Annotated in this window: 43 protein-coding genes (2 of these 43 cut by a window edge); 27 read left to right on the top strand and 16 right to left on the bottom strand. The window is 51.0% G+C overall.

From position 1 onward, the window contains the following. The 7 genes from brxC to CKL79_RS23805 all read right to left on the bottom strand — a co-directional run. Nucleotides 1-2,736: the 5' portion of a BREX system P-loop protein BrxC gene (brxC, locus tag CKL79_RS08920; RefSeq protein WP_121969249.1), read on the bottom strand. Its footprint begins 906 nt before the window's first position; the window shows 2,736 of its 3,642 coding nt (coding positions 1-2,736); it begins with the start codon at nucleotides 2,734-2,736; the stop codon falls past the left edge of the window. Nucleotides 2,737-2,749: 13 nt separating this feature from the next. After that, nucleotides 2,750-3,349 (bottom strand): BREX protein BrxB domain-containing protein, encoded by a 600-nt coding sequence (locus CKL79_RS08915; RefSeq protein WP_121969232.1) that lies wholly within the window; start codon nucleotides 3,347-3,349, stop codon nucleotides 2,750-2,752. Beyond that, complete coding sequence (locus CKL79_RS08910) at nucleotides 3,330-4,145, bottom strand: BrxA family protein (RefSeq protein WP_240518755.1); 816 nt, start codon at nucleotides 4,143-4,145, stop codon at nucleotides 3,330-3,332. Before CKL79_RS08910 ends, CKL79_RS08915 begins: the two co-directional genes overlap by 20 nt. After that, nucleotides 4,121-4,615 (bottom strand): BrxE family protein, encoded by a 495-nt coding sequence (locus tag CKL79_RS08905; RefSeq protein WP_121969230.1) that lies wholly within the window; start codon nucleotides 4,613-4,615, stop codon nucleotides 4,121-4,123. The genes CKL79_RS08910 and CKL79_RS08905 overlap by 25 nt, the downstream gene beginning before the upstream one ends. A 28-nt stretch (nucleotides 4,616-4,643) precedes the next feature. Beyond that, nucleotides 4,644-4,910, bottom strand: a complete 267-nt coding sequence (locus CKL79_RS08900; protein ID WP_121969229.1) for a hypothetical protein — start codon at nucleotides 4,908-4,910, stop codon at nucleotides 4,644-4,646. A gap of 111 nt (nucleotides 4,911-5,021) precedes the next feature. Next, nucleotides 5,022-5,324 carry a helix-turn-helix domain-containing protein gene (locus CKL79_RS08895; protein WP_121969228.1) on the bottom strand — a complete coding sequence of 101 codons (303 nt, stop codon included), beginning with the start codon at nucleotides 5,322-5,324 and terminating at the stop codon, nucleotides 5,022-5,024. Further along, on the bottom strand, nucleotides 5,321-5,920 hold the full coding sequence (locus CKL79_RS23805; RefSeq protein ID WP_240518754.1) for a hypothetical protein: 600 nt from the start codon (nucleotides 5,918-5,920) through the stop codon (nucleotides 5,321-5,323). Before CKL79_RS23805 ends, CKL79_RS08895 begins: the two co-directional genes overlap by 4 nt. A gap of 184 nt (nucleotides 5,921-6,104) precedes the next feature. Between CKL79_RS23805 and CKL79_RS23150 the strand changes: the two genes are divergently transcribed. Continuing rightward, the gene (locus CKL79_RS23150; protein ID WP_170944011.1) at nucleotides 6,105-6,269 is read left to right on the top strand and encodes a hypothetical protein; all 165 of its coding nucleotides are present in this window, start codon (nucleotides 6,105-6,107) and stop codon (nucleotides 6,267-6,269) included. Here the strand turns inward: CKL79_RS23150 and CKL79_RS23145 are convergent. After that, a complete protein-coding gene (locus CKL79_RS23145) occupies nucleotides 6,254-6,721 on the bottom strand; it encodes a hypothetical protein (RefSeq protein ID WP_121969227.1) in 468 nt (155 codons plus the stop codon). The two genes, CKL79_RS23150 and CKL79_RS23145, sit on opposite strands and share 16 nt — an antisense overlap. 256 nt (nucleotides 6,722-6,977) lie before the next feature. Continuing rightward, nucleotides 6,978-7,409, bottom strand: a complete 432-nt coding sequence (locus CKL79_RS08880) for a hypothetical protein (RefSeq protein ID WP_121969226.1) — start codon at nucleotides 7,407-7,409, stop codon at nucleotides 6,978-6,980. 540 nt (nucleotides 7,410-7,949) lie between these two features. Here CKL79_RS08880 and CKL79_RS08875 point away from each other — a divergent pair. From CKL79_RS08875 to CKL79_RS08790, 16 genes are all read left to right on the top strand, one after another. After that, nucleotides 7,950-8,372, top strand: coding sequence for a hypothetical protein (locus CKL79_RS08875; protein WP_121969225.1), 423 nt, complete (start codon nucleotides 7,950-7,952; stop codon nucleotides 8,370-8,372). 4 nt (nucleotides 8,373-8,376) lie between these two features. Further along, nucleotides 8,377-8,682 (top strand): hypothetical protein, encoded by a 306-nt coding sequence (locus tag CKL79_RS08870; RefSeq protein ID WP_121969224.1) that lies wholly within the window; start codon nucleotides 8,377-8,379, stop codon nucleotides 8,680-8,682. Between the two features lie 17 nt (nucleotides 8,683-8,699). After that, entirely contained in the window at nucleotides 8,700-11,513 is a 2,814-nt protein-coding gene (locus CKL79_RS08865; RefSeq protein ID WP_121969223.1) for a hypothetical protein, read from the top strand. An 8-nt stretch (nucleotides 11,514-11,521) separates the two neighbouring features. After that, complete coding sequence (locus CKL79_RS08860) at nucleotides 11,522-12,346, top strand: hypothetical protein (protein ID WP_141242184.1); 825 nt, start codon at nucleotides 11,522-11,524, stop codon at nucleotides 12,344-12,346. 6 nt (nucleotides 12,347-12,352) lie between these two features. Next, entirely contained in the window at nucleotides 12,353-13,468 is a 1,116-nt protein-coding gene (locus CKL79_RS08855; protein ID WP_121969221.1) for a hypothetical protein, read from the top strand. Between the two features lie 18 nt (nucleotides 13,469-13,486). Next, on the top strand, nucleotides 13,487-14,224 hold the full coding sequence (locus tag CKL79_RS08850; RefSeq protein ID WP_121969220.1) for a hypothetical protein: 738 nt from the start codon (nucleotides 13,487-13,489) through the stop codon (nucleotides 14,222-14,224). A gap of 5 nt (nucleotides 14,225-14,229) precedes the next feature. Continuing rightward, nucleotides 14,230-15,888, top strand: coding sequence for a TrbI/VirB10 family protein (locus CKL79_RS08845; RefSeq protein WP_121969219.1), 1,659 nt, complete (start codon nucleotides 14,230-14,232; stop codon nucleotides 15,886-15,888). Between the two features lie 30 nt (nucleotides 15,889-15,918). Next, nucleotides 15,919-16,617 (top strand): hypothetical protein, encoded by a 699-nt coding sequence (locus CKL79_RS08840; protein ID WP_121969218.1) that lies wholly within the window; start codon nucleotides 15,919-15,921, stop codon nucleotides 16,615-16,617. Nucleotides 16,618-16,630: 13 nt separating this feature from the next. Continuing rightward, complete coding sequence (locus tag CKL79_RS08835; RefSeq protein ID WP_121969217.1) at nucleotides 16,631-18,910, top strand: hypothetical protein; 2,280 nt, start codon at nucleotides 16,631-16,633, stop codon at nucleotides 18,908-18,910. 58 nt (nucleotides 18,911-18,968) lie between these two features. Further along, nucleotides 18,969-19,439: a hypothetical protein gene (locus CKL79_RS08830; RefSeq protein WP_141242183.1), complete on the top strand. Its 471-nt coding sequence runs from the start codon at nucleotides 18,969-18,971 to the stop codon at nucleotides 19,437-19,439. Further along, nucleotides 19,436-19,981: a hypothetical protein gene (locus tag CKL79_RS08825; protein ID WP_121969215.1), complete on the top strand. Its 546-nt coding sequence runs from the start codon at nucleotides 19,436-19,438 to the stop codon at nucleotides 19,979-19,981. Before CKL79_RS08830 ends, CKL79_RS08825 begins: the two co-directional genes overlap by 4 nt. Then, on the top strand, nucleotides 19,974-21,683 hold the full coding sequence (locus CKL79_RS08820) for a TraM recognition domain-containing protein (protein ID WP_121969214.1): 1,710 nt from the start codon (nucleotides 19,974-19,976) through the stop codon (nucleotides 21,681-21,683). Before CKL79_RS08825 ends, CKL79_RS08820 begins: the two co-directional genes overlap by 8 nt. Nucleotides 21,684-21,697: 14 nt before the next feature. Next, nucleotides 21,698-22,066: a hypothetical protein gene (locus CKL79_RS08815; RefSeq protein WP_121969213.1), complete on the top strand. Its 369-nt coding sequence runs from the start codon at nucleotides 21,698-21,700 to the stop codon at nucleotides 22,064-22,066. A gap of 13 nt (nucleotides 22,067-22,079) precedes the next feature. Then, the gene (locus CKL79_RS08810; RefSeq protein ID WP_121969212.1) at nucleotides 22,080-23,834 is read left to right on the top strand and encodes a hypothetical protein; all 1,755 of its coding nucleotides are present in this window, start codon (nucleotides 22,080-22,082) and stop codon (nucleotides 23,832-23,834) included. A 10-nt stretch (nucleotides 23,835-23,844) separates the two neighbouring features. Further along, nucleotides 23,845-24,219 (top strand): tetratricopeptide repeat protein, encoded by a 375-nt coding sequence (locus CKL79_RS08805; RefSeq protein WP_121969211.1) that lies wholly within the window; start codon nucleotides 23,845-23,847, stop codon nucleotides 24,217-24,219. Between the two features lie 62 nt (nucleotides 24,220-24,281). Then, a complete protein-coding gene (locus tag CKL79_RS08790; protein WP_141242182.1) occupies nucleotides 24,282-30,929 on the top strand; it encodes a strawberry notch C-terminal domain-containing protein in 6,648 nt (2,215 codons plus the stop codon). A 94-nt stretch (nucleotides 30,930-31,023) separates the two neighbouring features. Here the strand turns inward: CKL79_RS08790 and CKL79_RS08785 are convergent, their stop codons facing one another. Then, nucleotides 31,024-31,614 (bottom strand): phage integrase N-terminal SAM-like domain-containing protein, encoded by a 591-nt coding sequence (locus CKL79_RS08785; RefSeq protein ID WP_240518753.1) that lies wholly within the window; start codon nucleotides 31,612-31,614, stop codon nucleotides 31,024-31,026. A 1,166-nt stretch (nucleotides 31,615-32,780) separates the two neighbouring features. On the opposite strand from CKL79_RS08785, the gene CKL79_RS08775 reads away from it, so the two are divergent. From CKL79_RS08775 to CKL79_RS08760, 4 genes are all read left to right on the top strand, one after another. Further along, nucleotides 32,781-34,673 carry a serine/threonine protein kinase gene (locus tag CKL79_RS08775; protein ID WP_121969206.1) on the top strand — a complete coding sequence of 631 codons (1,893 nt, stop codon included), beginning with the start codon at nucleotides 32,781-32,783 and terminating at the stop codon, nucleotides 34,671-34,673. Nucleotides 34,674-34,714: 41 nt separating this feature from the next. Continuing rightward, a complete protein-coding gene (locus CKL79_RS08770; RefSeq protein ID WP_121969205.1) occupies nucleotides 34,715-36,322 on the top strand; it encodes a serine/threonine-protein kinase in 1,608 nt (535 codons plus the stop codon). Between the two features lie 104 nt (nucleotides 36,323-36,426). After that, nucleotides 36,427-38,547 carry an FHA domain-containing protein gene (locus CKL79_RS08765; protein ID WP_205879041.1) on the top strand — a complete coding sequence of 707 codons (2,121 nt, stop codon included), beginning with the start codon at nucleotides 36,427-36,429 and terminating at the stop codon, nucleotides 38,545-38,547. Between the two features lie 90 nt (nucleotides 38,548-38,637). Continuing rightward, the gene (locus CKL79_RS08760) at nucleotides 38,638-39,846 is read left to right on the top strand and encodes a hypothetical protein (RefSeq protein WP_121969203.1); all 1,209 of its coding nucleotides are present in this window, start codon (nucleotides 38,638-38,640) and stop codon (nucleotides 39,844-39,846) included. Nucleotides 39,847-40,044: 198 nt separating this feature from the next. Here CKL79_RS08760 and mobF read toward each other — a convergent pair whose 3' ends face one another. Beyond that, nucleotides 40,045-43,488, bottom strand: a complete 3,444-nt coding sequence (gene mobF / locus CKL79_RS08755; protein WP_121969202.1) for a MobF family relaxase — start codon at nucleotides 43,486-43,488, stop codon at nucleotides 40,045-40,047. Between the two features lie 298 nt (nucleotides 43,489-43,786). Between mobF and CKL79_RS08750 the strand changes: the two genes are divergently transcribed. Genes CKL79_RS08750 through CKL79_RS24360 form a run of 4 tightly spaced genes read left to right on the top strand, consistent with a single transcriptional unit; the run spans nucleotide 43,787 to nucleotide 46,192 of the window. Further along, nucleotides 43,787-44,914 carry a hypothetical protein gene (locus CKL79_RS08750; protein ID WP_141242181.1) on the top strand — a complete coding sequence of 376 codons (1,128 nt, stop codon included), beginning with the start codon at nucleotides 43,787-43,789 and terminating at the stop codon, nucleotides 44,912-44,914. 26 nt (nucleotides 44,915-44,940) lie between these two features. Beyond that, nucleotides 44,941-45,486: a hypothetical protein gene (locus tag CKL79_RS08745; RefSeq protein WP_121969200.1), complete on the top strand. Its 546-nt coding sequence runs from the start codon at nucleotides 44,941-44,943 to the stop codon at nucleotides 45,484-45,486. 18 nt (nucleotides 45,487-45,504) lie between these two features. Next, nucleotides 45,505-45,891, top strand: a complete 387-nt coding sequence (locus CKL79_RS08740; RefSeq protein WP_121969199.1) for a hypothetical protein — start codon at nucleotides 45,505-45,507, stop codon at nucleotides 45,889-45,891. A 49-nt stretch (nucleotides 45,892-45,940) separates the two neighbouring features. Then, nucleotides 45,941-46,192 carry a hypothetical protein gene (locus CKL79_RS24360; protein ID WP_121969198.1) on the top strand — a complete coding sequence of 84 codons (252 nt, stop codon included), beginning with the start codon at nucleotides 45,941-45,943 and terminating at the stop codon, nucleotides 46,190-46,192. A gap of 64 nt (nucleotides 46,193-46,256) precedes the next feature. Here the strand turns inward: CKL79_RS24360 and CKL79_RS08730 are convergent, their stop codons facing one another. Then, complete coding sequence (locus tag CKL79_RS08730; RefSeq protein ID WP_170944010.1) at nucleotides 46,257-49,637, bottom strand: RNA-binding domain-containing protein; 3,381 nt, start codon at nucleotides 49,635-49,637, stop codon at nucleotides 46,257-46,259. Between the two features lie 604 nt (nucleotides 49,638-50,241). On the opposite strand from CKL79_RS08730, the gene CKL79_RS08725 reads away from it, so the two are divergent. After that, on the top strand, nucleotides 50,242-51,060 hold the full coding sequence (locus tag CKL79_RS08725; RefSeq protein WP_121969196.1) for a DUF4058 family protein: 819 nt from the start codon (nucleotides 50,242-50,244) through the stop codon (nucleotides 51,058-51,060). Nucleotides 51,061-51,067: 7 nt separating this feature from the next. On the opposite strand, the gene hslO is transcribed toward CKL79_RS08725, so the two are convergent. Beyond that, nucleotides 51,068-51,976, bottom strand: a complete 909-nt coding sequence (gene hslO, locus CKL79_RS08720) for an Hsp33 family molecular chaperone HslO (RefSeq protein ID WP_121969195.1) — start codon at nucleotides 51,974-51,976, stop codon at nucleotides 51,068-51,070. 142 nt (nucleotides 51,977-52,118) lie between these two features. After that, the gene (gene chlP / locus CKL79_RS08715; protein WP_121969247.1) at nucleotides 52,119-53,342 is read right to left on the bottom strand and encodes a geranylgeranyl reductase; all 1,224 of its coding nucleotides are present in this window, start codon (nucleotides 53,340-53,342) and stop codon (nucleotides 52,119-52,121) included. A 219-nt stretch (nucleotides 53,343-53,561) separates the two neighbouring features. Here chlP and CKL79_RS08710 point away from each other — a divergent pair, with 219 nt between their 5' ends. Continuing rightward, nucleotides 53,562-54,749 (top strand): DNA double-strand break repair nuclease NurA, encoded by a 1,188-nt coding sequence (locus tag CKL79_RS08710; protein WP_121969194.1) that lies wholly within the window; start codon nucleotides 53,562-53,564, stop codon nucleotides 54,747-54,749. A 14-nt stretch (nucleotides 54,750-54,763) separates the two neighbouring features. Here the strand turns inward: CKL79_RS08710 and CKL79_RS08705 are convergent, their stop codons facing one another. Continuing rightward, nucleotides 54,764-57,001: a transglycosylase domain-containing protein gene (locus CKL79_RS08705; RefSeq protein ID WP_240518757.1), complete on the bottom strand. Its 2,238-nt coding sequence runs from the start codon at nucleotides 56,999-57,001 to the stop codon at nucleotides 54,764-54,766. A gap of 332 nt (nucleotides 57,002-57,333) precedes the next feature. Then, nucleotides 57,334-57,671, bottom strand: the 3' portion of a protein-coding gene (lspA, locus tag CKL79_RS08700) for a signal peptidase II (RefSeq protein WP_121969246.1). It continues 202 nt past the right edge of the window; 338 of the gene's 540 nt are visible here — the last part of the coding sequence; its start codon lies beyond the right edge, outside the window — the gene reads right to left on this strand; it ends in the stop codon at nucleotides 57,334-57,336.

The raw sequence follows: 57,671 nt of genomic DNA, 5'->3' as shown, positions 1-57,671 counted from the left end.
TAGCGGAATCACGCTCTCGCCCGTCAGCTCAGTCAAGCGTTCACTGGCCCGGTCTAGCACTTCGATGGGTGGTCGATAATCTCGCAGCCCCACCCCCACCTTGCTAAAGCTCTTGTTAGTTTTCAGCGCCTCAATCGCCTTTTGTCCAGCCGTTTTCACCTCTCGGCCCGATATCTTCAGCGTAATCTCACCGGCCACCAGCATCGCCGCCAAAATGTAGCGCAGCGTATCCGGCGACCAGCCATAGGGCGGTGCACCAAAATGATCGCTCAGGCGTTTGCCTTCTACGGTGCCGTTGCGATCAATATAGTCGCGGATGCTAACCACCGCCTTTTGGCTCGTTTGGATTTGGGGCTTGCCGCCTACTTTTTGGATCAGGTCGAGGGGATCTAGGACGGAGGCGATCGCTGACAAATTCGGCTGCTTCAAAAACTTCTCTGCCAAGCTTGTCTCCGCCCTCACTGGCGCTTCGCTGTAGCGGTCAAACACCTGCTCGGCAACCTCGCCAAGCTGCTGACGCGCCGCTTCTAGCAGCGTCGAACCCAGCGTAGACACTGCCGTCGGCTGACCCCGAAAAATGAAAGAACCCTCCTTTAATGACTGCTGCAAAAGCTGCTTCACCTCACCGCTGCGGCGATCAGCTCTCAGCTTCTGGTTTTTACAGTAGTCGCGCACTTCCTGATCGGGGTCATTCCGATACAGTTCTTCTATACGCTGACAGCGGTAAACTTCCTCTGCCAGCATTTGTACATTTGGATGCGTTCTGCCAATGGCGTAAATCGTATCCTGAGCCTGCCGCTGCCGTGATTCTTCAACAAATGTAGTGCGATCGCCCTCATACGCAGTCGCCTCAGCAAAATTCACCAGCAGTTGCACCGGATCTTTCTCCCCAGCCAAACTCTGAATATTCTGACCGGTCATCACTTTCAACCCGGCCCGCACCGAAAAGCTGCCCGGTAAAGTAGCCTTGGGCAACGGGTCAAAAATCTCTCTCAAGCTTGTGTTGATAATCTTGCGCACCTCTACCGACCGGGGCGGTAGCTGAGTCCTCTCCCGCTCAATATCGCGCAGCTTTTCGCTCAAAAATCCAAGACCACCTTCTTTTTCACTGAGCGGCACCAGCGGATCTTGCAGCATCGCCTCTACTGCCTGCCGCACTTCTCCCACCAAAGAATCAGCATCTACAGCAGAATGCATCAAGCTCGCCAAATTCTCAACCGTGACCGGCAGGTTTCCCAAAATTTGCAGCACCGCAATCGACTTGGCAACCTCCTGATGCAGGGGATCTTCCCGGTAGATATCGCAGGTCTTCTGGGCCGCTCCATAAACCGACGGAAACGCTCTCTGAATATCTTTATCCAGCATGTCGTACAGCGTCACGGTCGTCGCTAGCCACCCTAGCGGACGATCAGCCACTGGCTGCTCACCTTTAATCTCTTCTATCAGCGTGTCTTGCACCACTTTAATCGCCGACCGCAGCCCCAGCCCGCCTGTAGACTTAGCCAGGGCTCCTAGCAAATTGAGCAAAATCTCAAAATGAGCAGGCATAAAAGGATAGAGATTGACAAAGGTCGTTTTGTCAAAATCCGCTTCGTAAGTTTTGGCCTCTCTCAGCTTGGTATTGTGGCGAAGTGCCTGCCCATGCGTATCAAACAGCGCCCCTAGCGTAGCTTCCCCGCTCGGTGATTTGCTCAGTAGCCGCCGATAGCAAATCTCCTTAATATCACTAGATTCAAGGTCGATCTGAATTGGAAACCGGTCTTTCAGTTTGTACAGCTTGTCCGAGTTGAGCGTGGCACGCGGATCATCCTCCGTCAGCGTCTGCTGCGCCGTGGAAACAATCCACACCTTACCCTCACCTCTCCCTTTGAGATTCTTCGCCAGGCCATCCAGGTTCAAGATTAGATTATCTCGCGAAGCAATGTACTGCCCTACTTCGTCGATAATGAACAGAATATGCTCCTTACCGCTCTTACGCCGGATGATATCCAGCATTTCCTGCACTCGGTCTGTCTCAAACAGCACATAGTCTTCTGTTCCTGTATTGAAAGAACTCTCTGAAGGAAACAGCGCCGGATACATTTCGTGAGCGAGCTGAGGCACCAGCGCATCAATCGAAAGGGGATCGTTCCGCAGCTCATTCCAACTAATATCTGGCAGTAAAGCTGCCAGCCGATCATGAAACTCAGCCTCTCGCTCGTCTTTCTCAATCCGCTGTTCCAGCGCCGCTACCTTGAGATTACGAGAATAGCCCGCCCATTCCAAAACCTTGTAATAGAGAACGCTAGAAACATCCTCCATCGTCGCCCCCGCCAGCATTTCACTCGCCAGATCTAGCATGACCACAGCCGCCGGAAAGCGCTGCGCTACCGTACCTAACAATGCCTTCGTTTGCGGCTTGGTTAGCCGGTCTTGCAAATATCTCAAAAAAGGCGTTTGTTCAATATCCTGGTCTGCATCAAAGGCAAACCCTAAGTACTTTGTAAAAGAGCTTTTCCCCGAGCCATAAAAGCCTGAAACCCAAACCCCAATCTCATTTTCGCCGCCCGATTCCATCGCTAGCTGCATCCGGCTCAGCAGTCGCTCAAACTGGTTTTCAATACTCTCGGTGACTACGTACTCGGAAATCTCTGCTTTCAGACGATCTTGCTGGGTCGCTGCGAATGTAATTACTTTTTCAATCGGGCGATCCAAACCCTTGCGAGGATCAAACAGAGAGCGAATAGTTGTCGTCATAAAAAATCCTTTTCTAGCCACCCACATGTACCGAGCGGTAATTGCCATCCTCAGGATAAAATCCCAAAAACTTGAGCCGAGTCTGGCCTGTGCGCACACCAGGGTACAAAAATATAGTAGGCACTCTAAACTGACCCTGCAACTGATTCTCAATCGACCCGATACGCAGATAAGGATGCAGCGCCTCCAAATCGGTCACCAGCACGATGGCATTGGCGGTGGCATTGTCCGTATCACCATTGCGATCATTCAAATCGCTTAATAGCGTTTCTAACCTTGCCCGAATAGCCTCACCATTAGACAGCGCATTCGCCAGCGACTGATTTGCCTTTGTCCAGTCATGCGGCGCTTTGCGGTCGGCCATTAGCCATAGCTTTCGCCGCTTATCCTGCTGCAATACTTCCTGAATGACCTGAGCAATCGAAAAAATGTGCACCTCCCAGCCGTCGTTTTTCAAAGCGGCCTGCCACGCAGCGAGCTGACGCTTCACACTTAAAATGTCACTCGGATTGAACACCAGGTAGTAAACCGGCTCAAAGCTAGCGTTCCCTAGCTCGCGCCCTCGGCGCACCTTTTGCCTGAGGTCTTCAAAGTCAGCCTTCAGCGAGGACATCACACACTGCCTCCATATTGGGATACTTCCAGCTAATCCGTACAACCTCGCCGCCCGCCTGTAGCAGAAACCAGCCATCCAATGCTAACCGCTTCAGCGCTGCTAAAACCTCGTCCCAGTCCAGCCCAAACAAAGCCCAGTCAGGATGGTTTAGCAGTGCCTTATCGCTAAATCCTCGGTGGTGTAGGTCATAGGCGAGATATACCGTCATTAGATCCGTGATATGAAAAGGCAAAAACTTGCGCTTACGCCGAGGCCCATCCTCTAGTAAGCCATAGTCGGCACAGCAGCCAGTCACATGGCTTGCAGTACGTCGAATTGTTTTATCAGACCAGCGCTTGACCGTTTTCCCATCGTCAATAGCCTGCTCGATGAAAGCCCTAGCGGTTTCGTTGTGGATTTTGTGATCGCCCGCCTCGTAACGCGGCCAATAAATCTGATAGATAAAATCTGCCAAAATCGCATTGGTTCGACAGGTAAACAGCAATAGCAACTGCTGTAAGTCGCTGCGAGTCAGACCCGGCAGTAGCTTCTGAAGATGCTTAGCAGGCGCTGCACCATCCACCAGATAGCGAGTAGCAAAGCACTCCACCACAATATTTCGCAATCTGCGGGCAGTCACGCTCGGAAACATACCAGACTCTAACGCCGATCTATACAGCTCAGGTACAGTCATATCAGGTTTCCACAGTAAGAGCAGTGATTTGGTCTCTGAAATGAGTCCCAAACCAGCTTGCAGCCTAGCGGTATATAGCGATTCGTTTCCCAAGGTCAATCTGCAAAGTAAGGAAAACACTGAATATTTTGCTCAAAAGCACTTGCATAAGAGCGCGCCAGCAGCTTCGGCCCATCCTGACTCAGGAGCTGCGCTCTTGTACCAATACACTGTGGCCCTGATGCGATCGCACCGCTCCCATCTGCGATCTCGCTCAAAGCGGCGATCGCCTGTTCACGGCTACCGACCTCAGCAAACCACTGATCGGGATCCTGGTTTATCAGCCGATGGAGGTCTTGCTCTATCTCCTCAGATAGCCGAAATAAGCCCAGCCGTCCTTGAGTAAGATAGCCATCGTGCAGATATCGAGCCGATTCCACCACACCATGATACTGAGCAAGGCGAATGCTTCTGGAAAAAACGGGTTCCAAAAACGAACGACTCGACGAACTGAAAAACGATGTTGGCCACCAATTAGCCTGAGTCTTCTCTCCCAAAAAACCAACCAAAACTCTCAAATGAGCATATGTACTGATAGGCGACTTCACCATACTCCTACAGGTCATTCTTCCAAGTTATTTACGGCATCCGCCTATCTATGTTTGTGTACACAGGCAAATCCACTTTGACATCATGTCTTAAAACCAGGTCAAAGACGATAGTGTATCGCATCGATGGGGAGAGCTGGCGAAGTAGTCGCAGGTGATCATCTGCGTCATTGCGGTGACGAAACCGCGCTACTGTACGGTTCTGCATTTTCGCCAAGCGGTGAACGATGCACCACGGATGTAGTTTCTGTTGATAAACCGTCGTTGCCGTATCGTTGTCCTGTAGAGATTGATTCATGCTGATTGCCTCTGAATAAATGGTCGCTTTTAGAAGACTGAAGCCACCTTATCGAGCGGGTATCTGCAAAAACAGGGCGTGGTGATATTGACTTTTTTAGATATGTATGGGTCAGATTTTCTGATCGCTGGCGCAAAGTGCGTTCCTTAGCTCTGCTGGAATGTCGTCGAAGTGGTCGAGCAAAAAGTCCATCAGGGCCAGATGGCGCATGTCTACTGGGTTAGGGCGACGATAGCTGCCGCCTTTGTGGAACCATCGGCGAACGGTAGAGACAGAGCGATCACAGATAGCCGCCATCTCTTCTTGACTGACCTGCCATTTCGCATAAAAAGCTTGCGGCGTCATGCCAAGCTGACAGTAGCTGTACTGATTGATTAGCTCCTGCTCATGAGAGGTCAGCGGACGGGGGCTCATACTCGTAGCTCCGATTCAGAGGGTTCAAGATCGTCTTCCCAAGCAATATCGGTTCTCACCCAAGCGCTGCTCGGTGAGTCAGCATCAAGCCAGATCAGGTAGCACCATCGCCAGCAACGGCAGTGAGATGCAAAGCTGTAGAACCTGCCGATGACGATTCCACAATCGGTAGCTTTCTCGTTCGTTTTCCAGCGGAGGTGATCGCCATCCAAAAAGCGAGGCGATTCAACATCAGGGAAGCCAGCAGGGAAGTCGGTCGCAGGACGGGGAAGGTGCAGCTTGTTCAGAAGCGTGGCAGTTCCATGCGGCATGTGACGGATAGCGTCTATATAGGTAGTCAGAATATTGCTGTCGAGGCAGGAAACCAGAGCTTGAATCAGAATGGCTGCGATCGCTTCAGTCTCTACTTGGGTAAGTGCCACCCCATCCTTATTAGAGTGAGCTTTGATGCGACGGAGCAAATCGGCGATCGCAAAGTCAGTCAGAGCTTGCTGACAACCCGCTTCATAGAGCCCAGAATGGGATATTGCAGTCGGTTGAGCAGCGCGACAGGTGCGCCTTCTGTGCGAGCTGTTTGAAATAAAGGGATTCGACATAGCACCAAGACCGCTCCTAATCAAAAGGAAGCCGATGTCAAAGTTGCAGCGCTGATATCAGCAAGCAACCGTTCGATCTGGCTTATTTAACTTTACTCTACTCTAGAGTACTCTGCTTTTATTTAGATTACCTTTAGTTGCAGCGCTTCGCTTAAAATTGCCTCGAAGCGAGTTGAGGCGGTCTATGACTACACAAAAGCGGCAGACCAGTATTTACCTGCCTGACTCTATGCGGGAAGCGATTCAGGCGATCGCCGATAAAGAGCAGCGCTCATTTACATTCGTTGTGGAAATGCTCCTGAAGGAAGCTCTGAACGCAAGAGAGCGTCCTGATCAAAAGGCTGAGTGAGGTTTAGTTACGATGTCGCATTTGTAGGCTTCGCCATCACGGTAACTATGGCAGTACAGTAAACCCCGCTCATCATGCTCAAACAATAGTGTCAGCTTCTCCCACCTGGACATAGGAGTGTTATTGCCCAAGCTATTTGTGTAAATAATTTCTCTGCTCGCAATGCTTTTTACTTTTGCCAGGACAGTCCATCCGCATTGAGGTGCGCTCAATCCGCTGCTCCACACCTGAAAGATCAGCTCCGCTGCGTCTGGCGATAATGTTTCAGGCCACAAATTATCGGGCAGACCAATCGCTGTCGTCAGGCGTTCATCAGACCACCAGGCCCACCATTCTGTTCGGTGCAATAGCGCTACGTCTGGATCGCATCTAACGTTATGCAGGAAGGTGCCATCCAGCTCTGCTAACCGCACTGCTTCAGTCCGGCACACGGCTATATAGCGTTTAGTCATGTATCGATTCATACATCACCAGAAGAGCTGAGTAGCGAACAGCCAAGCGGGAAAACGAATTGAGCAGACACTTACAACAAGCGTCAGCAAGGCTAAAGAGAGGGAAGTACAGCTTGCCTGCATCTTTATTTCGTCTTGTCAAGCGTCTGTTGATGGGGCGGCAACAGTAGGCATAAATTTCTTACGCCTACATTGATATCTGCTACCTGTATAAAATGAATCCGTAAATATTCATTCACTACTGAGAATATTTCTTCTAAATCGGTTCGCTGCTGCCTTCGATTTCCGATTCCATCCGCGCGATTGAATTTTTGTAAACCCTGAGCCCGAGCAAAACTAGCCTTACCAGCATCTGATCAGGATTGCGCTGACTGGCTTCCGCAAGCTCGACAATTTCAGCCGTCGGTACATGGTCATTAAATAGGACAAGGTTGGCTTCCAGCTCATGAGCCAGACTCCGTCGGTTCTTCTCAGCATTTTCCCGAAGCTGCTTTCCAATAGGGCCAGTGAGCAATAGCTCCATAAGTTCGACTAGAAAAGGCGATCGCTTCTTCCCGCCATCTTGAGCACACTGAGCGTCAATCACGGCTAACAGTTCAGTGCTCATATAGAAGGTAGGACGGCACCCGCTGTCAGCGGACTCACCCTTCTTCGCTTTTTGAGGCGTATCAGCAATGGAATCAGACATCTTGAGCACAAGCAACCTGCTGATATCCTATCTCTTCTGTGTCCGAGTCCGATAATCCATCAAGGTTCCTTTATGGAAATCAGCAGGTAGATATATTTATTAAAAAGTAGGTTTTAGCTCAGATTTATTCAAGAATAGTATTACGCAGGAGTACAGCTCATTTTTTCTGCGTTTTACGGATAACGAAACCTTTCGATAGTGCCTTCGTTATATGAAACTATATCTTCAAAAGATTTCAGCGAATTGGGAAGCCGTACCAGTTGCCACTTTATTAAGAAAGTATAAGGAAAGGCTTCAGATTTCTTAAGCTAAAACATACTCTTAAGTAGTACTTAAATCTAATAAGTACTACTTAAGAGTCTAGGTGCAATCAGACCAGTCAGGAAGTCTTGAATTCGCGATTGCGACTTCCTAAAGAGCAAACAGGCAATTTGCCTACTTCTCGTCTTATCCCTTCAAGAGAGTAGAAACATGAGTAATTTATCGAGAGTGCTTTCTCGACCTCACCGTCAAGATCGATACTCAGCTTTAGCGCACCAAATGAGCGCTTTATTGAAACGACTGCTGGCTACTGTTGCTGATCAACCGTCTTCGTTTTGCCGCTCCCCGTCTCAAAGTATCAGTGGGTGGAAGGCAATCGGGGTGTTCTTCGGCGTTTTGCTATTCTTCGGCATTATCAGTCATGCAGCTCCAGCGTCAGCTCAGCTCTTCAAGAATGTTGAGAGTCAGGTCACAACCATCTTTGGCAACAATATCGATGCGAGCATCATTGCCTTTATGTTTGGTGTGCTGCGCATCGTGATTTGGGTGACTGCTGTCGGCTTTATCTTCTTTGCGGTGTATCAAGCCCAGCGGGGCGAACAGTGGCAACCTTTGATGCAGAACGCTTTCATCGTCATTGCCGCTGTCGTCATTGTGGAGGGAATGAGCAAGCTATTTTTCGGCGGCACTGTAGGAACTTAGAACAATGGCTAATACGACAGGCCAACGAAGGCTGTTTTGCCCTATCAATCAAAGCTTGGGTGCTCAGCCCACGCTGGGGCCAATTCCAACTAATCTGCTAGCGCCTTCTATGGCCATATTAGTTGGCAGCTACTTTGTTATAGAAGTGCTCTTGGGACTCGGCTTTGCAGTATTTCTCCTATTCACGACCTGGATGATCTGCACCTGGTGGGTTGTCGTTGGGGAGAAAACCTGGCGTTTCACCAATAAGTTAATGCCCGTGCCGAACTGGACACGCGGCTATGTTCTCTATCGTCGCTACTCAGACTGAAATTTAGGTGTGTAAACATGAGTAAACAACGTCTCGGCACTCAGCGCTACACCTTCAAGCCCTTTGAAGACGAATCTCATTTGGAATGTATTTGCAGACTGGCCTTGCGAGGACGCGATGTCGGTGCTTATCTGCTGAAGAAACGCGGTCAGTTTACCTTTGTTTTCGGCTTTCGGCCCCTGGGCATTCATACATTGCTGGCACAGGGGCAAGCCGAGACTGTATTGGGTCATCTGGAGGAAGGGTTGAAGGGATTTCGTCCAGGCGATCGCCTGCGAATTCATCTCCGTTCTTTTGCAGCGGATCTGCCCCGGCAGCAAGCGCTGGAGGCGTTGGTACAGCGCAATACTGGCTTAGAATCCCAGTTCCTGCTGATGGCTCAACAGCGATCGGTGAGAGAAATGACTGAGCAGGGACTGCGCCAGCCTAAGCAAATCTACATATTTGCTAGCCACACGGTTGAGGCTGGGAAAACCACTCATGCGGATTACACTGAAAAGGTGCTGGCCTGGTTTGCCGATAGGTATGACACCTTTAAAGGAACGAAAGACCAGAAGGAGAAACAGCAATACCTGCAACTGCTGAACGCTGCTTTTACCGATGGCTACCTGCATTGGGAACAACAGATAAATTCTCGAATGGGGCTACAGGCTGCACCTATGGGGGCTGATCAGCTTTGGGAATATCTGGAGACGCAGTTCAACCATGCTCAGGCCCGTCCGATTCCCCAATGCCTGAACCTGATGGAAACACCACAGGGGCTATCTTTCAAGGAGGAGATAAAAGAAGAGCTACATGCCACATCTGTCTTGATTCGAGGCGAAAACGGGCGACCGTCTCATCCCAAAGCAGATCGCCAATGGGTGAAGGTGAAAGATCAGTTTGTTGGGGCAGTCGTTCTGGAGTCGAAGCCGATGGGCTTTACCTCACCTGAGCATGAGCTTTATTTCCTGTGGAAAGCGCTAGCGCAGTTTTCTAACTGCGAGTTTGTCTGTGAGCTAGCAGCAGCGGATCGGACGATGACCCGGATTACGCTTCAGCGACTGACCAAGCAGAACCTGACGGCGACTTTTCGGGCTAATTTGCTGAAGGATGTGGACGTGGCTTCGCAAATGCGAATGAGGCAAGGTGTGGAGGCGCAGGAACAAATCTATCAGGGGGCTTTGCCTATCTGGGTGAGCGTCATTGCGCTAATACATCGGGAGAGCCCTGAGAGTCTCTCAGAAGCCTGTCAAAAGCTCGCTAATACCTTTCATCAGGGGGCATTTATTCGAGAAACAGAGGTCGCCTGGTCTCTCTGGCTCAGGTCGCTGCCGATTGTGAAAGATTGGCTGCTAGGAGACGGGCGCAAGCAGCTTTACCTGACCAACGAAGCGCCGGGGCTAATGCCGCTCGCCTGTCCTCGTCGGATTGATAGTCAGGGCATCGAGCTGATCACGCACGAAGGCAATATGCCGGTGCAGATAGATTTTGCCGGGAAGCATCGGGGGATTTTGATCTTCGGGGAGACTCGTAGCGGCAAATCGGTGCTGGCGGCTGAGGTATTTGTGTGGGCGATCGCCAACGGCATGAACGTCATCTCTCTGGATTATCCCAAGCCAGACGGCACTACGACCTACACAGACCTGGTCAAATTCTTTGGCGATAAAGGCGCTTACTTCGATGTCGGTTCTGAAACCAATAATCTCTTCCAAATACCCGACTTGCGGCATCTACCTGAAAAACAACAAGAGGAGCGATTAGACGACTACAAGGAATTCTTAGTCAAGGCGCTAGACACGATGGTGATGGGCGCTGAGATAGAAAATCAAATGGGCAAGCGGGTGCATACGCTGCTGTGGCAAGCCCTAGCCGCATTCTTTAACGACCCGGTAATTATGGCTCGTTACGATGCGGCGTTTGATCAGGGCTTTGGCAGTGCTGAATGGCAACAGATGCCGACGCTAGTTGATTTTGTTGAGGTGGTGGCCAATCTGGATTTAGGTTTGGATTCTCATCTGGTGACAGATGCGATCTCAACTATTCTTCTGGAACTGCGTGGCTGGCTGTCGAGCCGGGTCGGTCGCGCTATCTCCAAACCGTCATCTATTCGCACCAATGCTCAGCTCACCATATTCGCGCTGCGGAACGTAGGTGACAACATTGAGGCAGCGGTGCTCGCCCTCTCAGCTCAGTCCATGGCCTTCCGCCGTGCCCTGGAAGTCACGGATTCTCTACTGGCAATTGATGAAAGCCCCATTTTGTTCAAGTACAGCGGCATCGCGCAGATTATCGGCCAAGTTTGCGCGAACGGTGCAAAGTCGGGAATTCGCCCGCTGATTATCGGTCAAGACCCAGACACCATTGCTAACTCCGTAGCGGGTTCCCAAATTCTACAGAACCTGAATACCCGCTTTATCGGCGCTATTCAGGCCAATGCACTACCTTCCTACGAGCACCTGTTCGGCTACGATCCGAAGCTGCTATTGCCCAATACGGATGAATCTTTCCGCATTGACTCATCTAGGATTTGCTCTCACTGGCTAGTGGATGCCGATGCTCGGCTGACGGCCTGCTCGCACCATCCCTCAGCGGAGCTACTGGCCGCTGTTGCGAATAACCAGAAAGAGCAGCGTGCTAGACAGCGAGTGCTGGCTCAGCATTCCAACAAGTTTGCAGGGTACTCAGCGTTTGCAAAAGACTACGTGGAAGCTGTCAGGGCTGGCCGCTCAATGGACACGATTTGTCCAAAGGCAGCAGAACAGGCAGCAGAACCCCTGCCGGTACCGTCCAACTGGCTCGAAAACGAGGCAGCAGAACCGGTTGGAACTGCAATTATTTCAACAAATTAGAGGTTGCGATGAACACACGAATCACGAAAACAAGTAGCAAAACGAAACGGTGGACGGCTGTCATGATTGGCGCGGGCACTTTGGTTCCGCTCCTGGGAATTGGTGCAGCAACGGCATCCATCATGCCGAACGATATCGGCAGTACGTGGCAGCAATGGGTTTTAGACAAATACTCAAACCCTCTGGACTATCTGCTCGGACAGCTAGAAAAAGTTGACCCCATTTTTGAAACCATTATGGACGTTGCCCTGGGCGATGATGGTTTGAATGATCTCAAAGATGAAAACGGCGAGCTGCCAGAACCTTACGAGCTACGGACGACTAAGCCTTCAAACGGGCCTGGGATACTAAACCACAGCCCGGTTGTGCGGCAGCGCGATCTCGCCAATCTGTATGACCAGGAATCGGCGCGGGCGATCGCCGCTCCGGTACTGGGCGAACAGGGCAAAACCTGGCTAACCGAGGAAGCTGAGCGCACGGCTGGCCTGATCGAGAGTACGCAAGCAGGGGCAATCCAGGTGCAGCAGATGGCTGCGGAGGCGCAGGGGCTTGGGGTGACGCAGGATGTGATGAAGCAGTCTGCTGAGATTGATGCGGCGATCGCCTCCCTCCTCACCAACCAAACCCAGCTCACAGCCGACAATCACGCAGCCCTCTTGCAGCTTCAGCGGCTTCAGGGCATTCAGGCTCAGTTAGCCGCGAATACCAGTGAGGGAATTGATGAGGCCAATCGGCGCGATCGGCTAGAACGGCAGGTCAGCATTGCTGGCGCGAGCCGAGCCCCCGTCTATATTCCGGGCCTGTTTGGCACGAACCAAACCTCACAGGAGTAAAAGTTCATGCTGTTTACTCAGCTCTTCTTCTCCCTGCCCGCTCAAGTACAGGGCGGCGTCAGCATTATCGAAGATAGCGTCCAGCAATTAGAAGCGATCCAACAGGCTTGGGACGACCGCTGGAATGATATTTTCGGCTCTGCCAATGGTCTGTATTTGGGCATCAATCAGTTTGCTGCGATTATTTTAGCGGGAACGTTTATCTTCTTCGCTGTGGGGTGGGTAAAAGACGCTATTGAGCGCGGTATCTTTCCAGCTTTACCGCATGTGCTTTGGGTCTTAGTCGTTGCGACACTCTTGTACAACAATGGTGCATTACTTGGCGAGATAACGCTAGGCATTCGCAACGTTATCAACGAGCAAACCAAGCTGGTATTAGAGATTCAGATTGACGAAGTCTCCATGCTGGAGGCACTTAATGATGTTCTAGTTTCTCAGCAAGCTAAAGACTTGATTCAACAGGAATATGCAGACTGTGAAGCGAAGGAAGGGCAAGCTCAAGTTGACTGCTTCATAGAAGCTGGAAAGCGCACCGAACAACGTTTAGAGGAAGAGTATCGGGACACAGGCTTTTGGTCCCCTGGGGTTCAGCGGCTTTGGGCCAGGATCAAAGAAATCACTGAAAAAGTGGAAAACGACTACGACCGTGATGCTGATCCTAATCAACAGACGAATCCGCTTGTCGATATCTTCCTTAAAACAGTCATGCAGACCGCGAATCAGGCTTTGGCACAAACCTTTCTGCGAGGGTGGCAGTGGGCTTTTGGCACTTTGCTGGAATTAGCCATGCTATTAACCGGGCTGATCGGCCCAATTGCGGTGGCAGGTTCAGCGATGCCAATGCAGGGGCGTCCACTGTGGGCTTGGTTAACTGGCTTCTTCAGTCTGGGCATGGCGAAGTTTTCTTACAGCATCATCGTCGGGCTAGCGGCGACAGTCGTTGTCTCAGCCGAAGCTCAGGCTCAGGGTGACTTTGGTTTTTTACTGTTGATTGGCGTATTAGCGCCGATTTTAGCGCTGGCGATCGCAGGTGGCGCAGGCATGGCCGTCTTCCGAGGCGTCTCTGGCGGCGTCACTCGCATCATCTCCGTGGGCTCATCTACCTTACCGATGCCCAGATAGTCTCAATTTTGTAGAACTATGCAATTCTCTCATTTATTCCGAAAACAAAAACTGCCTCGAATTGATTCGAGCGATATTCTACCACTGGCATTTGCGGGCCTCTCTACCGGCATTTTGTTCTTGTCTATCGCCTTCTTTTGGCTTGCCGTCTCTTTGTCGAAAGTGGCCAATCAAAAGCCGCCAACCCTGGTTCAACAAGTCGATGGCAAGGCGTTTACCGTCCGCCCAGCAGACTACACCTACCGTGAACCAGAAGTCATTCGCCGCGTTGTATCCGACTGGGCCACGATGACGTTCACCTGGGGAACTCTTCCCGGAAACCAGACGAAAACGACTGACGAGGGTGTCGAGGTCGGTAGTGGTAAGCGAGTGCCTTCCCCCGCCTGGGCAGCTTCTTTCCTGCTGGCACCTGACTTTCGAGATGAGTTTCTCAATCAGCTCAGCACTGAAGTAATTCCTGAAGGGGTGTTTGGTGGAGAAGTCTCAGCCGTGCTGGTGCCTCAACAAGTTTCACCGCCACAGGCAGTCGGCGAAGGCAAGTGGAAAGTGGACTTGATGGCGACTCGGATAGTGTTCGACCCGTCTAACCCTGCGGGAACTACCATCCCATTTAATCGCCGCATCTATCTCAGAGCCGTTGAACCCCCTCAAAACCCACTCACAGAACAAGCCACCAAAGAACAACAAGTGGTTTATCAATCGCTTGAAGGCGGCTTGCAGATTGAAGAAATTCGCCCTATCCAATTAGAGGAATAAAACCAATGTCCGAGCCCGAAAAAACTCAAGATCACGACCAGACCGATCAAGCAACATTGCGCAAAATGACTGGAGCGCCCGACGTTAATCAGCCCCTGGTCAGCAAAAATGCTTTCTCAGATGTAGACGTTAGCTCTGAGCGCCCCGTTTGGAAACTGCCGCTGCCTAAGCTTGCCTTCATTGCATTAGCATTGGTTCCAATTTTTGGGTTTGTAGGCTTTTTCTTTGTCGGAAATCGCAGTGCTCAGCAGCAGGCGGAGGTGCCAGATAGCCCTTCGGAGACTGCTAGCACTGATAGCGAGCAACCGACTGACTTACAGGAAGCCCAGCAGGAAATTGCTACCCTCAAAGCTCAGATGGCCCTCGATGACCAGGCTTATATACAGCAGTCATCGCAACCCAGTAAGACACCAACAGCATCTAATCAAGCGGCTAAAGGCGATGAGGCCATAGCGACTCTTCCGCAAGAGACTAAACCCGTAAGCACATCTGTTCGGGCATCACCGCCACCCGTAAGCTATCGCCCCTCTCCACCGCCGATTCAGTCAAGTCCTGCTGTTGTCACTCGGGTCGAGCCAGTGATTCGATCTGCTCAAGGATCCACTGAATCAATCGATCCCTTCGAGCATTGGCGACAGCTTGCCCAAGTAGGCAGCTATGGGAACATTGCCGCTGCGACCACAGAGGAGCCGTCAAAGATTGAGCCGGTAGCTGAAAGTTTTGCATCAGTGGCTATGGATACAGTGCCTGCCGCTTATTTCGCCTCAACCTCTGCAACTGCACCCATCTATGAATCTGCGATCTTCCGCGAAGAAGAGTCTGAAGAGCCGGTGTCAGTAGCCGTTTCAGCGGCTGTTAAAGATGGCCCGGTAAGACCCGCTATTCTCGAAAAATCTGCTCAGAAAGCCTCCTCTGAAACGGAAAAATCACCCGTTTTGACAGAAGCAGAAGCGCGGATTCTAGAGGAGGAGTTTTCAGGTGAGCAGGTCTTACGTGAGCAGACATCAGGAGAAACAGCTCGAATGCAGGCGCTGATTGTAGGGGGTCACGCTTCTGGTGAACTGGCTACACCCGTTGTTCTTGATAGCGAAGGGGTCGGAGATCGCTTCTTAGTCGTTTTAGCCGATCCGCTGATGGACAACTCAGCGAGCGTCGCTATTCCTGCGGGTAGTTTGCTCACTGTAAAAGTAGACCGCACTTCGGAAGACGGACTCGTACAGATGTCGGCGACTCAAGCCGTTTGGGAAGAAAATGGGTTTCAAAGAGAGCTTGTTTTACCCAGTCGTACCCTTTTAATTCGTGGTAACGGCGGTAACCCACTGATGGCTGAAAGCTACGGAGATGTCGGGGGCGATATTGCCGCTATGGATATGGGTCAGTTTGCTCTCGGAGCCATTCGGCGCGTCGGGGAGCTATACACTCGCTCAGATTCTCGTATTCAGACCGGAGACGGCACCACCGTTATCACAGAATCTAATCCAGCTCCGAACATTCTGGCAGGGGTGCTAGAAGGCGGTACAGATGCCATTCTCGACTCCATTGCTGAACGAAATCAGCGAGCTATCGAGAAATTGGAGCAGCGTCCCAGAATTCCTTACATACCAGCAGGGACATCGGTTCAAGTTTTTGTCAACCAGTCGATGCAAATGCCAGCAGGTCTCTAGAACTGCTGAGCGCTTTACGAGGAGCACTTTATGAAACGACTCACGTTTGCAGGATTCTTTTTTGCTGTTTTGGCGATCGCACCTCCAAGCCTCGCCCAGACGACAACTCAGGAAAACGCCCAGACAACGATATCTCTCTACCGAGGGCAGGGCGTGACGCTGAATTTTCGCCCTACCGGTGAAATTGTCCAGCGAGCATGGCTCGACGATCCTTCTCAGACAACGCTGGATTTTGACGACGCTAGCTGCGCCGGAACCAATACAGAAGGCTGCGCAGCCAGCGTCATTCATCTGCGCCGTATTAATCCGATCAACTTTCCTGGGTTGCCCAGTACCAATACAACCAGCCTGACGGTACTAACCAACAGCGGACTGTATTCGTTCCGCCTAAGGTTTCCAAACTCCGGGAGTCCAAGCTATTCGGTGCTAAATATTCAGCCCGAGCGAGAACCCAGTCGGGAAGACATCTTAACGGCGAAGACGCCTGCGGCTGTTTCCCGAATGACGCAGTCGGAAGGGCTAGCGGCTATTGAGCAAGGTCTCAATGTGGCCCTAGACAGGGGACTGATTGCCGAAGATGAAGCCCTCTGGCAACGGACGCAAACATTTCTCTCACTCATGAGAGATGGACTCTCAGCTCAAGCAGCAGCCCAGCAGGCAGGTGTCTCCCGAGACCTGATTCTCCGACTAGCACAGATGGGAGAACAAACCCAAAACTTAGCCATCTAAAGGAGGTGGAACGATGCTGAAAAAGCAGCGTCAAAGATTTACCTCAGGCCGGTTGATTGGATATATTCTCAGCCTATTATTCGGCCTAATTTTTCTCATAAGTTCAGATTCTGCCTTTGCAAGTATAGCCCCTGAACCTCCCATTCCTACGACGGCAATTGAATGGGAGCAACAGTATGCGCGGATACCCGACTGGTCGCAAATCACTTTTCGCACGTTGCCACCCGTGAGTTCTGGAGGTTCGTTCTCTGCGCCGCCAGAAGCCTCTGAAGCCATAGGGTATGACCTTTCAAGAGAATGGCAGGCAGGTCAAACAACTGACACCTATCTGAAACTAGGCGATTTTCAAACCAGCCTGTATCCGCAAATCTTCAACTTGCATACCATCGCTGATCTGAAAGGTCTTGACCTTCGGCAGGTGGCTTTAAGCAGTCTGGAAATGGCGGATTGGCAGACTGTTAATGATTTGACAACTGCTATTCCTGGGCTCAGTAATCTACCTGTGAGGCAGGTGGGGCCAATTGCAAAGCTCTGGTCTGACGCCACACTTGGCCAAAATCTCGACTTGTCTGACTCTATCGGCGATGCACTCACAGCTTTGCCGGAACTGGGTCAGTTGAATCTTGGACAGCTAGGTGATCGGCTGATCAACTTCGCTATTACGGATATTCCGGGGCTTGAAAATATTCCGCTTCAAAATTTACAAGACTGGGAGAATAGCACAATCTCAGGAGTTCCAGGACTTTCAGATGTCCCATTGGCACAGATGCCTAACCCAATTGAGGCCGTAGGCTCATTGGGTAGAGTGGATGTTGTCTATGGGCCAGCAGAACAGGATCGCACTAATACCATCTCAGGCAGTAATCAAGTTGGGTTTGAAGCCGCCTGCCAAACTGACTGCGCCCATGCCGAACTCACTGCTTCCCCTACCCTACATGGCAAGCAATGGATCTCTGGTAAATATCAAGAAGTCGAGGGCGGAGAAGGCTTTCTCAAAGTGGTTAATGGCGGCAAGGAGCCCACCGGCAGACATCCCTTTGGCGATGTTTTCAAGGTTGCGGTCTGGGATACGGATGAGGCTAGCGGCACGATTAGCACCGCTTTGTTCTTTAGGATTTGTCAGCGAGGTGGATTGGTTTCGCCTGACTTAGGCTGTACACCCTATTTCCTCGGCCCAGTGCCATTCTTGAATTACCAAGAAAAGAGTTTTATGCTGGTCGGCCCTTTGGATGATAGAGGAGGGGCGAGCCAGCCGGAATCTGTACCGACGGGTGTAATGGAAAAAGCCCGAGCAATGGGAATCCCGATTAGTGCCTTACCGGGTGGGGACAGCTTTATTGGAGGGTTTGGTCTCTGCGGAGAAGGCCCAGGCGGGGTAGATTTTTCTGCACTAGCCGCCGCATTCTCCAGTATTGAAGGAAATTACGGATCTGTGGGTTCCTACGTCTGTGATGGTGACGGGAACTGCGGGCGCGGGTTAGGACGCTATCAATACATGAGCTACCGCTCCGATGTTCGGGCTTCGCTTCGTCAGCAGTCAGGAGGTGTTGCCTTGCTCTCTAAACTAGATTCTGGCGCAGCGATTAGTCAGCCAGAACTGGAGCGCGCTTTCCCTGCTGCCGCTCAGGACAATATCTTCAAAGCAGATCAGGGCCGAAACATTCAACAGGCTCAGCGAGAAGGGTTTTTCGGTAAGCGGTTGATTGAGCGGGCAGGCCAAATTCACTTTGGTGGCCCCGCTGCGCCGATTGATGGTGGAGCATCGGATGTTCATGGCAGGCTAACGCTAAAAACCTACGGAGAAGAACTTGCACAGCAATACGAAACTGCCGTAGCTGCTGGTACAGGCAAGCGTTGTGAGCCATCGAATGCTTTAGGGAAAGAACTTCCTGCTGGAGAAGCCAATCAGCGCATCTATCAGTCAATGGGCCGCTTGGGATCTTTTGACAGCTCAATGGGGCCAGACGGCGGGAATCTTGCCTGTGCTTGGGCTGTCAACCGAGTACTGGCAGATGCAGGTATTCAACCGCTGGGCAGTAACCCCAATTATGTGCCCTCTGTGGAAGCCGACTTGCAAGGCGGTCGAGGTACTCAGGTTAACCAAACTCAAGCTCAGGCCGGAGATATCGTCATTGCAGGCAGTCAAGCGCACATCGGCATTTGTCTGAATCAAGGGTGCAGCCGAGTTCGTTCTAACTCTTCGAGCAGAGCCCGATTTACGTGGGAATCAAATTCCAATTTTGACGGGTTTTACGGCAGGGCGAGCAGTCGAATTTATCGGCTGAAGCCATGAAGTTCTCGTCATCTGCGCGTAACGAAAGTCTGTTCAACTATCAAATTAGGAAGGAATCATGATGAAATTAAAACGGCTTGTATTACTTGCATTAACGACCTGCACAGTGATTGTGATTGGGTCAGGGCTGGCTAAGGCTAATTGGCTCTGGGTATCTCCAAGTAGCTCCCTTTCTACAAAGGCGGTCATTGCTCAGGTCTCTCAGCCTCCTCAAACCAGCACAGCAGAAGAGACCGCGATCACTCAAGCCACAATCGCTGATTTAGTCGGTGACAGTGAAAATCTGGCGCAGATGCCAGACGTGATCAGAACTGTCGTCGAGGGGGAGTATGCCCTGGCAACCTGGGTTTGGGGAGAGGCTGGCGGACAGACTGTTTTGTCTCAGGCTGGTACAAGCTGGACGGTTCTTTCCTCAGGTGGCGGAGCCGTCGATGTTTCTACGCTTGAAGAACTCGATATTCCGACTGCCGTGGCTGAGCAACTCATCGAAAGCGATCAGGCCGCTTGGGAAAAGGAGGCGGAAGGATGAAGCTAAAAACAGGAATGATGGCTGCTGGGGTAGCGATCTCGCTCCCTCTCATCATCGGTGTCTATCAAGTCTGGCCAAGCACCGAAAACGGCGGCTGGCAGCTAGCTGAAAAGATAGCACCCAAGGCGCTGATGGAGCAGGTGGCAGAGGAAAATCTCAATCCTGACTTTGAGGTTCCGCTAGGCCAGATGAAGATGCTGAAGCTGTCGCAGTCAGGACAAGCAGCGCCGCTGTATCTGATTGACTCTCGCATAGCTGACTCGGATACAGAAGAAAATCCCCTCTGTGGTGACCTCGGCTGCGCTTTCTTCGGCTATGTACCCATTGACGACGGCTATCAAAGCGTTCTCAGCCTTTACCTCGATCCCAATTTGCCGCCCGACATGCCGCTGATTGAGGCGAGCGAGACCCTGCAAAATGACATGCCAGAACTCATCATTCACCAGTTTGACGGTAACCAACGCCTGCGGCTGCGGTTAGTACTCAACGATAGGCGTTACGAGGTCGTCGAAACACAGTATCTACCGGAACAAGATGAATGAGCTGATTCTGATGCAAACTTATGTGGACACGCTTCAGGAGATCGTGACCGCTTTTACGGACTCTGGTGGGGTGCTGCTGCTTGTGGGTGGCGGAATCCTATGGGCAGGGGCATGGCTGGCGGACTCCGGGAAGAAAGGAAAAATTTCCACCGGGCGATTTGCGGGGCGATCCGAACGGCGGCAGGCCAAGAGCATTGCTCACAAGCAGCGGAAAGAGAGACGAACGGCTAAAGTCTCACTCAGAGCGGGCAATGTCGATATTCCTCAGGCGCAGCAAAGCTTGGTGATTGCCGGTGCGCCTGATTCGGGCAAGACCTACAGCATTATCGACCCGGCGATTAGATCAGCGATCGCACAGGGCTTTCCCCTCGTCATTTACGACTTCAAAGGCAGTCAGCTCGAAGCTCATGCAGCTTGGGCAGCAGCTCAGGGCTATCAGGTAAACATCTTTGCGCCAGGACAATCCTACACCAGCGTTTTCAACCTCTTGGACTTTTTGACCGATGAAACAGATTCTCTCATGGCTTCTCAACTGGCTTATGTTTTACAGAAAAATGCTCAACGGGATACGGGGTACAAGGAAAATGATTTCTTTAGCAGCGCGGGCACCACCCTGGTAGAGGCGGTCATGCTATTGGCAAAGCTGACGCCGTATCCAGATTTGCTCATGGCTAGCAAGATTCTGAATTTGACAGAGCTGCCTGCTAGACTCAGGCTCGCGGGAGAGTCTGGATGGGTTCCGATATGGACAATGGAGAGCCTGAGTCAGATTCTGTCTTCTGAAGGCGCTGAAAAACAAATTGCCGGTATTGTTGCCACTGCTCAGCGAACGCTAAAATCGTTTACAGGCAAGTCTCTCGTCTCTAGCTTCTGCGGTAAAACTTCAGTACCGCTAGATATCGCTGGGAAGCAAGTGCTTTTTCTACAAGCGGATATTCAAAAACGGGATGCCGTCAGTCCACTTTTGGCAGCGGTGCTACACCTGATCGTTTCACGAAACTTCGCAACGGCCCGCAAAGAGCCGCTGATTATTGCTTTAGATGAGCTGCCCACGCTATATCTACCAGATTTGCCTAAGTGGATCAATGAGTTTCGCTCCAACGGGTTCGTAGCGCTGCTAGGCTATCAGAACTTTGCACAGCTTCAGCACATCTATGGGCGCGAGCTATCCAAGGCACTGTTCGCGGCCTGTGGAACGAAAGTCTTTTTCAACCCAAAAGATCGAGAAACCGCTCAGGAGTTTTCTAGCTACTTAGGCGAAAAGGACGTTCGGTATCATACGCGGTCTCGCACTAGAGGGCAGCACGGCAGCAGTAGCCGCTCCGAACACTATCAGAAGGTGCCGCTGCTGACGCCAGACCAAATTCTGAAGTTAGATCAGGGTGAGTGTGTGTTTATTAACCCTGCTTATCGGGGCGGCGGAGAAGCCTCTGTTCCGCTCAGATTGAAGGTCAAGATCTCTGCGCAGGAAGATAAGCGGCAGGCTCGCAGCGTTGAGCTTTGGAATCAAAGTGTGAGGCAGTCATTGAGCGATCGCACCGCCAGTCAGCGAACCCTCACTGATCTAGACCAGGAAAACAAAGTCCGTAAAGAAATGGCCGAGCGTCTGTTTCCGCTGCCGATGGGTGATATCCAAGGAGAACCCTTTTCAGATGCCGACGTTGACATCACAGAGGACGAATTCGATGAAGTCTTTCGTTAGATGGAGTTAAGCATATGCCTACGAAAACGCTGAGAAATAAGCACTTAGACCCGGCCCTGTGGGGGCTATCTAAGCAAGCTATCAAAGCACTAAATAATGAGCCGACGATTCTTCAGAGCTTGGCAGCAGACAGACTGTTACCGCCTCTGCCACCGGGCTACGTTCCAAAGGTTATCGAAGTGCTATTTGACGACGTGCCCTATATCCGAACGGAAGATGGTGTGGTCACTCGCTTACGCGAATGCCTTGAAGACTACCAACCGTCTTTTATCGAATATCGGTTTGACGATGAAGTCGCTTTATTTCAAATTGGTGGCGAGATCATCATCAATCGCATAGAAGGCATTGCAAAAGTAAGCGTCCTACAAGACCTTTTGAAATAGAGAGAGTTTTACCATGCCCTTTACGATACGACCCGATGCCGCTCAGGCGATGCAGGAAGACGAAGCGCAGTTAATTAGTGCGATCGCTCAAGTCGCCCAGCGCGTACCCGCTGTTCTCAGATTGGCCGCGAACAATTCGACTAGCAATGCCCGTGGCGATTCTCTACGAATCAAAATGGGGAGACGGCTGGTATATGGCCAGCTTGCAGATGGCCCGTTCCGCCACGAGTTAGATGCCAACAGCCTGAAAGTGATTGCCGATGCCCTGCAACGGCCTGTGACACCTGATGTTGATCCCTCAAAGTACGCGAACAAGGTGCCAGCTGTAGAGATCTTTCAGGGCGATGTTTTGCTTTTTAGAGAAGAGCGAGATGGCACCGTCACCACCAATGAGATTCAGTTCCAAGTAGAGCAAGAGAGTCAGACAAAGCAGGAGAATCAAGCAAAACAAAAAAAACAAATAGCACCAGCTCCAGCAAAACAGAATGAACCAGAGCAGGCATCACCGCCCGTTTATGTGGCAAATCCGGCAGCAATTGAGAACACGTTCACCGTCAGCAAAGCCGACCAAATTTTGCGGACTGCTGAGTACCTTATTAATCCTCTCCGACAGCAAGAAGGTATGTACGATGCCGTTTCTGTTCAGGGATATCAAATCAAGCAGAGCGATCAACATATTACGGTGAGTCAGGGAGAACGGCTGATTTTAGTTGCTCGTGGCGGTGAAATCATGAGCGATCAAGTCACTGAGCGAGACTGGGCAGCACTGAGTCAAATTCAGATGCCGGAGCGGTTCCCTCAGACTGCACTCGATGCCGTTCAGCCTCAGATTTCTCTCCCGAAGGCAGCTTTAGACGCTGCCCGGTCATCTCATGCTACGAATGGCACTGTCCCGTCACAGACTCAAAATGGTGCTGTCCCGTCACAGACTCAAATAGTAGAGCCTATCAAACAAGTTGTAGAAGCAACAGGTTCGCAACCTGCTGCTTTTTCCGTCCTGGAGCGTGAAACTCAGAAACTGCCCGAAGGCTATGCCCGAGAGCTTTTACAAGCGACGATTCAGGATTGGAAACAGCAGGTAGGTCAGTGGCTATCCACCAAACCACAGCAGGGTACTAGCTGGCTGAAGGGCCAGCAGTCCGCCCTGCAAAATCAACGGCTAGCCAGTGCCGTTCAACAGATTTTCCAGCGTGGGCATGGACGTACAGGCGAACACTCATATCGGGTGAAAGGCTGTACTATTACCTGTAAGGATCAAAATTTATACGTGCTGAAGGACGCAGCAGGTGAACTCATGAAGTTCAAAACGTCTAAATTTTTGGGATTAGGTCGGCGGCTAGAGGTGTTTTCTGTAAGTGATCGCCTCACCAGTGAGCAGCGCCAGGGCTTCTTAACGGCTCAGTCAAATCGGACATTTTCACCTCAGAGCAGCCTGGATGTTGAAGCAGCATACGCCCAGAAAACTCGGCAGGTAGAAAATACGTCCCGACATTTCCTGAAGAACTTTGCCTTTGCTAAAAGCTGGAGTAAAGAAGGCGGGCAGTTCAAGATAGAAATCGGGGAAGGTGACTTACTCCGCATTAGCGATAAGCAGAACGGGCGAGGCGTCGTTTTTCAGCGTCAAAACGGGGAAGTCTTCTCAAAGCTAAACGGTCAAGACTTTGAGCATTTTGACCGGCTGGCTAGCAAAATGCAGGGAATGGCTCCGAGTCAGGGCCAACCCGCCACGAATAACTCGAAAAAAGTCACTGCGATAGAAATGGATTGAGGAGAAAACTATGCGCTTCGTCATTGTTGTCCCTGGCTCATTGATTTTGCTGATGCTGATAGCTGTTATTGGCGCGGGCCGGGGCACACCTGAACCGCAGACGCTCTACCCTGAACCGCAAGGGGCAAAAGAGTTTCTAAGACGTGGTGAACTCTATGAGGACGCAGGCGATTACGAAAAAGCTTTGAGTGACTATGAACAGGCAGCGCGGCTAGAACCGGATAACAGCGATACCTATCTGGAACAGGGGTCAGTACTGTCAGCTTTAGATCAGCCCGCTGCTGCAATTGAGCAGTATCTCACCGTCAAAGAGATCGATCAACAAAACGGGATAAGTACGCGCATCGTTGAAGACTTAATTGCGATAGAAAGGGCAAAGCTCTAGGCTCTCTTTTTTCAGCGCTGCCCTTCTCACTCTCCCGACGCTAGCTTTTGGAGGCGTACAGGATGAGCCTATCTTTAACATCAGCCTACGCTGAACACTTTTTATTAGGAGGTCGCTTTAATCGCATTGTTGAGGCCCGTCAGTTTGCCGCCGAAATGCTGGGAACCGCTGTCTTACCCGGCTCAGCATTAGCCAAACAGGTGGATGAGGCGATTGAAGCCGCGATTGTCCGCGTTGCAGCAACCTCTATTCACACAGCCCAAACTACCCACGAAGCCTATGACACACTAATCGACCTACTTCAGCGCCAGCCTCGGCTCGGGGTGAGGTCTTCTACTTCAGTGCTTCAGCAGGCTTACAGTACGCCGGTTCCTATTGCATATTTAGCTTCCGTGCTGGGAGGTATCACTTCAGAAAAAACAGTGTATGAACCGACGGCAGGGAATGGATCGCTGTTGATTGGGGCTAATCCTCGGCTTACCATCGCCAACGAACTCAACCCAGATCGCATCGCCGAACTCCAAACCCGAGGCTACAGCCAGCTCACTCAGAAAGACGCGATCGCCTACAGTCCTAATGTTAAAACTGATGTAGTCGTCTGCAACCCGCCCTTTGGCACCGTTAAGAATGAGCAAGGCCGCACCCGTCGTTTCCCGATGTACGACACTTGGACAAGTCAGATTGATCAGGCGATCGCCCTCAAAGCCCTGACGACCATGAAAGACCATGGCAGCGCCGTTCTTATCCTCGGCGGTAAACTGGGAAAAGACCCTGCTGCTAGATCCGACCGGTACAATCGCCGCGAAACCCGCGCCTTCTATCACCTGCTGTATCGCCACTACAACGTCACTCAACACCTTTCACTTTCAGGTGACCTATACCGAAAACAGGGTGCAGGTTTCCCGATTGACCTCATCGTCATTTCCGGTCGCGGACAGTCTCAGCGCCCCCTCCCCGCAGCCGAGCTTCCGCCCTTCTACACCTCATACCATTCACTTAAGGAGATAATTCCGAATGAATCCATCCAATCTTCCCCTACTAATTTCTCCCGCCCTCTATCAGAACTACCCGGATTTTCCGAATCTCTGGATGCCAGAGCAACTGCCCTTTCTCTTCATCGTCTGCGCACCCCCAACCCTCACCCGCCTGGACGAGAAAACCTATCTGGAACTCATACAAGCCCGACTAGACGGCATGATTCAAGACTGGGTCAGTCAGACTTCCCTGTCCGAGACCCAAAAGCTGTTGAGCAACACGCTAGATCAACTCGACAGCGCTCAGCCCACGCCGATTCTGACAGCCAGCACGGACAACGACTCCTGGCGACAGGAATGGGCCAATCTCCTGATTCACGACAACTGGAGGTTTCAGGAACGGATGTGGCACTACGGCATCACGTTCCCAATGAAGCTGATCACCGACAACGATCCAACGTATCCCGACCTGATAGAAACGCACGACGACACCACCCTAGAAGAATGGCTAATGACACTCACGCCCTGACGACAGAGACAGAAGAAACGACAGACTCACCGCTCCAGCCCCGGCAAGTACCCTACATTTCCAAAAGCCAGGGGCAATCCTCTGAAACGCTGATTCCCTACAACATGGCCAACGCTGCACAGTTAGCTCTGGAACGCTTTGAAGGGCAGCACGGCAACATTGATGAGTACCTGCGCTCACGACTGGGATATTCATCTACGACGGAGCTACACCGATACTTCAGCGCTGAACAAGTCGATGCCTCTGCACTAGCCATCAGCAATATTGAGCGAGGGTCAGGCTTCATTACCGGCGACCAAACCGGCATCGGCAAAGGCCGGATCTGTGCCAGCATCATTCGCTATGCCAGGCAAACTGGCAAAATTGCCATCTTCGTTACCAAAGACAAACCGCTCTACGCCGATATGATGCGCGATGTTCATGACATCGGCCTGCGGAGCTTCTCTCCTTTTGTCACCGATAGCCATACAGAGATTCCGCTGGCGAATGGCGGGCTGCTGACGACGCCCGGTTCGGCGCAGCAGAAAAAGGCGATGATGGAGATCATACGCAGAAAGCAGCTTACGAGCCATAGCGCGGTCTTCACCACCTACAGTCAGCTACAGACGGTGAAGAAGAAAGAGCCGCTGAGACGAGAGTTTTTAAGAGCGATCGCCCCCAACGCCTACCTGATTCTAGACGAAGCTCACCAAGCCGGTGGCAGTAGTCAGAACGGCTGGAAAGAGACTGGCCCGCCTGACCGAGCAGAATTCGTCCGCGAACTGATAGACCTGTCCAAAGGCGTCTTTTACTCCTCTGCGACCTACGCCAAACGCCCCGATGTAATGGACTTGTACGCCAGACGCACCGATCTGAGGTTGGGCGTTCAGAGCATGGCTTCGCTAGAGAATATTCTGTATCGAGGCGGCGTTCCGCTTCAGCAGATTATTGCCAGTAAGCTAGTCGCAGCTAGCCACATGCTCAGGCGAGAGCGTTCCTATGAAGGGGTCAGCTTCCAGGCTCAGACTGTTTCAGTAGATAAAGCCGTCGCCGACCAATTCTCAGCCGCCATGCGAGCGATTCGAGACTTTGACCGGGCTAAGCAAGCAGCCGTAAAAACAATCAAAGATGAGCTAAAGGCGCAGGCCAAAGCGTTTGGTACAGATACCTCCGTCGGAGAAGTGGGGGCAAAGAGCACGAACTTTACCTCGCTCATGCACAACTGCATTGAACAGGGACTGCTCGCACAAAAAGCAGACGCGACCGTACGCGCAGCCCTCTCCTCACTTGAGCAAGGCGAAAAGCCGGTGATTGCCGTCGCGAACACCATGGGCAGCTTCATCAAAGCCTATGCGGATGCCCACGATCTGGAACACGGAAATGACATCAGTCTGTCGTTTGGTGACCTGTTAGAGCGCTATTTAGAACGGTCTCGTGACGTACTCATTCGCGACTATCGTGCGCAGTCTACGCGCCACCGCCTGACGGATGGTGAGCTAGGCATCGATGGAGTCAGTGCCTATGAAGACGCGCTGGAGTGCATCCAAGCAGGTGACTTCTACAGCGTTCCAATTAGCCCCATTGACTACATCGAGCAGCAGCTAGAGCGAGCGGGCTACCGGGTTGCCGAAGTCACCGGGCGTAAGGTGGGATTAGCCTACAGCGCCGATGGCTCTGCGACCTACAAAATTCGGCCTGTCCAAGAAACTACCGCCAAGGGAAAAATCAATGCCGTTGCCCAGTTCAATGCAGGCCAAGCCGATGTCATTCTGCTGAACTGCTCTGGCTCAACCGGCATTTCGCTGCACGCTTCCGAGAAGTTTGCCGACCAGCGGCCTCGTCACATGATTGTCGCGCAGGCAGAACGCGATATCAACGTGTTCATGCAAATGCTGGGGCGCATCCATCGCACCGGTCAGGTCGTGCGACCCCGGTACACCCTACTCATCGGCGATATTCCTGCCGAGAAACGGCCCGGTGCCCTGCTCTGCCGAAAAATGGCCAGCCTCAACGCCAATACCACCGCTGCGAGAGACTCTGATATCTCTCTGCAAAATGTCGTTGACTTCATGAACGAATACGGTGAGCAGGTAGTCACTGATTTGCTCAAGGATGACCCGGATCTGAATGCGCAGCTAGACTTCCCCTTAGCCCAGGTCAGCGACAGCGATGCGGATATTGCCCTGGTGAGGAAAGTCACCGGGAGAATACCGCTACTGCCGATTGCTGAGCAAGAAGCAGTCTACAGCCTGATTGAAGGGGATTACCAAGAACTGGTGCAGCGGGCTCAGGCAATGGGCGACAACAACCTGGCGGCTGGGCAGTTAGATCTGGATGCTAAAACCGTTGCTCGGGCAGAGGTGGTGAGCGCGGCTGAAAGTTTGAACTCCCAGGTCACAAACGCACAGGCCAATCAGTCTAGTGAGTTTACCGGTGCGGTGTATCTGGAAGTGGTTGATGCCAAAGTGCTGGCGAAACCCATGACGCAGCTACAGGTGATTGATGCGGTCAGGCAAAAACTGAAGCTGCCACCCGCCCTGGAAGTAGATCAGCATAACCGAACTCAGACGCTCAATGTCGCTCAGCAGCAGCGGGCCGCTACCGTTGACATGCTGAAAATGGACACATTGAAGTATCGGCTCACGACCATCGCCACTAAACGAGATCCTAAGGCTAGAGAGAAATTTGCCGAGCGGCTCGATACGCAGCTACAGCAAGTCACACAAGCCCTCGAAAAGTTCGTACCCGGACGAACGCTGCAGGTGCGGACGCCGCAGGAACGGCTGGGCGAGTCTGTCTATGGCGTCGTTGAAAGCGTTGAGCAGAAGCGGAAGTCGGCAAACCCGGCTGCGCCGCACAGTTGGAAGCTGCGGATCTTGATTGCGGGGCCTGCGAGGGAACTGGTCATTCCACTTTCCAATGTCAATACAGACCGGGTTAGCTCGCTCCAGGTTCAGCCGACCGCACAAACGCAGAACGGGGAAGATATCTACCAGCTTTTCGACGAAGCCCAGGCCGTTCAGCGCGAGCACTGTCAGATTTTTACTGGCAACCTGATTAAGGCGTTTGAGAAGTATCCCGCTGGTAAGTTTGTGAACTACACAGATGACCAGGGCAAGGTGCGTCAGGGGCTGATGATGCCGAAGGGCTTTGAGCTGATCAAGGCGCTGGAGAATGAGCCAGTGGCACTGCCGGAACCGGCGCAAGTGAGGGCTTTTATCACGACGCTGACAGATGGACAGGGTGCGGTGAAGACGTTGGATGAGCTGCTGACGCTAAAGAAGATACCCAGGGAGGAAGGATTTATCTTGGAGACGCCCAAGGCAAAAGGTGTTGGCGGGAAGTACTACCTGGATCAGGCGCTGTTGACTGCGGTGGAGGGTGACTTTTATTCGGTGGGCGATCGCATGACAGTCCCCGTCACTTCAGACCAACTCGATGCCGCTCTAGAGGTATTGATGAAACAGCGGCACTACGCCCTAGCCGCCTTTGAGTTTCAGGATGTTGCTCGTGACTACTTGGGTATTTCTCTACCCTCACTAACAGCGGTGAATGAGGCTGTTGGCAAGCCGCCACCTGATGAACCCTTACTGAGTCAGGTAAGTGAGCCGCAGGTACTGTCTCCCTCCAAAATCACGCGCCCGCCGATTCAGCTAGCGCGATCTCCTTCAGGGAAACGAGCCACGCTTGAAGATCAGGTCATCAGCTTTTTACAGGAAGCAGGACTCTGGGAAACGGTTCAAAAAGACCAGGACTTTCATTTCAGGATTCTCAACGAGCCTTACATTCCTCTGGTGATAGAGCGGCTAGGAAACGACCTTTGCCTGACCCACTACCTGAGCCAGAACGGCGACACCTATATCGATACGGAAATGGTGTTCGCCATTGAAGGAAATGACCAGATCAAATTCAAGGAAGTAGCGGTACCCAACGCACTACAGGGGGGCGAGCTACGAGGCCATGATTCAGAATTTGCCAAGCTTTTTGCCCAGAACATCGTTGCCCAAGGATTTGTAGAGGCTGCCCAGAAGCAGTTTCAGTCAGAAGCGCAAGAAACGCCAACGTCTGAGCCTCCTGTTCGGAGGATTGCCGCAATTGCAGAGCCTTCGCTGAAGGAGGTGGCTGATGAGGTGCGGGAAGCTGATTTGGAAGGGGTAGCGGTTGAGTTGGGGCTAGAGCGCGATCCGCATGACAAACATAAGTGGCGCGATGGTGACCACATTATTAGCATTAGTGATCGCCTCTTCATGGACTGGCTGGCGGACAAGGGCGGCGGTGGCGGTGCGATTGATTTGGTGATGCATGTTAGAGAATGTGATTTTAAGGAGGCTGTAGAGTGGCTATCGGGGCGTAGCTTTTCTCAGACTGCGAGTATTTCACATCAGCATACAGAACCGAAAGAACCTCGGCCTTTGGTTATGCCACAAGCTAATGAACGGCGTTGGGAAGCGGTGCAGCGCTATTTGGTAGAAACGCGAAAGCTACCACTGGCGCTGGTGGAGCGGCTACATGAGAAGAGCCTAATCTATGCTGATGACTTTCAGAATGTGGTGTTTGTCCGGCATGGGATGGCGGATGGGCAGTGGCGGCGAGGGGAGAGTACAGGTGCCAGTTTGCGGGGAACGTGGGGTGAGCAGAATGCCTTTCGAGGAATGGCCCAAGGGACGATGAGAGATAAGGGATGGTTTTGGCTGGGGACGGGCAGCGGGCAGATTGCGCGGGTGCTGCTGACGGAATCACCGATTGATGCGATGTCGCTGGCGATGTTGGATCGGCAGAATCATTCTCAGCATGGCGTGACGATTTATCTTTCGGTGGATGGGGCGGGGGCTTTGCCGGTAGAGGCTTTGCGGGGGGTGATGCAGCGTGGGGGGAATGTTGTGATCGGCTTCGATGCCGACCAGTCGGGTGAACTGATGGCTTGGCGGGTGGCTCGGCAACTACCAAGCGTAGAGAGGCTATATCCGCACACAGGCAAAGACTGGAATGAGCAGCTAATGGGCGCTGGACAGCCTACCCATCCCGACCAGCAGCTTGCTGAGCTATGGCAATGGTACGCAGCAGCCTGTTCCGTTGCTCGATCTGAACAGTATTTGAACCGAATTGGGGAGGTTGCGACTGCATTTATCAAAGGAAATCCGCTATCGGTTCAGGCAAAAGCCGCCATGAAGCAAGATTTTAACCATGCGAATAAAGCATTGCCGCGCTCTGTTGAGTGTGGGCAATAGCTGGTGATAACGAACGATAGCTTCACTACGAGGATCTCGGCAACGCGTGGAGGCGGGGAAGACAAATTGCCAAATCCACTCTCATTACATTGGGTTACTTTCTAGCCAATGCGAGAGGCAAGGTCACCGCTCCATAGCCTTGCTCATGAATGCGCTTGATCCCTTGTAAATGCTCTTCGAAAGTGAGAACTACACGTTCAGGCAGCATCGTTGCACGACTATTTTCCCCCTTTGCATCTCTGACGATAATTTGATGTTGGGGAAAGTCCAAGCCTTTAATCCGTAGCTGCATCGTTTCCAGTAAGCGCAATCCGCTGCCGTACAGTAGCTGAGCGATTAGTCGGTGGACACCCGACATCTGCTGAATCACTGAGGCGACTTCTTCTGGTGTCAGCACCGTCGGGAGTTTGGTAGAGCGCTTGGCCCTAACAGCCTCTATTCTTCCATCCAAAGGTTGGCACAAAACCTGCCTGTAAAGAAACAGCAGCGCACTGAGCGCTTGGCTTTGGGTTGCCGCCGATACCCGCTGGGTCACCGCTAAATGGGTCAGGAATTTTTCAATTTCTGGCACGCCCCTCTCTTTAGGATGGCGCTTGTCATGAAAAAGGGTGTAGCGACGAATCCATTGAACGTAGGTTTCTTCTGTGCGGTAGGAATAGTGCTTAGCTCGAATGACCTCGCGCACCTGATCGAGGAGGTTCTTTGGGCGAGGCTAAGAAGGCTGCATTCTGTAAATTTTTGATAAAGAAAGCCTAAACAGACTTGGCTGGCATTGCAGGGATGATTATACTTAAGTCTTCCAACCTAATCTGCCACATAGGGTGATTAAACGGACGAATTTCCACCTATTTTGCCGCACGAGAGCAGAATAGGTGGAAATTTTCAGCATAATAATAAGTTAGACCGCTCGATTTCGATTGAGGTGGTTCTGTGGGTGTATCTGACTTTCCTCTGACCTTTTCCTGACTTTGCACGGCTGATAAAGCAAGTTTGTAAGGGTTAGGATTGTTTCAGTTTCAGGTGTTATGCCAATTTATTCCGCCTATCCACCCACTAGTGAGGAACTATGAAAAAAGGCAACTTATTAATCTTTGTATTTTGTGCATTCGCTACAGCGTTGTCTACAGTGAGCGCAAAACCCGCTTATGCTTGTCTAGTAGAACCATGTCCATCATGGCCTACTCCAGACAATCAACCAACACAAAACCGTGTGGGATACTTCGACAATGGGGGAACAGTTTTCTACGCCAACGGAACGTCCCACTGCGGTTTTGCTAGTCCAAAGCATTTAGAATTTTTCCAAAGAGTAAATCAAGCCCCTAGCCTAGGACGGCAAGATCCAGGCAGTTTTGGTGCATATGCTGGTATCTGCACTTTTCCAAGTGGATATTTTGATAATGGAGGTACTGTATTCTTCTCGTCAGGGAATGGGACTTTTTGTGGATTCAGAAACCCACAAGCACTTGAGTCCCACCAACGCTCTAGACCTCAACAACCCAGTTTCGGTCGGCTTGATAGAGATCCAAACAGATTTATGGGATACACAGGGGTTTGCAGTTAGAAAAAGAGCAGCCTAGCAATTTTGGTGCAGCGGGTTGACCGAATCCGCTTGTGGTGTTGCAAAGGTATGAGCAACCGCTGACCAGAACCGTTGTACCGCTGAGTTATCGGTGAGAGTGTAACCGGGAGCTTGTTTGTTTGACGCGATCGCCTCCAGAAAATCAAGGTTATCAGTGGTGCAGAATCAGGAAAATTTATGAAATCTTATAAACGATATAAATTTTCCTGATTCTGAGGGGAAAATGAGAAAGCAACTATGAAAATTGAATCATTAATCTGTTGGCACCCTTTATGACGCTCTGCATCAACCCACGTTGCGATAAGCCCCAGAACCATGACAATGCTCAGTTTTGTCAGAACTGCCAATCCGCACTTCTGCTGAAGCAGCGCTACCGTGCTGTAAAGGTTTTGGGTGGAGGGGGTTTCGGCAAAATCTACGAGGTGTCAGATTTAGGAACCCCGGATAAAGTCCTTAAAGTTTTGATAAATAACTCTCCTAAAGCGGTTGAGTTATTTCAGCGAGAGGCTGAGTTTTTAAGCAGCCATAACTCTTTAGGAATTCCCAAAGCTGAGCAGGGCGGCTACTTTGTTTTTCAATCGCATGACGGGCAAGCCTCAGTTCATTGCTTAGTGATGGAAAAGGTAGAGGGGATGAATCTGCGAGATTACCTCAAGCAATTGGGGCATCCTATCGATTCAGAAACGGCTAAACGATGGTTAAAAGAGCTGCTCGTAATTTTGAAAGAGGTTCATGAACAAGGAATTTTGCACCGAGACATCAAACCACAAAATATTATCTTTAAACCTGATGGTAAGTTGGCACTGGTTGATTTCGGTGCAGTGCGCGAGGGTACTGGTACGCAAGTTGCCACAGCAGCAAGTGGTAATACAGAAGTTGCTTCTCACATAGCAGGTGGAACGAGCATTGTTACGGCAGGCTATACGGCACCAGAACAGGTAAATGGTCAGGCAGTGAAGCAGTCTGACCTTTATTCTTTGGGACGGGCACTGATTTTCCTGTTGACTGGGAAGGAGCCATCAGAAATTTCCTATGATGCTTACAATGATGCCTTGGAGTGGCATCAATATGCACCGAATGTGGAACCAAATTTAGTAAAGTTGCTAGACCAAATGCAGTCAACTTTAGTACGGCCACGTCCCTCGAATGTTCAGGAAGTCTTGGAAAAATTGGAAGAATCCCACAAGACAAAGAATAGATACACGACAAAAATCGAGCAGTATAAGCAAGAGGTCATGAACCACGCACAGACTGGGTTTCTTAATGACTATCATGTGCAATCTCTGCTGAAGAGACTGCAAAGAGACTTGAGTATCCAGGATGCGGAGGCACTAAATATTCAGGAGCAAGTTAAGAAAGAACTGGCTCAAAAACAGAAGCAACCTGATGCAAAAGCTTCGCAATCCAAAGTCTCACCTGATGAACAGGCTCGAACTACACAACCGTCAAATCAGCCAAAACCAACGTCAGAAAATCCCATTCCTTTCGTCAAAGAGCAAGCATCTAATCAGAAAAAACTGTGGTTGCTGGGCAGTTTTGTAGGGCTTCTAGGTCTAGCTTTATTTGCTTTTGTAGTTGAAAACGCTAGCTACGACCATTCTTCTGACTACCCCGTTGAAGTAGGGCTTCCTCCCGCAGAGATTCCTTCCGACTTAGCAAGCGAATGCATTGCAAACGTGAGTGGCAATGTCCGAACTGAGCCGAGTAAGAGGGCTGAAAATCAGACTGTAATTCCTCTTGATAATAACAGCCTACCTGTGACTGGAATTAGAGCTGGTAGTTGGGTGCAACTTCAGTTATTAAATGGCGATTCTGGATGGGCCCACTTTGACGCTATAACTAACGACGCTGTGATTGAGCCCTGTTTAAACCAATCAGTCGAAGCTGCTGACTATATTTTGAGTGAGCCAGCAGCTTCAACTAGCCCTAGTGACATATCTCAAGCACAAAAAGAATGTGAGGAACAAATTGGTGTTGATGCTTGGCATAATGGACAATGTGTTTACGATAACATTCCTGAAGAACAGGATTATAAAGATGCTAATTATGGCGGGGATCTGGATGTGTGCATCCAAGATGTTACGAATTGGCAAAATCAGGAGTGGACAGATGATTTGGCAGAGGGTTTTTGTCTGACTCCACTCTCAGAAATTCAAGGAGAATAAGATGCACGATTATTACTCATCAAGCTTAGTAGAGACTAAATATGACTCTTTGCATCAATCCACGTTGTGATCAGCCTAACAATCCTGACAACGCTCAATTTTGTCAGAATTGTCAATCGTCTCTTTTGCTGAGGCAACGCTATCGTGCCACAAAAGTTTTGGGTGACGGTGGCTTTGGTAAAACCTATGAAGCTGCTGATCTGGGAGTACGAAATAAAGTTATCAAAGTTTTGATCGATAACTCCCCTAAAGCAGTGGAGTTATTTCAACGAGAAGCAGAAGTGCTTAGTCAACTCAATCATCCGGGTATTCCCAAGGTTGAGCCAAACAGCTATACCGTCTTTCATCCTGCTGATGGACAAGCCCCCATTCACTGTCTAGTGATGGAAAAGATGGAGGGTATGAACTTACGGGATTACCTCAAGCAGCTCAGACATCCAATCGATTCAGAAACGGCTGAACGCTGGTTAAAAGAACTCGTGCTGATTCTGCAAGCAGTTCATGAGCAAGGGCTTTTACACCGAGATATCAAACCACAAAATATTGGTTTTAAGCCTGATGGTAGGCTAGCATTGATTGACTTTGGTGCAGTTCGCGAGGGTACTGGTGCACAGGTTGCCACAGCCGCCGTAAGTGGCGGTACTGAGGTCGCATCTCACATGGCAGCAGGAGGCACCACAGTTAACTCAGTCGGCTATACAGCACCAGAGCAAATGAATGGTCAGGTCTTAAAACAATCTGACTTTTACTCTTTAGGAAAGACATTTATCTTTTTATTGACAGGAAAGGAACCTTCAGAAATTCCCTACGATGCTTATAATGACAGTCTGAAGTGGCGAGAATATGTACCCAATGTAAATCAGAAATTGGCAGACTTGCTCGATAAGATGACAGCATCTTTAGTGCGTCAACGTCCTGTAGACTCTCAAGAACTTCTACAGGCATTAAACTCTAAGCAAGCCCCTACTTTTTGGACTCCATCGCAACCAGAGAATCAACAAGCACCAGCAACACCTTTACCAGAAGTCCAGCCCGTACCCACAAAACATTCATTGTCTGCCAGCAAATCTGGCGGTATTTTTTGGAAGTGGTTTTGGTTATCTTTAGGAGGATATGTCACAGGTCTATTTGGTCTATTTATAGTGGCAGCTATTTGCCTGGGTGTGACTGGATGGGAAATGGATCAAGTATTTACTTCGCGTTTTGCATCTATAGCAATGTGGGGAACATTTGGCTGTATTCTAGGAATATTCCAATGGTCTGCCCTAAAGCTGAAAATGCCAGATGCTAGCAGTTGGATTTATGCAACAACTTTTGGATTTTCAATTTATGGTTCCCTTATGGCTTCTAGCGGCTATATGAGTAGCACATCAACTATCTCTACAGATCCTGTCCTTGAGATTGGTATCGGAGTAATTGGTGGTGGATTAATTGGGTTAGCACAATGGTTAAAATATCTGCGAAAACATTTTTCGCAAAGTGCTTGGTGGATATTGTTGTCGATTGCTTCGTCTTTTCTTGTTTCTCTAATGACTCTTGTAAGTCCGAATCTTGGTTTTGTGCCAGGAATTTTGATAGATCCCATTCTTTCAGGCTGGGGAATAAACCGTCTGTACAGTCGGCATTCAAAAAATGCAAATAATACTTAATAAATTTAGAATGCGAAGCCACCATTTAGTAGCTCAGTAGAAGCCACCATTTAGTAGCTCAGTAGTAGAGTGTGTAACACTTACAATATGAATGAGATAGTATCATGACGAGTAATGTAGAAAATTTGAATCAGCTTTTCCAGGCAATGAACCAGTTTGTTTCTACTCGAACAAGCTATCGTTGTCTGGAAGCAGTCCATAAAGATATGGAAAAGATTTCTCCCCTTTTCAATGCTCGTCAGCTATCCGTACAAATCTTCAGCCAATTTCCTCTCTTATCTGAAGGACTGAAGAACTTTCTCAATCTACATAAAGGTCTGCAACAATTCTACAATTCTAAAATTTCAGATTTATCCGTCAACACAGCAGGTTCTTATAAGCCTCAACCGCCAACTTTAATCTTGCAAGCTAATTCTGTTGTTAAGCAATCAGAAGAGCGATATAAGCTATCTTCTACTCAAAGCTTTCTCATAGGTCGGGATCTTCAGCATGAAAATGATGCTAGAACAATCCATATTCCACTACCTATTTACAAAAAAGTTTCAGGTCGCCATGCTGAAATACAACCTGTTTCTAGCATTAGCTCATCTATTCAATCATGGCAAATCTGCGACCTAAACAGTACTAATGGCACTTACGTCAATGGTCAAAAAATCAAAGGATGTCATGTCTTACAACCTGGCGATAGGATCGCTTTAGCTTATCCAACCGCAAGCGAGAAAGCTCCGGAGTTTACGTTTGAGGGACAAAACATCTCTTCAACATCTGACAATCCTGACTCAAATCAGATTGATGCAGATTTTGTTTCTTTAGTCATCCATCCTACTCAAGCACTTAGTCAATCCGAGAAGCAATTAATCGATCAAGCTAGCAAGGCTGAAATTTCTGGTCTTGTGATTATTGCAGATATTTCAGGCACTAAACCCGAAGATGTTCATAAAATTAGAGAAAATCTTAGCTCCATTCAGGAGTGGGGTGAGAAGAACTATCCACAACTAGCAGACAATCTAGATATTGTTGAGCTTCCGCTGTATCCCTTTTACCCTAATACTCCTTCTAAACCGTTAGAGCCTGCAATAGAACAAAGGTTTGTTGCGTTCGCTGCTCCTTTTATCAAGCTTGCTAAGGAGCAGGGTGTAGAATTATTGGCTAACCGAATTCACAAAAAGATCCAGCCACAAATTCAACGAATTGACCAAATTTTGAGCGCCGCTGAAATAGCACTGAAAAATGATATACAGAGGTCTGAAGCCAGCCTGAAAGGTGGTACTTTAGAATATTGGCAAGAGCGCTATATTAGCTCAAAAAGGCAAGTAGAAGACTCAAGGGAATACTTCTTTCGAGAAGCTAGAACTGTCTTCTTACGATGTAGGGAGGATTCTTCAGCAGACTTTGTATCTGGCAATTTTCTGCAAAAGACTGAAGATTTTGTCAATCAGTTAGAACCTGTGGTCAATAAGCTGAATAGACAAGTTTGCATTCAACTTCAGCCACAGAATCGACATGATCTTCATACGACAATGATGCATTTCTTTCAGATTGAGCTAACTCAATGGGGCGATCAGCAGTGGGAAAATATGCGCTGCTTGATCGAAGGGCAGGGTTTGGAGGGGTTAATGCGAAGAGCCTATCAACAACTCAATTTTTTACCAGAGTTTGAGATTGTAAATACATTTAGCTCACCTGCTGCTAAGCTCGATTTTTCCAGCCATTTTAATGCATCCTTTAGCGATATAAAGGCTGATATCTCTTACGGTGAAAGTTCAGGAAATACATTTGGTGGTATGGCTAAGATTGCCATGCTATCAGCACAAGCCGCAATAAGTATCAGTGCAAGTGTCAGTGCGAGACAGCCAGTGTCTCCCTATGCTGTAATGCAGGGAGCAAGCGCTGCATCTGCCCTTGCAGGTTTAGTTGGTGCCTCGGTTAGCCGACCTCAGCAACAGAAAATGAAAATAGAACAGGTTGTAGACAGCTTAAGACGTACCACATCTAACCACTATAAGAATATCGCTCGATATCTTCTCAACCGTATTGCTCAAGAAATAGTATCGGCAATTGAATCAGAAGATCGACGTTTTAGAAAAGCGCGAGATGCTGCCGACGAGCAAATAAGGAGATATTTCATAGAGCTTGAAAATATTTCGAGAGGCTACAGAGTACGACAAGAAGCTCTTCATAAAGATAGGGTAGCTTTCGAGCAAATTAAGCGTTTGGGAGAGTAGTTTTCCTATCTGAAGCGTTCGGTCAGGGCAGTTTCATTTATACAATTTGGCGTTCGTTTAATACATCCTATTCCTTGGAGCATTCAGACTGTGAAAATCTTTAACAATATTAAGAATTATGCCGAACAAAGTGTCGAGGTTGTAAAAGAAACCGTTGAAGCACCAATTCAAGTAACAACTGTTGCTGTCCACGGGACAGTAAGCGTAGCAGAAGCAGCAGCAACCGGAAATTTTGAAGCTGCTGGGCAACAGTTCGTCAATACAGCAGAAAATGTAGGCGTAGAATCAATCAAAAGTCAGGCTGATATTGCTAATGCCGCTGGGACTGATCTCGAAACTGTTGGAGGTGTCGCTGGAGGAGTCGGAGGTTTTGTCTCTGGTGGCCCCGCAGGCGCAATGGCAGGTTATGCAACAGGTAGTGCCGCAGGAGGTCTAGCTGGCAAAGTTGCAAATGATGAAGATATTGCAATGGGCGATTTCGGAAAAGCTGCTGGCACCGCGGCTGGAGGGATGGTTGGAGGTGCTGCTGGAGCTGTAGTGGGTGGTGGAGTAGGCGAACTAGCTGGACGAAGTATAGATGGGGAAACTATCAGCACGGGTGATACAACAGGCGTTGCAGGACATGCAATTGGATCTTGGGCTAGTGGTGAGGCTGGTGGCGCTGTTGGCAGAGAACTTGGGCGTACCGGTGGAGATATTATCGACGGAAAAGAGGTAGACGAAAGGACACTAGCTGAAATGGCAGGTAGTGCAGGTGGTGGTTATGTGGGAGGAAAACTTGGCGGTGAGGAGTATGGAGGGTTTGGCAGCAATTTAGGTCGTTCCTTATCTGACGGACAGTTCAGCCGTGAGGAAGCAGGCGGAATTGCGGGAGAAGAGTTAGGGCGGCAGGTTGGCGGTGAGGAGTATGGAGGGTTTGGCAGCAATTTAGGTCGTTCCTTATCTGACGGACAGTTCAGCCGTGAGGAAGCAGGCGGAATTGCGGGAGAGGAGCTAGGGTGGCAGGCTGGCGGTGAGGAGTATGGAGGGTTTGGCAGCAATTTAGGTCGTTCCTTATCTGACGGACAGTTCAACCCTGAAGAAATAGGCGGAATTGCTGAAGAGGAGGTAATTGGGTACATTCCTGAGATACCTAGTTATGGCGCAGAACCTGGAATTTACACTGAGCAATCTGAGCAGTACGTAATGCAGCAGGTTCAAGAATATGTGCCTATCCCGGAAGAAGTGAGCCAAGTCGCCGAAGTTATTAGCGATCCTGGTAGTGTTATAGAAGATATTGGCAGCAGTTTTGGATTCTAATTTGCATCTTTAATTTGTGTGAGCAGGGAGGCGAAAATAGTCGCGGCTCGGCTCGGCACAACTCAATAGTTAGGCAACTCATAGTATGCCGCTTTGCTTTAAAGCGAAGATTTTAGGCTGTCCATAATTTTGTGTAAGCGGTCTACAGTTCCTTACCAAAGCTATACTCCGGCTAGCATCGCTGGGCTAGCCGGAGTCCTAATCCAATTCTACCTGCCGACTTGAAGACGACTGATGAACCGCCTCCATAGTTTGTTGCTGGCAAATCCGCCGCGTCATCTGCTTCACATACTGCATCGCCTGCTGCTTGCCATAGTTGCGATGGATCTGCTCAACCATCGAACTGCTCGAAACCAGCATGAGTGCGATCGTCCTTTGTTTTACACCATTCTCAAATGCCCTGCACCCCACCCGGTAATCTAACTCGCCTGCGCTACTAGCGACTACCCCTCGCCGGTAATTCTTCCAAAGCTCTCCATAGTCATGAGTCGCCGGTTTCAACTGCCCTCCAATTGTCGTTTGGGATCGTGCGCTGCCAGCTTCCCTTCTAACTGTTTTATCGAGGCGATCAACTGCTGCTGCGAGCTGAGTTCTGTTTTTAGCTGCCCATTCCAACTGCTCAACGCCCTGATTAACTGCTGCAACTGCACCTGCAAAGAATCCTTCGCATTGGGTGAGTTCTGCTCGTTCAACATGCGCTGCAACTGCACGAGAAAGTGACCCAAGGTGTCCTTTAAGGATGTCGGCAACTGGTTCAAGCCCTCTGTCAAACTTTGCATTTCCTGCCCCATCGACTCTACCCGCTGACTGAGCACGTCGATATCTGAGCGTATCGGCTGAAGGCTCTTGAACATCGCGTTCTCCAATGCCTGCTCTAACAAACTGCCCGACATCTCCACCGTCAGTTGCTGAGGCTCGCCCATTTGAGGACTGACCTTCTGTCTGGGTCTTGGCATAGTTCTCTCCTTTTCCTATCTTAAATAATGGAATATAGTCACTGGCGTTTTCCTTCGTTTTAGATATCTGTGCCCGTTTCAGCAGCTCATCCCTGTCGGCGGCATACAGCTTCAGGCCATGCTTCGCTCGCGACACCGCTACATAAAACGACTCTCGATTCGTCGTTTTCTCGCTCATGAGCGCCAGCACCCGGTCAGCCGTCTTCCCTTGAGCACTGTAAGTCGTACTTACCCAGGCATAGTCCACATGCTGATGACCTGATAGCGAAAACCATTGAGACTGCCCAGCCTCATCGACCGTCCGCACAATCCCACCGTCCAAAACCTCAGCTACTGTGAACTGCTGCCCGTTATGGGTTTTCGTTGCTCGATCATTCTTCGTCCACCGAAGGCGATCGCCCACCGCAACATCTATCGTCTGTGCTGCATACACAGCCTTCCGCTGACACTGCACCGGATCAATACTGAGCAGATGACCATCCGCCGTTTCCACCACCAGTCGATGAGCCGCCTGGTCGATGTTTCTTACCGTGTAGTGCTGGTACTTTGCCAACCCCTGCTTCTTATAATCCTGAGTCGGCATCAACACATCCCCCGGCTCGTAAGTGACAAGGTATTGAGCCTGCACCTGGGTCAAGTCCTTACGCCGCAGACTCGAAACCGCCAAGGCATTTTGGCCCAGCGTTCCTTCCGCCTGGAGCGATCGCCGCAACTGCCCAACCAGCGCTAACCGTTCTTGATTCGTCCCAGCTAAGAGCAAGGTTTCAGCTCGCTCTACCGGTGACAGCGCCAAATAATCACTAACCATCTGGTTAATTTGATTATCTGCATCCGCCTCGATTTGCAGGCATCCCGCTTGCTCAAGCACATTGATACCGCGAGCAACGTTTCCCTCAGCAATTAGCCGTACCGCGACCCGTAGTTCTTCCGTCTGCTGCCGCAGGCTGTTGTCCAATCTAGCGAGCGTAATCCCGCCCGCCTGCAAGCTCTTGAACGGGTTGCCTGCGTCTACTGCCGATAGTTGCTTGGTATCGCCGACCAGCAACACTCTGGCATTTTCTTTTCGGGCTCGCTGAAGCAGCGCGTGAGCATCCTTCATACTCAACAGTCCGGCCTCGTCGATAATCCAAAGCGACGGCTCGGGTTCCTGCTGCGAAGAAACCAATAGCCCTGCGACGGTATTTGTATTGATTTTCAGCGCTTCGCCTAACGTATGAGCGGCTTCCGCGCTGGGCGCAAAACCTCTGACCTGGAAGCCCTGGACTTGAGCGATCGCCCTTACCTCATTCAGCGCGTACGTCTTGCCCACACCCGCCGACCCCTGCCAAGCCATTGCTTTATCCGGCGCAGTCATCACCTGCTCAATTGCCTGCCGCTGCTCTATCGTCAACGCATCCGAAAGCTGCTGCTCGACTTGGAAGAGGGATGCAATTGGCTCTGCTTTCCCCTTCTGCTCACGCATCAATCGAATCGTTTCCAGTTCCAGCCGAATCGCCGCCTGCGTCGTCATACGGTTTTCGTCGATCTGAATCAACTCAGTACTGCTCTCTATGTCCTGCTGTAACCGGTCAAAACTGGTCTGACCCAACTGATGCTCAAACATAAACCGCTCCAGGGCCGTTCGTCTAAAGACCAATTCCCGTTCGCTGCAATGCTGAATAGCAGGCTCAAGCTCAGAATTGGCGATCGCCTCTGAGCTAGCCGGTGCAATCTTAAACCCCGCTACCGCCTTCGACTCAATTGATTGCTCGCCACCCTCTGTTGATCTGGATTCTGGCAGCGCTGGCAGGACTAGATCCTCTAACTGAGCCAACGCATTCCATCCCTGCCTCAACTGCTCTGGCTGCATCGGTGTCGGCTTACGCTTACGAGACTTCAGCGCTGCTGCCTCATACAGTGCCAACCGAGATCTCAGCACTCGCCCATCTTGACTAAAGAGTGTTTTACCTTCTGCCTCCCATAAAGCTACCAACGACTCGATCTGCTGTCTGCGCGTTGAGAATAGCTTGAGCAGTTCTGGTGAGTAGCCGACTAGCTCGAACTGTCCGTGGGCTTTGGGTTCGATGACGTAGCCGTGGTTTTGGAGAGCGATCGCTAGTTCGTTTTGATAGATCTGCCCGAGTAGTTTTTTGTTTGCGATCGCCCCCTCATTCGCAAAGCTAAACCACCGTCCATCCGGCAACTGCGTCGCATTCATCACCACACAATGACTATGCAACTGCGGCTCCGCCTCCCGATTCGTCGCATGAGGAAACACCGCCACAATCACATTTCCCGTCGTCACCCGCTGCCGACCCATCTCCGTCGAAATCCGCGTCTGCGCGTACCTTTCTTCCATCACAGACATCGCCTTCGCCACCGCCTGATGATGCGCCGCCAGCACCCGCTCATCCTGCTGCACCAACGCCGCCACGCTCACACTCTTCGGCGCACTAAAGGTAAAATCCGTCGCCGCCCGCCGCTTCTCGGGGTCAATCTCCTTCCCCGAAAGCACCTCTCCATTCGGCCCAACGCCGCCCAGCAGCTCACCGAACACCGCCTTCTCCACTGTGCCAGTTAGTCTCAAATTATCCGCACCCTTCCCTAACCAAAACGAAGCCTCATGCTGCTCCTCTTCGGTGTAGTAGTCATCTTTGACAAAATAGTTCTCAGCCTGTGCAGCCGAAAGGTTGCTCGTAGATAGCATGGCAATTCGCGTCTGAAACGGGGCGAACAAGCGGTCAAAACACAGGAAAATTCTTAAACCGATTGCGCTGCGGGGTTTACGAGATTTTTTGCCAGAAACCTGGCGTCCTGTGTGGCATTTCCGGCGTAGCCCCCAAAAGGGCGTAGCTTCATGGCCGGGATTTACCGCTTATTCCAACAATAAACCAGCATTTTCCATTTATCACCATATTGGTTATTTGTATACTTTGGTTAACCATATAGAACCAATAAAGCAGTTTCGTTATTACTATGGCGATGTAGCGTTTTTGATACTCGCCATGACTCAAACCACTGTGGCTTCGCCCACAATCCATATCGCAGGAGACATTGGCGCATCCGCCTCCAAGTTCTTCTATCGCACCCGACCCGGACAGGCTGTGCCAATTTGGATGGACTCAGCCGTTGCCAATAGCCTGAATGAATCGGCATTGCCTAGCCTCAACGCAGGCGGTCGCCCTCAAGACAGCACCTGGCTGAAGATCGATTCCGAGATCGTCCTGGTTGGAGAATCCGCTAAAGCCTTTCTCGACAGCACCAGCCTGACGGCGAACAAGGCGGAGAAAGCGGCCTACAAAATTGCAGCCGCGCTCGGCATCGCCGCCGAACTGGAGCATCTGCCCAGTCAATACAAAGCCTTCATTTGGCTTCCGCTGCCGCTCACTGAAATCAGAACCCGTGAACAGATCGCCCATAAATTCAACGCCATCTGCGAGCAAGGTTTCATCTGCCGAGGCAAGCAACAGCAGGTACAGCCCATTCTCAAGTTCTTTCCCGAAGGCTTTGGCCTTTATCTCAACCGCAAGAAGCAGCTCGATAGTGCTAAACATGCCATCACGCAGCGCCGCACACTCATCCTGATGATGGGCCACCGCAATCTGTCCATCCTCTGTTTTGAAGGCGGCTCCCTCCGCGCCAGTCGCTCCAACTCCGATGGCCCTGGCTTTTGGCCTGCCTTTGAAAAAGCAACCCGCTCAGCAGGCGTTCCGCCAACGGACTATTCACCTTTGATGCTGGCGCTCACCACTGGCAAGCCTCAGCAGATTTCTCAAGCACAGGCCGGACTTGCTGACTTCGGCCCCTACACCAACTTCGTCCGCCAAACCTACTGGCAAGCAGTCAGCATCTACCTGCAAGACAATCTGCTCAGTCAACTGACTGATAGTTCAGTCGATATTATCCTCAGCGGCGGCGGCTCTGGCGTTATTCGCTCGCAGTTGAATGAATACTTCAGTTCTTTGGGATTGAGCGATCGCCTCATCTTCGCCGACAAAATGCAGCCTCAGCTAACCGACCTGGTTGGCCAGCTCCCCGAAGTGACCCACAATCCATCGATTCCGTTACGAATGTCTGACTGCTATGGCCTATTCCAGGGGCTTATCGGTAAACTAACCAAAGTAGCTGCCTAGTAAACCATCGGACTCTGACCCAGACTATGCCTCGCAAACGTTCCCCCGACAGCACCAGCGACCGACAGCGCATCCAGTTTGCCTACAATGCCGACTGCGATACTCGTATTGGGGAAGTTTTCCAGTACTTGCTGAAAAGCGATAAGCTGCCGAGTCGGAAGGGCAAACATAAGGGTTTGGATGCGATGACCGCCTATTGGCAGGCATTCGCTTGTCAGGAGAATGATGCGTTGAGTGATGAGGAGAAGGGGGCGATCGCCCGCGAATCCATCGAAGCGCTTTCCCAGCAAATCGACCTCATCCGCGAAACCTTTGGCATAGAGGCACCCGTCAACCCAGTTAACCCCGCACAGCTCAAGCAGGAGATGCGATTAGTCGCGACAGCAGTGGTTCAAGAGTTCGTAGCCAGTGGCGCGATTCCAGCGTCAGCGGTTGAGAATGTCACGACTCAGACAGCTAACGCTGCTAGCACCACAGTCGCCAAACCAGCACCTAGCAGCGATGAAGGTGTGGACTTCGATGAGGAAGCCCTACTCGGTGGCCTCTTCGACAGCTCTGAAATTGCAGCGTAGATAAGGAGCTGAACTTCCATGGGTCTGGAACCAAAGAAGCCGAGTAACGAGTCAGGCAAAGCTGCTAGGCAGCAGTATCTAGAGTTGGCAAAGCGCGTCACAGGTGAAGCCAATCTAGATTACGCTACGCTCTATCAGCGCTTTGCCGAAAACGACTGGGCTGCGGTCAAGCTCGATGATGCCGTTGCCTCGTTATCGCTCAAAGCAGGCAATTCGCCCAAGCAAACGGTCGGCATTCTTCATCAAAGTCCATACCTTCAACATCAGGTGCATCAGCGCAATGTGCCTTTGGCCCCGATGAGCCAGTACGTGCGCTCTACGGTGCTAAAGACCGTTCAACAGCAAAAGCAAGCGCAGTTACAGCAGCGGAGTGCGTCACGAAGCTCCGAAATCGAGAACGATTAGCCTCGCGGCTGCGCTTGCAACCTAACCAAATTATTCAAGCGTCATTATCATGCTTCTCTTCGTTAGCAAACGGCAGGCATCCGAGTGCCTGGATCTCAGCGGTTCTACGCTCAAAAAGTACAGACTCAACGGTGAATGGATTGAAGGACTCCATTGGGTCAGGATTAATAGCCGATGCGTCCGCTACAATATAGAACTCATAAAAGACTGGTTGCACAACCGTAGTGACCCAGCCGCGCACCTACGGGCAGTTGAGATTTACCAACAAAGTCTGTTGAGCAATCAGAAGAAAAGAAAATGAAGTGCAGGAGAGAGGGTAGCGCCTTAACCAGCGACCAGGGTAGCGTGATCGCGCTCTACGCTGCTTAGATAAACCAGGGAGTCGGCTCTAAAACTTCATGTAAACGAAAAGGCTCGCGCTGACGAAGAAATGCAGCCGTTAGGTAAGCAATGTCACCGGCATACTTGGTTGTGATTGGCTCTGCTGTAAATGAATCTGTCGAAGCCAGATTAAGCTTCGTGAGACTCAGTATCTGAATCGCGGTAGCGCGAGAGTCACAGCTCTTCGGTTCCGTGTCGTTTGGCCAGTATCGATCTGCCGTTATTTCGAGTGGTCGAGGAGTCCCTAATGCTTTTCTATAGACGTTGTGCCCTGTTGTCGACAGTAGGGTTCGACGACGGGAGATAGGAACAAAGCTACCGCGCTGTATGCTTCCATCTGTTTCGACTCTAGAGTCGAAAAGACGGAAGTTGTTGTGAGAATTTATCCATACAAAAGAAACAGAAGCATCTGGCGCTATGATCCTTACGCTATTGAGGATTGCTCTATAGTCTTCTTTGGAGATACGCGCCGAATGGTGAAAAATTAGACTAGGACTTGCAGGTAATAGCTGTGCTCGCTTCAATCGTTCTAGTGCTGAATTCGCCAGCCGCGATAGATGCTCACTTCTTTCTTGAACATCAAACGCCGCTGTGTTCCCAGCATAAAACTCCCATTTTCCATAGCTATTAAAGACGTTCGCAAACCCTAAGATTTTTCTACCATCCCGAGATTGCGTATAAGACAGCCCCACAAAAAAATCAGCATCAGGGATGTTCTCTGGCAATACCCACGGAGTGACACCACACTTAGCCGTGATATTCAATGCCAGATTCAGATCTTTCCAGTCAGCATTAGTCAACGTTTTGGTATCGACCATTTGGCAAGGAATGCCTGCTTCCAGTAGTCGGCGTTTGATAACGAAGTAGGGGGAGGATTCGTCATCCAGCGCGTATCCTGCTTCGGGCGTATGTACTAAAAACAGGCGGTTCAACTTGTCATTGCCGCACCATTGCGGCTTTTCCGAGAGCAGTCGATTGACTTCCTGTCCAACATTATGAAGACTATCTGCCCCGACTACAGTTGAATAGCTAAAGCGAGTTGAAAAAGTTCGTTCTGATCCTCTATATTTGTATTTCCCCGTTTTCAACCGACTAATTAGCGTATGCATGGATTGCGTATAGCTTATGAGACATACGGGCACTATCTCAATGTCGTGCGACTCGCTATCATACGAACCATATTTTGTAATGCCGTCTCGTACGTCAGTAGACTGCTGTCGCCTTTTGAACTCAACAGTAGGCTCACTGAGTCTGCCAAAATGAAAAGAAGATCTGGAACTTCGCTCTATTTCTGACAAGGCTAGAGGTTCTTTTGACATTCCGATTTCAAGCTCGCCTGATATCAGGGGAAAGATACCTGTCGAGAGATAATCTGCTGTGTTGGCAATTTTCTCGGCACGTTTTCGAGCGGCTGATTGGCTTGAAGCAAGGCTATGCTGCTTGACTGTAACGTGCAAGTCAAAGGAGATGTTCTTCTGCTTAACTATGTCTTCAATCTGTGACAGAGATAGGCTAGGAATGACAGCATTGGTCTGTACGGTGCTCGTCTCCTCGCTTTCAAAGAACCGAACTGTTGCCCATTCTGTATCTAAGCTCTCTATCCGGCCTGCGCTCCAATCCTCTGCTACTTTTGCAATGCATCTATTCCCTAACAGTTTTTCTGCCTCTATATACCGAACGACTTCGTGTGCTCTCACAACGTTCAGCACCTGGCATGTGTAATCTACGACAATGTATGCATGACCTAGCATTTCGTGTATTTGAAAACGGTATGCTGGATAGAAGCGAACCACTCGCCTTACCTCGTCAGAGGTAGGCAGGTCAATACCCTTCTTGTGGGCGGTAATGCGGCTGAAAGAAGAACGGTCTATATGCCATTCGTAGCCAACTAAAGAATTTTCAAGCGCCTGCGCGATTTCTCTCAGCCGTAGATGAACCTCGTCGCTGGTTGCTAGGCGATCGCCATTCCTGATCGTAAGTAAATAAGCATTCATAAATGCCGTTTTGGGCACCTGAATGCTCGCTAAGTAAGCGGCCTTGCGCTCTGCTGCATTGCTTTTTAGGCATAAAATAGTTTCGTTTTCGAGGAGTTGAACCGCAGGGGGCGGCAGCTTCAAGTCAGCCATCTCCTTTGCCATCTGCTTCGTTCCTTCGCTAATCGCCTGAACGAAGGATTTCCCTCCTGGGTCTTCCATCAAGCGCAGCCATTCAATCAGCTTGCGGTTCCGAGGCAGTGAATCGAGCACCGTATGGCTCAAGTCAAATTTATCTGGCAGATCGTAGTTTTGCTGCCGAATGCGACCTGGGTTTTTCACGACGAAGGCGTCGGTGTAGTGCTCACAGTTGATAGGATTTTGGGCGTGGTAGTCGCGATGGGCTACCGCATTTACGATAGCTTCGTCTACTGCAATTGCAGGCAGCTCCATCTCTTCAGAGAACCCGCCGTCTAGTCGCCTGTACTGTAAGCGGTCGAAGAATGCGCCTTCGCGTAGAAACGTCCTTGCAGACCTGATTTGCTTCGTAATGGAGCCTCGAAAGTCCCTATCCAAAGATGGGGTTCCACGGTTCCGATATTGGTCGTGAGGGACGATGAACTTTAGGAGGCGAAGAAATGCGCTCGGTGCAGCTCTTTGCGGGTTGGAGGCAAAGAAGAGAAGCCCTGGAAGCGTAAACCAGTACTTTTCTTCCTTTTTGACGATAGCACCTGCTTCCCGCAGAAGGCGCTCATCTGTGAAGTCGCTGGCAAAGTCAGGGCGAAACACTCGTCGAAATTCTGTGACGACATCAGCATCCAAGTCTTCCGGCTCGAAAGGACACCAGGGTAGATTGTCGGTGTTGAGCAGTCCCTTCCTGATTCTAATTTGATCTCTATTTTCCGGTCTTAGCGGAAGTGATTGAGCCCCGCGCCGAATCCAAGCTTTGGGCTGCTGCTCTATCGTTTCACAAACCGCGTGGAGCAGGTCAGCAGAGTAGATGAGGCAGAGCTTTTTATCCTCTCCTTGCCTATTCTTACAGTCGATTTCCCTGACTTCTGCGGCATGACTGCGTAGGTACTGATCTAAATTCGTCAGAGCGTTTCGCTGGTCTTCGCTGAGATGATCAATGCCGATTACCTCTCCTGTAGAAGACACGCCGATTACGAGCAGTCCTCCTTCTACATTGCCGTTTGCGAACGCAGAAACAGTCTTAACAATGGTTTTTCTTAGCTCTTCGATAGAGTTTTTAGAAGTCGAACCGTCACCCTGGATGTTTCCTGCTTGCTTTCTGTCAAAGTGCTGACCCTCGAAGCCATCGTCTGTAGGGTGGGTGATGAAGTGCCAAGCGCTATGCGGATCGTCAAAGACTTCACGAGGTGTATGTTTCACAGTTTGATAGCTCTGGATTGTCATGCGTTGAGCTGAGCAAAGCCGTAGCCGCAAAGCAACTCAATCTATTACTCAAGTCTGCCAATTTACCAGCTATGGAAAGTCAAAGCTGTGATCTCAAACACCTCATCTTTTTGCTTTCTAGTCAATCTAGAAATAATTAGGAGGAGTGTAAACTTTCATACACGCAGATATTTTTCGTAGGAGGCCACCGGCGCTGAGTTATCTGGAAGCTCAGTGCCAATCTAAACGGTAACCGAATAATGTATTGGTCTCAGCTTGTACCCTAAAAATACGAAGATAGCAAATGCCAGAAAGCACAGATGGCTTCTTCCCTAAAAACTATATATGCATGCCAAAATAAGCCTAATTCCTTTGGAGGCAAAAATTTTGACGACTGACAATCACTCGTTTTTGACTATCATTTGACTATCTTCTCATCTCACTTAATTTGAAACCCTTGATTAGAGAGGGTCTCAAGCTGGTCAAATACTTCCTTCACACGGAAGAGGTCACAGGTTCGAACCCCGTATCGCCCATAGCTTTTATCTGCCGATGTTAGACTGTGGCTATACGCTCTGGCACTGTCTGAGGAGCATGACTTGTGGGCTCTCCGTTTCCCGGTATGAATCCCTATTTGGAGAATTCTGCGGCTTGGTCTAATCTCCACAGCCGTTTAATTGTGGCGATCGCTAATCTTCTCGGCCCACAAATTCGCCCCAAGTATCGGGTCGTGGTTGAGGAAGCCGTCTATAAGCGAGATGAGTCTGACCAGGCTGTATTGATTGGCGTGCCAGATGTGTCGGTTCGCCAAAGCAGCGGCCAAAGCAGCGGCCAGAGCAGCAATTTGAGCGCGGAGTCTAGAGAATTATCAGCTCAGGGAAATGTGGCGATCGCAGAGCCTGAGCCGGTAGCAGTAACCGTGCCAATGCCCAATACTGTGCGGCACCACTATTTAGAAATTCGCAGTTTGCAAACCAGCGAGGTGATTACGGTGATTGAAATTTTGTCGCCGGTCAATAAGCGCGGGGCGGGGCGACAAAAGTATGAAAGTAAGCGATTAGAAATTTTAGAGAGCCAGACACATTTAGTAGAGATTGATTTGCTCCATAAAGGGCAACCAATGCCGGTGCTAGGCTATGGATTAGAGAGCCATTATCGGGTGTTGGTAAGCCCCAGCAGCGACCGTCCTCAGGCTCAGCTATACCCTTTCAATTTGCAGCAATCTCTGCCTACCTTTGAGATACCACTGCAACCAGAAGATATAGCTATTGCGATCGCTCTAAAGCCGCTGCTAGATGAGATCTATGAGCTTTCAGGCTACGACTTAGATGTTGACTACCGTCAAGATCCAGAGCCCAACTGGTCGCCTGCCGAATTGGAATGGATTGACCAATGGCTAAAATCATTAGAATTGAGATAGGCCCGTCTTAACCCTGACGAGCCTGCTGCGCATCTAGCTGATTGATCAGATCTTGCAACTGTTCACTGTCAGCGTGATATTTCTCATTGCAAAAGTGGCAGACCGCTTCAGCGCCGTGGTCTACTGCGATCATGTCTTTGAGTTCGTCCTGGCCCAGTAGCTTGAGTGCGCCTAACATGCGATCGCGCGTGCACTTACAGCTAAACTGCACAATCTGATTGCCGGGCAGCATTTCTAGCCCCAGATCGCCGACCAGCTCTTCAAAAATCTGCGGCAACGTTTTGCCCGCTCTCAGTAAAGGGGTAAACCCGGTTAGCGTGCTCAGGCGCTCTTCTAATAAGGTCACCAGCGCTTCATCTTGCGCCGCTTTGGGCAGCACTTGCAGCAGCAGGCCGCCCGCCACTTCTACCCCCTCTGCGCCGACAAATACGCCCAGCACCAGAGCAGAGGGCGTTTGTTCAGAAGTCGCCAAGTAATGCGTCAGGTCATCGCCAATCTCACCGGAGACCAGTTCTACTGTACTGCTGTAAGGGTAGCCATAGCCCACATCACGCACCACATAAAGGTAGCCGTCTTGCCCAATCGCAGCGCCCACATTCAGCTTGCCATTTTCACTCGGCGGCAATTCCACCTGCGGCTTTTCTACATAGCCGCGCACTGTCCCATCTAACCCGGCATCCACCAGCAGCCCGCCGAGTGGCCCGTTCCCTTTCACCCGAATATTCACCCGAGACTGAGGCTGTTTCATACTTGACGCCAGCAGTAACCCGGCAGTCATTGTCCGGCCCAGAGCTGCCGTTGCTACGTAAGACAGTTCATGTCGCTGCCGGGCCACCTCAGTTAGGCGAGTTGTCGTTACGCCTACAACCCGAATGCCTCCTGCTGCTGCCGTCGCTCTAATTAATTGATCCGCCATGCTAGTCCGTAAATTTTGTAACCGTTCTTTAACTATTGTATAGCGAACCCCCTTGATGTATTTGATGACAAAAAAAAGCGCCTCCGTAAACAGGAGACGCTCAAGACAAAGAGAATAACGCAGTCGGTTGGAACTTTGGCAACTAGGGTGCGAGTGCGTAGCCCCGCAGCAGACTGCCCACCGTTTTTGCGGTGATTTTCATCTGCGTGAATGGGTTGGCGGGCACGACGGTTTTGTACAGGTAGCTGTCAAAGGTCAGCTTTTGCACGTCGATGTCGGAGCACATTTCGACGAAGGCTTCGCGGGAAGCATCGCTGCGGTAGAAGACGCGCTGCAAAATGTCGAGCACTTTGTAGGTGAGGCCGTATTCCTTATCCCACTGCTTGATGTACAGCTTCAGCTCATCTTCAGTGAGGGCGCGAGCGCCGTTTTCGGAGTACTTCACGATGGTTTCGGCGCACATGCGGGCAGACTTGGCCGCAAAGTAAATGCCTTCACCCGAAGACTTGGTGACCGTACCCGCTGCATCGCCGACGAGGGCAACCCGGCCTACTACCCGGCGAGGTCTGGGATGCTCGGGAATGGGGTGCGCTTCTACCTTGATGATTTCGCCGCCTTCTAGACGCTTGGCTGCGCGAGCGCGAATGCCCCGCTGCAGTTCTTTAATCCGCGCCTGGTTGGGGCGCATGGTGCCGGTACCGACCGCGACGTGATCGTACTTGGGGAAGACCCAGGCGTAGAAGTCGGGGGAGACATCGTCACCTACGTACATTTCGGCCAGCTCTTCGTAGTAGGCCATTTTGTCTTCGGGCAGGCGAATGCGCTCTTGGAAAGCGATCGCATAGTTATAGTCACCCGCATCAATCGCCCGAGCGACCCGCGAGTTAGCGCCATCTGCGCCGATTACCATGTCTACTTTGAGGGTTTTAGCTTCGCCCTGTAAACCAGCTTTCTCGTGATCTGCGTAGTGCAGCACGTAGGGGTCTTTGTCGTTACCAGGGATTTCTAGCTTGTGGACGGTGCCGTTGATCAGCTTAGCGCCCTCTTTGTGAGCGCGATCGCGCAAAAAGCCATCGAGCACTTCCCGGCGACACATGCCGATATATTCGTCATCGTTTAGCGTTCCACCGATGTTCACCTCAACGTTAGAAGGTGAGATCATCTTCATCTTGCGTACCCGACGGTCAATGATTTCGGGGGGCAAATCAAATTCAGCGACCATGCACAGCGGAATGGCTCCGCCGCAAGGCTTGGCATTGTCTAGCTTGCGCTCAAAGAGGTAAGTCTCGATCCCTGCTTTAGCGAGTGTCTCGGCAGCGGAAGAGCCCGCCGGACCAGATCCTACAACTGCGACCCGAAGTACCAAGGGCTTATGCTCCACGTAATAAATAAACCTATGGAAGAAATCGTATCACCACAGCTATTAAGAAAGCTTGGCCAATGCCCAAATGTAAAGCATATTGAAACACTGATTTACATTCCGAAAGGATAGCCCTGCTGCGCTCAGGTCGCTTTTGCACTGAGAGACAGTACGTCTGTTCTTTATCGATTAAAATGAATCTGATTCTTAAAGCGATCGCAGTCTATGGCCATCAAGCCCTCCCAAATTCAGACGGTGCTCAGCCGCAAGCGAGCCGACTTTGCCAGCTTTGATGAAAGTACGTCGATCTATTTAGCGCAGTACCGCCAGGCTTGGGATGAGTGGATAGCGAGATCAGCCGAAGACCGAACTGCCTGGGTAAGCGCTCAAGAGGGCGATTTGGGGGCTACTCCACTAGAGCCGATCAATCCAAAAAACAGGGGCATCATCCGCAGCGGCCTCACCTGGGACAACCGTGAGCAAAGCCTGAACTGGGTCAGCGAGCATCTCACTGATGTCACCACGTTTGCTGTCGATGGCTCTCAGGTCTTTCCGCAAAAGGACTTTTCGATTCCTATTGCTCTGGTGCAAATCGGCTGGTTTGAAAACCATCACAGCGGCGAGGGCGGTTACGAAAAAGACATTTTGCTAGATGTGATGACGCCGAAAGATCTGGTCGCTGATCGCTCGCAGCCAATGGACAGGTGGATCAATATGCGCCGCTTTTCAATGGAAGTGCAGCGCCTGACCCGCTACATTACTCAGGCGAGAGACCGAGCGATCCAGCAGGGCAGAGACCCTGAAAAATGCCTGGTCTTTTTCGACGGCTCGCTGGTGCTGTCATTTGCCTCCATGCTCGAAGACAACATTCGAGCGCCCTATGTCGATCAGATCCTGACGTTGCTAAGGGCTAGCCAAAAACATCAGGTGCCGCTGGTTGGCTATGTCGATACCGCGCAGTCTAACGACATCACGACCTTACTGCGCACGTTCAATAAGCTAGAAACGACGCGCACCATTCACGATGCCAAACTGCTCAGTCGCTGGATGAATTGGGGCGATCGCACTCCGCTGATGACCTGCGATCGCGGCGACATTCTCAATTACTACGCCGACATGCGCGATCAGATCGCGTTCACCTATCTCAAAACCAACGCCAACTACCCCGCCCGCTTAGAGCTACCCAAATGGATCTGGGAGACGGGTCGGGCTGAAGCGGTGATCAATCAGGTGCGCGCTGAGGTAATCGTCGGTAATGGCTATCCGTATGCGATTGAAACGGCTGACCAGACGGCTGTGTTGCAGAGCCGCGATCGCCAGATCTTCTACCGCATTCTGCAAGACTGGGCCGAGCAGGAAGACATTCCGATCAGCCTTTCTCAAAAGATGCTCAGCAAAGCCAGACGCCGATAGCTTCAGTCAATCGCCTAGCGCAACACCCGGCTCATGTAACTGCCCCAAAGCTGAGCGGCCTGAGCGCTGCTGCCAGCCGTTGGCGTGTTGTCGTCATTGCCCAGCCAGATGCCGGTCACCACTTCATTACGCGGCACAAAGCCGATAAACCACACGTCTATATTGTCGTTAGTCGTCCCTGTCTTGCCGCCTTCACCAAGACCCAGGTAAGCATTGCGGCCTGTGCCCCCCTGAACGACGCCCTGCATCATGCCCACCATCGTATTGGCAACGCTGGCATCGAGCGCCGACACGCTGGCATCTGCGCTCTGCGAAAAGTCGTAGATTACCCGGCAGGTGGAAATGTCGTTGTTATCTGCGCAGTCGCTGCTGTCGAGCACTCGCTGAATGCCGTGAGGTCGGTTCCAGACGCCTTCATTGGCGATCGCCCCAAACGCCCCAGTCATTTCTAAAGGGGTCACCTCACTTTGCCCTAGCACTAAGCCCGGCTGCGCATTGAGATCGGAGGTGATGCCCATCCGCTTCGCCAGACTGACCACCGCGTCTAGCCCCACTTCCTGCGCCACTCGCAGCGCAATCACATTTTCCGAACGGGCCAGCCCGGCATACATATCCAGCGCGCCCCCGCCCGAACGACAGCCCGCAAAGGACTGACCGCCCCAGTCCAAACCGTTACAAGAAAAAGTCGTTCCTGGCGAAATGCCTGCTTCTATCGCGGCTGCGTAGGCAAATATCTTGAAGGTAGATCCCGGCTGACGCAGGGCCTGAGTCGCCCGGTTAAACTGGCTTTCCTGGTAGTCTGCGCCGCCGACCAGCGCTTCGATTTCGCCAGTGGTCGTATTTAAGGTGACGAGCGCTCCTTGAGAATAGCCGTATTCAGGCCCATCATTATTGATGCTGTCTTTCAAGGTGGCTTCAGCAACCGCTTGAGTTTCCAGGTTCAGGCTGGTTTCGACTATGAAGTTGCCTTCCCCAGCCAGTCCCTTTCCCAGGACGGCCTCTAGCTCATCAAACACGTAGCTATAAAAGTAAGGCGCTTTGGAGCTTTGCAGCTGTTTGCGCGCGTCGGGGCTGATTTCAATGCGCGATCGCCTAGCCCGCCTGCCATCTTCAGCACTGATCATGCCCAAGGAGACCATGCGCTCAATCACGCCATCGCGGTAGAATACCGCCGCCTCGTAGTCCTGAATGGGGTTAAACGCATTCGGCGCAGGCAAAATGCCCACCAGCGTTGCCGCCTCGGCAATACTCAGATCGCTCGCCGACTTGCCAAAGTAAAACTGCGAGGCATCTTCAAAGCCGTACAGGTTATTGCCCAGATATACCCGGTTGAGGTATAGCAGCATCAGCTGATCTTTGCTGTAAAAGGTCTCTAACTTGAGCGCAACGACGGCCTCGCGAATCTTACGAACGGCGCTGTCATCAGTGCCGACATAGTCGCGGTAAGTGTTGCGGGCCATCTGCTGCGTCAGGGTGCTGGCCCCTTCGCGAATCTCACCGCCCGCAATGTTAGCCACCAGCGCTCGCAAAATGCCCAGTGGGTCAACGCCCAGATGCCAGTAAAAGCGCGAGTCTTCAGAGGCGACGACGGCATTGGGCAAATAGGCCGAATATTCTTTCAGCCGCTGATTTTCTCGGTGGGCAATATTGGGCAGCTCATTCAGTGGCGTGCGCCCCCCTTCCCCTTCCGCCGTAATCAGCACCGGCCCCTGCACCGACTCGGGCAGCGGATTGATCGTAATTTTGGGCCATTCTAAGCCGACCATCCATAGGGCTAGCAGTCCGGTTAGCCCCGAGGCCCCATAAAGCCCGTAGCGCACCGTTTTGATATACCAGGGCGGCGGGTCAATGTAGCGCACCGTCACCGCATCGGCCAGCTCTTGTGGCCCCAGCGTCAGCACATCGCCATCGCGCAGCGGCAGCTTAGAAATGCGCTTTTTGCTGCGATAGATGCCGTTGGTTGAGCCCTGATCTTTAATGACGAACGGATTGCCGGGGCGAGAGCGATCACGCGTCAGAGACAGATGCGTCTGGCTGACAATGGGGCTGCGCACCACAATGTCGCAGGCTTTAGAAGATCGCCCTAGTATATAGTGCTCGCCGACTAGCGGATACTCGCTATGCTTATCACCCGCCTCTATCTGTAGCTTGGGCACTCGCGCATTCGGCTTCAGCGGAATTTTAGAAAAATCCACATTGGCCTGAACAGTCTGAAATGCCTGTGTCAGTGAACCTAAGAAGGTTCTCGGCATAGACTGGCCAGCATTGGGATCAGCTTTGGGGCCGGGCTTGCCAGCGTTGCCAGGGTTGTGATTGGGACGATTGGGTGGCTGAGGCGGCGGGGAAGTCATAGAGCAGCGCTGGTGATGGCTCACTTCTAGCAGTTGATAACCGAAGACTGGGCTAGATAGCTAGATTGAATAGTAAGCGATTGGGCTAGGAACGTCGTCAAGAATAGTATAGATAACAGGCTGAGCCGGGAGTATTTCGGATGGGCCAATCAGATGGGCCAGTTACATGGGCCAGTTACATGGAGCCAATCAACGGCAAGCCTAACAGCAACCCAATCCAATATTTGTCAATTTTATAGCCGGGGGCGTTTGCGATCGCGCGATCGCCCCAAAGCGGCATTCGGCTGATTGCCCTGCCCAGATCCTGCTTTTGAATGCGGCCCCGGTAAAAAGGCAATCACCAGCAGGCAGAGAATGCCTACGTTAATCCAGATATCGGCCAGGTTAAAAATAGGAAATCCGGTGACGGGAAACGCCTGCAAAAAATCGACCACCTCCCCCGCCAGCAGCCGGTCAATGCCGTTGCCAAACGCGCCGCTCAAGATAAATCCGTAGCCCGCCTGCTCCCAGCGGTTGGGCAGCCGCACCACCCAGCCGTAAATGGCCAGTGCCGCACTCACCAAAATTGAGA

Source organism: Leptolyngbya sp. BC1307, from assembly GCF_002286735.1.
GTDB lineage: Bacteria > Cyanobacteriota > Cyanobacteriia > Phormidesmidales > Phormidesmidaceae > Phormidesmis.
Note: the sequence above shows the minus strand (reverse complement) of the source record. Positions and strands in the feature narration are given on the sequence as shown.

What these genes read in the sequence shown, in the direction of transcription:
- CKL79_RS08830 (WP_141242183.1), top strand. Translation starts at nt 18,969, where the DNA reads ATGATGAAATTAAAACGGCTTGTATTACTTGCATTAACGACCTGCACA.
- CKL79_RS08810 (WP_121969212.1), top strand. Translation starts at nt 22,080, where the DNA reads ATGCCCTTTACGATACGACCCGATGCCGCTCAGGCGATGCAGGAAGAC.
- CKL79_RS08710 (WP_121969194.1), top strand. Translation starts at nt 53,562, where the DNA reads ATGGCCATCAAGCCCTCCCAAATTCAGACGGTGCTCAGCCGCAAGCGA.
- CKL79_RS08770 (WP_121969205.1), top strand. Translation starts at nt 34,715, where the DNA reads ATGACTCTTTGCATCAATCCACGTTGTGATCAGCCTAACAATCCTGAC.
- CKL79_RS08875 (WP_121969225.1), top strand. Translation starts at nt 7,950, where the DNA reads ATGAGCGCTTTATTGAAACGACTGCTGGCTACTGTTGCTGATCAACCG.
- CKL79_RS24360 (WP_121969198.1), top strand. Translation starts at nt 45,941, where the DNA reads ATGCTTCTCTTCGTTAGCAAACGGCAGGCATCCGAGTGCCTGGATCTC.
- CKL79_RS08740 (WP_121969199.1), top strand. Translation starts at nt 45,505, where the DNA reads ATGGGTCTGGAACCAAAGAAGCCGAGTAACGAGTCAGGCAAAGCTGCT.
- CKL79_RS08835 (WP_121969217.1), top strand. Translation starts at nt 16,631, where the DNA reads ATGCTGAAAAAGCAGCGTCAAAGATTTACCTCAGGCCGGTTGATTGGA.
- CKL79_RS08765 (WP_205879041.1), top strand. Translation starts at nt 36,427, where the DNA reads ATGACGAGTAATGTAGAAAATTTGAATCAGCTTTTCCAGGCAATGAAC.
- CKL79_RS08775 (WP_121969206.1), top strand. Translation starts at nt 32,781, where the DNA reads ATGACGCTCTGCATCAACCCACGTTGCGATAAGCCCCAGAACCATGAC.
- CKL79_RS08825 (WP_121969215.1), top strand. Translation starts at nt 19,436, where the DNA reads ATGAAGCTAAAAACAGGAATGATGGCTGCTGGGGTAGCGATCTCGCTC.
- CKL79_RS08870 (WP_121969224.1), top strand. Translation starts at nt 8,377, where the DNA reads ATGGCTAATACGACAGGCCAACGAAGGCTGTTTTGCCCTATCAATCAA.
- CKL79_RS23145 (WP_121969227.1), bottom strand. Translation starts at nt 6,721, where the DNA reads ATGACTAAACGCTATATAGCCGTGTGCCGGACTGAAGCAGTGCGGTTA.
- CKL79_RS08820 (WP_121969214.1), top strand. Translation starts at nt 19,974, where the DNA reads ATGAATGAGCTGATTCTGATGCAAACTTATGTGGACACGCTTCAGGAG.
- CKL79_RS08915 (WP_121969232.1), bottom strand. Translation starts at nt 3,349, where the DNA reads ATGTCCTCGCTGAAGGCTGACTTTGAAGACCTCAGGCAAAAGGTGCGC.
- CKL79_RS08860 (WP_141242184.1), top strand. Translation starts at nt 11,522, where the DNA reads ATGAACACACGAATCACGAAAACAAGTAGCAAAACGAAACGGTGGACG.
- CKL79_RS08865 (WP_121969223.1), top strand. Translation starts at nt 8,700, where the DNA reads ATGAGTAAACAACGTCTCGGCACTCAGCGCTACACCTTCAAGCCCTTT.
- CKL79_RS08805 (WP_121969211.1), top strand. Translation starts at nt 23,845, where the DNA reads ATGCGCTTCGTCATTGTTGTCCCTGGCTCATTGATTTTGCTGATGCTG.
- CKL79_RS08895 (WP_121969228.1), bottom strand. Translation starts at nt 5,324, where the DNA reads ATGAGCCCCCGTCCGCTGACCTCTCATGAGCAGGAGCTAATCAATCAG.
- mobF (WP_121969202.1), bottom strand. Translation starts at nt 43,488, where the DNA reads ATGCTATCTACGAGCAACCTTTCGGCTGCACAGGCTGAGAACTATTTT.
- CKL79_RS08840 (WP_121969218.1), top strand. Translation starts at nt 15,919, where the DNA reads ATGAAACGACTCACGTTTGCAGGATTCTTTTTTGCTGTTTTGGCGATC.
- hslO (WP_121969195.1), bottom strand. Translation starts at nt 51,976, where the DNA reads ATGGCGGATCAATTAATTAGAGCGACGGCAGCAGCAGGAGGCATTCGG.
- CKL79_RS08750 (WP_141242181.1), top strand. Translation starts at nt 43,787, where the DNA reads ATGACTCAAACCACTGTGGCTTCGCCCACAATCCATATCGCAGGAGAC.
- CKL79_RS08880 (WP_121969226.1), bottom strand. Translation starts at nt 7,409, where the DNA reads ATGTCTGATTCCATTGCTGATACGCCTCAAAAAGCGAAGAAGGGTGAG.
- CKL79_RS08855 (WP_121969221.1), top strand. Translation starts at nt 12,353, where the DNA reads ATGCTGTTTACTCAGCTCTTCTTCTCCCTGCCCGCTCAAGTACAGGGC.
- CKL79_RS08900 (WP_121969229.1), bottom strand. Translation starts at nt 4,910, where the DNA reads ATGAATCAATCTCTACAGGACAACGATACGGCAACGACGGTTTATCAA.
- CKL79_RS08815 (WP_121969213.1), top strand. Translation starts at nt 21,698, where the DNA reads ATGCCTACGAAAACGCTGAGAAATAAGCACTTAGACCCGGCCCTGTGG.
- CKL79_RS23150 (WP_170944011.1), top strand. Translation starts at nt 6,105, where the DNA reads ATGACTACACAAAAGCGGCAGACCAGTATTTACCTGCCTGACTCTATG.
- CKL79_RS08705 (WP_240518757.1), bottom strand. Translation starts at nt 57,001, where the DNA reads ATGCCGAGAACCTTCTTAGGTTCACTGACACAGGCATTTCAGACTGTT.
- CKL79_RS08745 (WP_121969200.1), top strand. Translation starts at nt 44,941, where the DNA reads ATGCCTCGCAAACGTTCCCCCGACAGCACCAGCGACCGACAGCGCATC.
- CKL79_RS08845 (WP_121969219.1), top strand. Translation starts at nt 14,230, where the DNA reads ATGTCCGAGCCCGAAAAAACTCAAGATCACGACCAGACCGATCAAGCA.
- CKL79_RS23805 (WP_240518754.1), bottom strand. Translation starts at nt 5,920, where the DNA reads ATGTCGAATCCCTTTATTTCAAACAGCTCGCACAGAAGGCGCACCTGT.
- CKL79_RS08850 (WP_121969220.1), top strand. Translation starts at nt 13,487, where the DNA reads ATGCAATTCTCTCATTTATTCCGAAAACAAAAACTGCCTCGAATTGAT.
- CKL79_RS08905 (WP_121969230.1), bottom strand. Translation starts at nt 4,615, where the DNA reads ATGGTGAAGTCGCCTATCAGTACATATGCTCATTTGAGAGTTTTGGTT.
- CKL79_RS08790 (WP_141242182.1), top strand. Translation starts at nt 24,282, where the DNA reads ATGAGCCTATCTTTAACATCAGCCTACGCTGAACACTTTTTATTAGGA.